This window comes from Vibrio sp. Vb0667, assembly GCF_033391095.1.
This window is the reverse complement of the sequence record NZ_JAWPOL010000017.1, coordinates 1-57,671: the sequence shown is the minus strand read 5'-3', so window position 1 is coordinate 57,671 and position 57,671 is coordinate 1. Positions and strand designations below refer to the sequence as shown.

Sequence of the window (57,671 nt, the reverse complement as noted above, 5' to 3'; positions counted from 1 at the left end):
GACGGACACACTTTCACGCAAGCTGGATTTGAGCAGTGATTACACGCGATGGACAAATAGTAAGAGAACACATCATTTTGAATCCACGTATCTCCATCTTGGACAAAGCCGCCGCCAGCGTATTCATACACACGACGATAATTACGCTTCACGTCCAAGTCCCGATAGTCTTTACAAGCAAGCTGGCAAGTTTTACAACCTGTGCATTTACTTGAATCTATGTAAAAGCCGTATTGTTTCATCTTTACCTACCTTATGCTTTGTTCGCCAATTTGATATCAACCAGATTGGAGTGTTGCGGATTACCCTTAGCGAGTGGACTTGGTCGCTGAGTCGTTAACACGTTAATCGAGCCAGCATGATCGACTTTTTGTCCATCGGGTGCATACCAAGCGCCTTCACCTAGCGCGACTACGTGAGGCAAGATACGTGGTGTCACTTTGGCGGGAATCCACACTTCGCCGCGATCATTAAAAATACTCACCATGTCGCCATTTTTGATGCCACGGGCCTCGGCATCGATCGGATTAATCCATACTTCCTGACGTGCCGCCGCTTTAAGCAATGCCACATTGCCATAAGTAGAGTGGCAGCGAGCTTTAAAGTGGAATCCCGTCAGTTGCAGTGGGTACTTGGCTGTTAGTGGGTCATTGTGTCCCTCAAACGAATCCACATAGATAGGTAGTGGATGAATCACTTCATCTTCTTTTAGCGTCCACTCTTTGGCAATGTTCGCTAGTGTTTCAGAGTAAATTTCAATCTTGCCACTTGGGGTTGAAAGCGGATTGGCTTCAGGATCATTACGAAAATCTTGATAAGCGATGTAATCACGCTGATATTGACGCTTATAAATACCCAACTCTTTCATCTCTTCAAAGGTTGGTAGAGATGGGTCTTGCTTGCGGGTTTCCGCATACAAATGCTCAACCCACTCTTGCTGTGTCCGCCCTTCAGTAAACTCTTTCTCTACTCCCATCCGTTTGGCGATTTCAGAGCACATTTCGTAGATACTTTTTGCTTCGAACTGAGGCTCAATCGCTTTCTGGGCGTAGATGAAATAAGGCGCATTCGATGCTTTGCCGTCCATTGCCCAGTCATCTTGTTCAGAAGTGGTTAAATCCGGCAGGATAATATCGGCGTACTTAGCAGAAGAAGTCATGTGATTGTCGATCACGACAATCATTTCACACGCTTTGTCGTCTTGTAAGATTTCATGAGTTTTGTTGATCTCGGCATGCTGGTTAACCAAGCAGTTACCCGCGTAGTTCCAAATCATCTTGATCGGATTCGCTAAGCGCTCTGCACCTCTCACACCATCGGTTTTATCTGTCATTTCATGGTGGCGATAAATTGCATCCGTCCACAAGAACATCGAGATAGAGGTTTTTACTGGATTAGGAACCGTTGGGAAACGCACAAACGGAATATTGATATCACTCTCACGAGCACCAGTTGAACCACCAGATACACCTACCGAGCCAGTCAGTAGAGAAAGCATGGCAATAGCGCGCGATGCCAATTCACCGTTCGCCGTGCGTTGCAAACCCCAGCCTTGGTGAATGGCACATGGTTTGTTTGCGCCCATTTCTCGGCCCAGCTTAATAATGGTGTCGACAGGAATCCCTGTGATCTTTGAAGCCCATTGCGGCGTTTTTTCTACCCCATCGTCACCCAAGCCTAAGATGTATGACTTGTAGTCGCTATTCTTTGGTGCGGACGCTGGCAGGGTTTTCTCATCGTAGCCAATGCAATATTTATCGAGGAAAGCCTGATCGACATAGTTCTCCGTGATAAGCACATGCGCTAAACCTGCTACTAATGCCGCATCAGTAGAAGGACGAATTGGGATCCATTGGTCTTCACGCCCGCCTGCGGTATCGGTGTAACGAGGGTCAATAATAATGGTTCTAACGTTGGACTTATTTTTACTCTCGACATAGTGATGGATCAAACCACCACCAGACATCCGAGTCTCAGCAGGGTTATTACCAAACTGGATATTAAGCTTTGCGCTGGCCAAATCAGAAAACGAGTTGTTCATCGCCCAGCCGCCGTAGGTATGACTGAGGCCTTCCGCAATTTGCGCTGTGGAGTAATCGCCGTAGTGATTTAAATAGCCACCGCATAAATTCATTAAACGAGCAATCAATGTGGATGCTGGTGGCCATGACTTAGTCACTGTCCCGCCAAGCGTGCCCGTACCGTAGTTCAAATAAATTGCGTCGTTGCCGTAGTCTTTGATTAGCCGTTGCATCGTCTTGGCAACTTCATCGTAAGCTTCTTCCCAACTGATGCGCTTAAACTTACCTTCACCACGCTTACCTACCCGTTTCATTGGGTACTTCAATCGGTCTGGGTTATATACCCGGCGGCGCATAGAACGGCCACGTAAGCATGCTCTTACTTGAGGACTGTCACCAAATACGTCTCCACCGGTATTATCGGTTTCAACATATTTGATCTCACCATTTTGTACATGCATGCGAAGCGGGCAGCGTGAACCACAGTTTACTGTGCATGCACTCCAAACAACTTTCTCGTCACTTGTTACTGATTCTACCGCGCGTGCAGGGCTAGACTTAAATGGTAAGCTAATACCACTGGCTAACGCCGCTGCACTACCTATCGCAGAACTCGCTTTAATGAATCCGCGACGAGTCAGATTCATCAAGTCAGATTGCTGTTTATTCTTCGTCATAATTGGATGCCTTAACATTGCTTGCACATACCACTTTAGGGTTAAATTCGTGCTATTAAAATGATGAGAGCACCCACTATTGATATAAATCAAAGTGAATATTAATTTAATTTTAAATTGTCAATTTTGTGATTAAACTTGGCGTGAATATGAAAGAATAGAAACACACATTGTTAATCTAATTTATTGAAATGAAAATGATTATCCATACGCTAAAGATATTAGGCACACTGTTCTATTACAAGCGAAGCAAGTCAGAATCGGTTGAGTTGGTACGTTCTTTAGTAACAGAAAATGTTCTTCAAACAGAAACATTGAATTCGCTCACTTCTTTAACGGAAGAACAACTCGAACATGATTTCAGCGTGGTATTCGAAGGAATGGGTACTATGCCAGTCCCACCTTGGGGATCGGTATATTTAGACAAAGAACAGGTATTGTTCGGTGAATCAAACACGCAATATCGATTATTTTTACAGCAGAACGGTATCGAATTAGATTCAGGCCAACGCGAGCCAGAAGATCAATTTGGTTTAATGCTGTTAGCCTGCGCATACTTTCTTGAACAAGACCAAACACAAACAGCATATGAGCTACTCGGAGAGCATTTAATGCCTTGGGGCTCAAGCTATCTTGAGCAGCTCAGATACAAAGCGCCAAATCTGTTTTATCAGCGGTTGGCAGAAGACGTCTCGAAATGGCTAAACGCATTGATTCAACAACAACAGATTGAAGTAGTGAAAAGGAAGATCTATTTGAATGAGTGAATCTATCGATACTAATCGACGAGGCTTTCTGAGCCGTTTCAGCCAACCAGTAAAACGGACTCAGCAAGCCGAAATAACACCGCGCCTCGTAGCACGCCCGCCTCATGCGGTGGATGAGGCATTGTTTGTGCGTCTTTGCGACGGCTGTGGTGAATGCCTCAAAGTTTGCCCAAACAGTGTCATAGAGCTTGATGCTCAACTGGCGCAGCTCAATCTCGATTACAACCAATGCAGTTTATGTAGCGAGTGTGTCAAAGCCTGCCCTAGCGACGCGCTGCATGCTTCTGTAACACTAGACATCAACTTGCGTCCAGACTTTACGCAAAGCTGCGACAATTACCTTCAGACGGAATGCCAGCAATGTGCCTCCGCTTGTCCACAGCATGCCATCTCCGTTCAAGATGATGAACTACCACACATAAACAACGAACTCTGCAATGGTTGCGGGCAATGTCGTATTAGTTGTTATTCAAACGCGATTTTAATGAAGCTGTATAACAAACCCTATAGATAACGTGCGTTAAGTGACTTCCCTTAACTTCACGTCCCCTAACGAAAAGGCTTTGATGTGATGGACGTACTTCACTTCTAGTATAGTTGAACAAGCTAATGACCTATAGCTTCGTAACACCTGAAAGAGTTCTTGTTTTCTCGGCTTTGCGTAAGCGCTTCAGCCAAAGACTCTAACTTAAGAGGTTTTGTTATCACAAGATTTGCCCCGGCCCTGATATAACCCGCAGCTGTCTCATCGGTTACATCAGCAGTGCAACCAAGAATTATCCCCTTAAAGAGGTGCTCATTTCGTATGATGTGCGTGGCTTCTATACCTCCCATTTTAGGCATCTGATGATCCATTAAAATCACGTTGAAAGATGTTTGCTGCACCTTTTTTATCGCCTCAACACCATTAGAGGCGATAAAAACGGTAAAACCTAGTTTTTGGCACATACGCTTAGCAACGAGTTGATTCACTCGGTTATCCTCAACAATCAGCACACGCTCCCCCTCAAAATCGGCTAGTAACAGGGATTTTTTTTGTAAGTTGCTTTGCGTTCCTACGGGAGTTGTAACTGTCGCAGTAAAGCAACTCCCGATACCTAACTTACTAGTAACTGTTACGTCACCCCCCATTGCCAAGCATAATTTTTTTACTATCGATAGACCTAACCCTGTGCCTCCGAAGTCATGCATTGTTCTTATCTCAGCTTGCTCAAAAGCATTAAAGATACTCTCTAAACGTTTGCTTGGAATGCCTATCCCTGTGTCAGAAACTTGGAAGATGAGCTCTTCTTTTTTAACGTCATACTTTACTACAGCTTTAACCATACCATCCGAAGTGAACTTGATTGCATTCCCCACTAAGTTAAAAATAATTTGACGAATACGAACAATATCTCCTTTCAGAACTAAGTTCTTGGGAAGCTGTTGAGTGTCAAAAGTGAGCTGAACACCTTTATCATGAGCTTGTGGATTGAACGCATTTATTACAGGTATTACTAATTGACGAGCATCAAAGTCTTCTTTAACAAGGTCTAGTTTTCCTTGTTCTAACTTCGAGAAGTCTAGAATTTCATTAATAATCACCATAAGGTGCTCACCAGACTCTAGTAGCGTGCTTAAGTGCTCCTGAATCTTGGGGTCTTTGTTATCTGATATGAGCAGCTGAGTCATTCCTATAACACCATTCATTGGAGTACGAATTTCATGACTCATGGCTGCCAAAAACATGGATTTAGCATGGTTAGCCTCTTCGGCTTTTTTTACAGCAGCTTGCAGAGCTAGTTTGGTATTTTTGAGTTCAGTTATGTAGTGACTAAGATATAAAACAATGACTGAAAACATTAAAACAGTGGAAAGTATTAATGAATAAACCGCCGCTTCACTCGTTAGAAAAATATTATTCATTAAACGTTCATGAGCTTGTTCGGCGGCTTCGTCCATGGACTCTGAAAAAACAAGTCGCTCTAATTTATTTAGAGGTGGCGTTGTTTTTGTCTTTTGCTTAACTTCGATTATATTCTCAAGTAAAGCTAACTGCTCATTTGCTGTTTTGGCGTAAGCTTCAACTATGTGAGAAAGTGAATCTCCTAGCCAAAAAAACTGGGGGAATCTAGTAGTAATATCATTGGATGCTTCGGATAGCCCCTTTAACTCACCAGTTAATTCTTCTATCTTATTCAATAACTTACGTGATTTATCGTTATCTTTTCGGTCTAATAAATAAACATAATTTCTGATATGAATAATACTTGATGAGTGCGCAACATGAGAACTCTCTACCGCTTCTAGAAGGTTGTTTTGAGTCTTAAAAGAGAAAAAAGCAATTAAGGTGATACCTAATCCAATGCCAATAAAAAACTCAAGTATATTCATACTTTGTGAATTTCTATCATTCACTAGACTCCTCCAGATGGAACTCATGGATCACAGGTATGACACTTTCTTTTTCAACGTAATAGAAAAAAGAAGCTGCTATCACCAACAAAGTGGCTAGTATTCCCCACGCGAGCATTTTTAACTTAGACAACGATCAGTCTCCTCAGCCATCCTCACACTTATACAACCAGTCTAGTAAATAACGGCCCCTTGCGCTAATTTTGTTACTTCACGCAACCATCTGAAAAGTTGTCATAAGCCCCCATATTCTCGTTCTGGCATGGTTCAGAGGAACTGTGGTGCGACGCGTAAAATGAGTAACTGATATATTGGCTACTACGGCAGCAACTTGAAAAAAACGACTTGGCTTTGGATGTGTGAATAGAACCATTGACGAGCACTTTGTTCCGCTCTAGGAGTAACTTCATAATGCACAACAGTGTCCGGCTTTTGCAGGATGTATAAACCCTTTAATAAATTACTCCTTACGAAGAAATACCGTATATTTCAATTTTGATAAAATCATTCGCATTTAGGTTACTATCAACGACTAGGTCTAGAAAAGTAAGCAGCAGCACCACACCGCTTTCAAGCTCAAATTGAATGTTATGCCGATACATTCCCCCCTGAAGACAATTTCTCATATGCCCTCCTGTTAGGTGAATACACCAGCAAAGGTGCATCGCGGCCTAGTCGTACTCACCTATAGGTCTGTAAGGTCAAACATAAGCTGCGAAACTTTAGTTCAGTGCATATCTTCTTTACTCGTGCTTTTCTCGTAGTACATATTCTCGTCGGCTTTGGTTATCGCTGATTCTAGGGAAAAGTTTACTCCTTCAATAATATACTTACCTATTGACGTCCCTATCTGCACCTTACCTTTACTGGTATCTATTGGAGCTGCGAGTGCATTTTCAATTCTCGACATTACCTCTTCTGTGTAGTGTTCCGCCTCTGTATTGCTATTCCCAACGCCTCTCAGAAATACGACAAACTCATCTCCGCCATATCTTGCGACTAGGTCGGAACTCCTCAGGCTGCTTTTCATACGCTCACTGACCTCACGTAATATGTGATCGCCTACAGCATGACCATGATCATCATTAATTTTTTTGAAATCATTCAGGTCAATAAATAACAAAGTGGAAAACCGGCTCTCACTGACTCTCGTTTTTAGATCTTGTTGCATACATTCTATCAACCCACGTCTGTTAAGAAGCTTGGTTAATTCATCTATTCGGGCCTGTTGGTACGCCTTATTTTCAAGTTCTTTTTGTTTTGTTATATCAGTAGAAATACCTAAAATGGCAATGACTTCGTTAGGAAACTCGGGATGACAAATAGGTGACTTCACCTCAAGATAAACCCGTTGATTGCCACTAGTATCATTAATAACAATCTCTTCCTTTGTTGTTTCACCTTTGAGGACCTTAGCATCGATATGCTTTATGAGTTCAACCGTATCTTCTGGCAAAAAGTTCGAGTCTGTTATTTCGCCCAACCTTTCCTTATCAATGTTCATTAACCTTAGGCTTAGGTTGTTAGCATAGATATATCTGGATCGTGTATCTTTAATGAATACGTATGTCTCAAGATGATCAAGAGACTTAGTAAGATCATCAAGGCGAATCCCCAATCTTCCTAATTGAAGGTGCATTATGGCCTCCGACATGCAGCAAAAAAGTCAGCGTATATAATTATGAATTTTACATTTATAGATGTGCTATATCACCTATTTATAATGTTGACTTTATTAATACTAAAGAGTCATTAAATATACAACTTATGATGACACGAAAGAGCCACATGTTACGCGTTTCGGTGATTGCGATCGCTCATTACCCTGAACAAGCCTAGGATACTTTCAGGACTAGTTATGCGATACACCTGAATTTAGTACGTTGGTAAACCTAAATCTTAAGCTCGTGAGTTTAAGAATTAAAAGAGATGATAGCTGATGTTATCAATGAGCAGGATAAAGGGGACACATGCCATAAATATCAGTTATTTACGCATTCTCTGTATCGTCTTCCATTAATCCCACATAGTCAAAGAGCCACGATTGAATTTCGCTCAGATAAAGAGTCTCCCCAAACTAGTAAGAATAATCTCTAAGAATTGTACAAATGCTTAGGCAAACTTCATCGACTCTAGAGGAATGACATTGCTTGTATCTAACGCTTGCAATTTTTCTCCCCATGCTTGTAGTACCACTAATTGCTCTTCAAGGTAGTCGTGATGGTTATATACCCGCAACATACCTGGTAGCTGGTGACCAACCGTCTTTTCAATCGCCACGATATCCAGCCCCATTTCGCTACAACGGCTGATAAAGGTGCGGCGTAGATCGTGTGGCGAAAAGCGCTCAAAATCTTCCGGTAAATTACGCTTGATTAGCGCACGTACTGCTGCGGGTTCTTGAAGTTTGTCATCCATAAGCTGAGGCCAAACAAGTTTCCATTTGCTTGGTACATTCTCACGCTGCTCTTTAAGAAGTTCCAGTAGGTAATCACTTAATGGTACTTTTCGGCTCTCTTGGCTCTTGGTGTGACGTTCTTTTGAACTGGCTGGCAACAACCATACCTTCTCTTGGAAATCTACCTCACTCCAACGCATTTCAAGCACAGCACTAATACGTTGCCCACACCCGAGCAAAAACTGCATTAGGCGGACGTTTGAGGGCTCTGTACGCCAAGAAGGCAAGCTTGTTAGCAATGTTTTCAATTCTGAAAAGCTCAAATTGCGTTTTGTGACCTTAGAACCACCACCGACATCCTTGGATTTCAAATGTGGTGCAGGGTGTGCACCAATCATATTCAAAGCTAGTGCATGGTTGATCACCTGATTGATAATTTTATGGCATGCACTAATCGCACCCGCTTTTCGCTGTCCATTCCCATCAACCTTTGCATCAAATACTTTATTAAGATCATTAATTCTCAACTCTTCTAGTTTGATGTGACCAAGAAATGGTTTGATATCCCGGTTATAGGTTGCCCTCGCTTGTTCTCCTCGTAGCTGCTTGGACAAACGCTTCTCGTCAAAACTGGCAAAAGCATCATCAAAAGTTTTTGCTTCCTCTTGCTCGCGCTGTTCACGTGCCAGTTCCTGCTTCGGATTTTTATTGTTCTCCAACCAGCTACGGTAACGCCCTGCTTCTGTTCGAGCCTGTTCAAGCGTCATCCCTGTTTCCGGTTTTAACTTAACATACCGCCCCATGGTAATTTTTTCGTGTTTGTTACCAGCCTGGAAGCGAAAGATCCAAGTCATCGTGCCCGTTGGTCGAACGCGAATATTCAATCCTTCTATTTTCTTATCTGGAATTAAATATTCCTTGTTTTGTGGCTTCAATGCTTTCAGTGTGGCGTTCGTACTAATTTTATCGACTGGCTTGATCATGACTGAAAAACCTCTGTATTTCTGGGTACGGCTCTGGGTACGGCGTGGGGTACGGGAAAAGACGAGTTTTCATTGTACGGCTAAAGACCCCCTTGGACAATGATCAATTAAAAACCAAATAAAAACAATAAATTAAAATTCAAACCTGGACTTTGGAAGACATTACAAGATTCAGAGTTCGATTTACCCACCACATGGAAGCTGGCGTGCTATTGGAACGTAAAGCTTAGTCCACCAGCTTCAGACAAAAAAAAGCGAGCTCAATGGCTCGCTTTTTTTAATTTGATTCGTTTGCTTATTCCGCAGAAGTCTTCTTGCTGACAAAACCTAGCTTCTTACCAATCCATGCGAGTAAGATCATTGAAACCATGATCGCGAAGAAGTTTGAGCCTGCTTCTGGGTATTGCGCTTTAATAAACGCAGAGTGACCAAACGCACCTACGAAGAAACACGCCAAGCCAACTAATGGGATATCTTCTGATACCGGATTATTTAGGTACTCTTGGTAAAGAGCTTGTACAGCCAGTACGAGTGCAATCAATGGGAAGATTGAAAAAGACACTTCACTCATGGTCAACCATGACAACAAAGCATCACCACACATACCTGCAACCAGTGCCAAAATCAGCGTTTTCTTTTCAGATTTATTTCCATTCGACATTATTCTATCCCGCCTTTTAATCGGTTACGTTCACGTTCTTTGCGATACCAATAGGCCCCTTTGGCTATCATTCGCAATTGCATGATCAATCGCTCGGCGAGTTCATCGCGCTCACGTCGATCTAAATCTAAAGCTTCAGCCCCCGAACTGAAAACCAAAGTCACAGACGCTTCTGCTTGAGTATACGCCTCTTCTCTGGTCACGCCGGTGCTCATTAAATACTCGGTTAATTCTGCCGCAAAATGCTGGATTTCTCGAGCAACAGCGGTACGAAATTCAGCAGAAGTGCCGGAGCGCTCACGCAACAACAAACGAAAAACGTTCGGACTACTTTCAATGAATTCCATAAAGGTTTCGACCGAGGTACGAATTACGCTACCTTCTTTCACAATACGTTGACGCGCCTGACGCATCAGTTGGCGTAGTAGCAAACCGCCTTCATCAACCATGGTTAAGCCTAGCTCATCCATATCTTTGAAGTGACGGTAAAAAGAAGTCGGTGCAATCCCTGCCTCTCGGGCGACTTCTCGCAAGCTAAGGCTGGAAAAGCTGCGATCCGCACTTAATTGACTAAATGCCGCATCGATCAATGATCGACGTGTCTTCTCTTTTTGCTGTGCGCGGATTCCCATCGATTTCATTCTTAACTTGCTCTTTTTCTGTAGGGTACAAGAGCCTCAATATAACGCAATTTGCTCCTACGGAGAAAGATATGTTGCTTCGCTCGCTCTGAGCGCCGAGAACGTTACTATTGGCATGCATCTAATTGCAATGTTCTCGATGCAATTTATAGACATACAACATACCAAATCATCCTTTTGGTCGATTCTGCGTGATCACTTCCACTCTCTAACAGGCATGACGTGTACCAATAGAGTAAATGAGTTAAAATCGCGCTAAAGCAATGTTAAGCAAATATAACAAGGAAGGCATCATGGCGCATGTTAATCACTATGACGTGATCGTAATCGGTAGTGGCCCTGGCGGAGAAGGGGCTGCAATGGGATTAACCAAAGCGGGACTGAATGTTGCCATTGTCGAGAAAGAAAGCAGTGTCGGCGGCGGTTGTACTCACTGGGGTACTATTCCATCAAAAGCACTGCGTCATGCCGTTAGCCGCATCATCGAATTTAATAGCAACCCGCTATTTTGTCGAAACAACACCAGCGTTCATGCAACATTTTCTGACATTTTAGGTCATGCTAAATCGGTCATTGATAAGCAAACTCGACTTCGTCAGGGCTTTTATGACCGTAACTCATGCACACTTTTGTTCGGAACCGCGCGATTTATCGATAACTACTCAATTGCAGTAATGCAAAGCGACGGCACAGAAGAAATCTATTCAGCGGATAAGTTTGTCATCGCGACGGGTTCTCGTCCGTATCAGCCTAACGACGTAGATTTCTTGCATGAGCGCATCTACGACAGTGATTCCATTTTGAGCCTGAAACACGACCCTCGCCATATCATCATTTACGGTGCGGGCGTTATAGGTTGTGAATACGCTTCTATCTTCCGCGGCCTTGGAGTGAAAACCGACCTTATCAATACCCGAGACCGCTTGTTGGAGTTTTTGGATAACGAAGTGTCAGATGCGCTGTCTTACCACTTCTGGAACAGCGGTGTGGTAATTCGTAATGATGAGACCTATGAAAAAATCGAAGGCACAGAAGATGGCGTGATTATTCACCTACAATCTGGCAAGAAGATGAAGGCAGACTGCTTGTTGTATGCGAATGGTCGAACAGGTAACACCGATAAGTTGAATTTGGGTGCAGTGGGTCTGGAAGCGGACTCTCGCGGACAACTAAAAGTAAACCGTAACTACCAAACCGATATCGAACACATTTACGCTGTAGGCGATGTCATCGGTTACCCTAGCCTTGCAAGCGCCGCTTATGACCAAGGGCGATTTGTCGCACAAGCCATTACGAAAGGTCAGGCAGAAAACTATCTGATTGATGATATTCCAACGGGTATCTACACCATCCCAGAGATTAGCTCTGTGGGTAAAACCGAGCAAGAGCTAACAGCTGCGAAAGTACCGTATGAAGTAGGACGCTCTTCGTTCAAGCATCTAGCTCGTGCACAGATCGCAGGAAAAGACATCGGTAGCTTGAAGATATTGTTCCATCGTGAAACCAAAGAAATTTTAGGGATTCACTGTTTTGGCGAACGTGCCGCGGAAATTATCCACATCGGTCAAGCCATTATGGAGCAAAAAGGCTCAGCGAATAACATCGAGTATTTCGTCAATACCACCTTCAACTATCCAACAATGGCCGAAGCGTATCGTGTCGCTGCGTTGAATGGTTTGAACCGCTTGTTCTAATCTATGCTTCTTGATAGCAGAAAGAAAAACAGCAGGCTTGGACCTGCTGTTTTTATATCAACATTGTGCTAGGAAGGTATCCTTGTGCCATTGGTAGAGAAAGATAACCCCTAAACCAATACCCCGCATCAACATAAAGCTCGTCATTGCAAACCACAGCGCGTGATTTTCCCACTCGGCGAACAAGTAAAAGACAACGAAGAAACTGCTGGTCGCGACAAACATACTATTGCGCATGTCTTTGCCTTTGGTTGCACCGACAAAAATGCCATCCAATAGAAAGCACCACATCGACACAAGTGGCATCACCACCAGCCAAGGTAGATACACCGCTGCTTGCTGTTGTACCGTCTCAATTGAAGTGATCATGGCGATCAACTGCGATCCCGCCAAACCAAAGAGCGCGGTCAGTCCTAAGCAAATAACCAAACTCCAAAAGAAAGTGCCGACAAGCGATGCACTCAATTGTTGCCTATCTTTGGCACCAATCGCCTTCCCGACCATGGCCTCCATTGCGTAAGCAAAGCCATCCATGCCATACGAGATAATCATCAGGAAGCTCATCAGAACCGCATTTGCAGCGACAACCTCATCACCAAAGCTCGCACCTTGGAACGTCATAAAGCTAAAAGCCGCTTGCAGACACAAAGAGCGCAAGAAAATATCGCGATTCAATTTCACGAAGCGCCCTAAACCGTGTTGAGTGCTGGCTAGCAACTTTTGAGGTGATGGTAATTGTCTCTCTCGCCAGGTTTTCCAGACACACATGAGACCAAAACCCATGCCTGAGTAGTCAGCAATCACGGATGCAAGCGCAGCGCCTTCTACTTTCCACCCCAAACCAATCACAAACAACAAATCGAGGGCAATATTCGTCACGTTGGTGATGATCACCATCCACATTGGTGCTTTGGAATTTTGCGTCCCGAGCAGCCACCCCAACAACACAAAGTTCATTAGCGCAGCGGGGGCACTCCACACACGGATAGAGAAATATTGCATGCCGTAGTGTTTTACCTCTGCGCTGGCGTCACTCCAGCCAAAGATCAAATCAGCAATCGGGTTATGGGCAATAAGGAAGACTAACGCAAACAGCAGCGCCATAAGTGAGCCTTGCATAAACACCAAGGCAAGTTGCTTTCGGTCTTCACCGCCATAGGACTGCGCCGCCAACCCAGTAGTCGACATACGCAAAAAACCAAGCAGCCAAAACGTCACGCTGATCATGGTGCTGCCCAACGCAACACCACCCAAATACCAAGCGTGGTCTAGATGACCAATCACCGCAGCATCGACCAAACCGAGCAATGGAACAGTAATATTCGACAGCACCATAGGTATCGCTAAAGCTAAAACTTGGCGATGAACTTTTGGGTTAGATAAAGGAGAGAAGATTGAATTTGTCACAGGCACCTCATCAGTAAGATCGACGAGTGTACCTGAGCGCTTAACGACTAGCCAATTACCACTTGATGTGAACGAGGACTGGCGTGAGGCGATGCTTCAACATTGGAATCTTATTAAGCCAACGCTGCCAAGCTTTCCAACGAGAACAGAATCTATCGAATGGCGAGAAAGCTTTCACCCATTGTGCCCATGGTAACCATTGCAATATCTGTGCTGCAGGTGCTTCAAAGCCATGAGCATAACGATCAGAGCCAAGCTTTTGTCCCCACTTGGTTTCCGTTAAATCTCCTGCCAGCACCATACACAGTTCAGCAGAAACAAAATGTCGACCCAAGGTTTGAATAAATTTCGCGACTTGACGCTCTGTGCAATCGAGCAGTGCCATTTCACATAAAATGAGTACCGGTGCTTGCTCTGGAATGGCTAACGTCTCTAGCCACGACATTTCATCCACACTGCCACAGCGATGTTCATAACGTTCATTTTTGTGGAACAAACGCTGACGCCATACCAAATTTTCCGTCACATCCAGCTCTATCCAATGGCAGCGTCCATTATCCAAACGATAAAAGCGGGTATCCAACCCCGCTCCAACATTGATTATCCAAGCATCGGGATACTGCTGTAAGAAGTGACTAACCTGCTGGTCACAAAGCTGAGTCAGCGTCACGTGCAGCAATTGCTTCTGCGCAATATCACCACTCAAACAGTCCGGCGCCATCTTACAGCTCAAACACGCTTTAGCAGCTATCGGATCGTACACCAAGCCATTGTCGACCATGCTTTCACGGCTACGCAATAACAGTGGCTTTAATAAATGGTTAGGAACTTGATGTTTAGACTGAGACATGGGCATTTCCTGCGCCAGAGAGAAAACATAGACATTAATAAAGATGATAATGAATATCAATTACATTATCAAGCTTATAAATTGGTCAAAACAAACAAGGTCAAGATGATAAGCAAGCTTTTGGAGGAGGTAGAAAAAGAGAAAAGAAGAGAAAAGACAAAACAGCCCAGATGAACTGGGCTGCTTAAATGCACTTACATCCAATCGGTATTACGAATAATACCAACGGCTAAGCCTTCTATCGTAAGGTGCTGAGACGTTAAGTCCACTTGGATTGGGGCAAACTCTTCATTCTCAGCATGCAGTAATATGGTTGAACCTTTGCGCTCCAAACGCTTCACAGTCACATCATCATCAACACGCGCAACGACAACTTGACCGTCTCTCACATCTTGGGTTTTATGCACCGCGAGCAAATCGCCATCCATAATCCCGATGTCTTTCATACTCTCGCCATTTACACGAAGTAAGAAATCCGCTTGCGGTTTGAACATCGCAGGATCGACTTGGTAGTGCGCCTCTACGTGCTCTTGAGCCAGAATTGGCTCACCCGCTGCGACTTGACCAATCAAAGGCAAACCCTGCTCATCATTGGCTGCGTCTTCAAGCAGGATACGAATCCCACGAGAAGCGCCTGGAATAATTTCAATTGCTTGCTTACGAGCAAGCGCTTTTAGGTGTTCCTCTGCGGCATTCGCAGAGCGGAAGCCAAGCTCACGCGCAATCTCTGCACGAGTTGGTGGCATTCCGGTGTCATCGATTTTACTTTTGATCAAATCGAAGACTTGTTGTTGGCGTGGCGTTAACGGCTTCATGTCTCACCTGTCTTTTTATACAGTTAACTGTGAGTATATCCAGTAAATGCTCAAATGAAAACCCAATTGGTTGTTTTTTAATTTATTTGTGGGGAGCTTTCAGCTTACCGATTAAGTTCATTCTTTATTCGTTTAAAACACCGACTTTTCAGTTAATCAAGTCAAAGCAATAACTTAGGGGTTCGACTAATTTACAGCCAATAAAATTAAAAGGTTTGACCAGTTTCTGGTATCCTTGCAGCGCTTAAATTTTATCGCCTAGGCTTATTTCTATTGCCGTACTCATCTCTTTTTATAGAGAAGACATGCAAAGCGGAAACTGAAATAAGGTTAGGCCTGTTTGAATACCTATTGAGGCTGTGAACTTTATGTCTTCTGGACAATCATTTTCACGTTCATTACTAAAACTACCTTTATCGGTACTGGTAAAGGGCACCGCAATCCCGTCGAACCCGATTGAAGATCTGAACATCGACCTAACTAAACCGATTGTATATGCCCTGCCGTTCCGCTCGAACGTGGATTTGCTGACACTGCAAAAACAAGCCATGAGCCTTGGTCTACCCGACCCGCTCAGCCCGCTGGAAATCAATGGCAAAACGCTGAACCGTTTCGTCTTTATCGCTGCGCGTCCAACTGTGATGAACAACGATAATGATGTCCCAACCGATTCTGTCTCTCTGTTCACTGACTTACTGGAACTGCACAAGCTGAATAGTGAGTTGGATGTTCAAATGATCCCTGCAACCGTGCTTTGGGGTCGTAAGCCAGGTAAAGAAGAGAACCAAAAGCCTTACCTTCAACCGATGAATGGTCCGCAAAAAGCCAAAGCAGTAATGGCGGCGGGACGCGACTGCTTAGTTCGCTTTAGTCCCGTGGTATCTCTGCGTTATATGGCAGACTCTCACGGTACCGACAGCGCAATTGCGCACAAACTGGCTCGCGTGGCGCGTATCCACTTCTCACGCCAGAAACTGGCTGCTTCAGGCCCAAACTTGCCACAACGCCAAGTGTTGTTTGCTCGTTTACTAAAATCTCCAGCTATTGAACTGGCGATTGCTGACGAAGCCAAGAGCAAAAACATCTCGATTGATAAGGCACGTAAAGAAGCCCACGACATCATGGATGAAATTGCTGCCGACTTCTCCTATAGTCTGGTGAAAAACGGCGACCGCATCCTGAGTTGGTTATGGACAAAACTATACCAAGGTTTGCACATCAATAACGCCTCGACTGTGCGTCGTTTAGCGCAAGACGGCCACGAAATTGTGTACGTTCCGTGTCACCGTAGTCACATGGACTACCTGCTGTTGTCTTATGTTTTATACCATGAAGGCATGGTGCCTCCGCACATTGCGGCAGGCATTAACTTGAACTTCTTCCCGGCCGGTCCTCTTTTCCGTCGTGGTGGGGCGTTCTTTATTCGTCGTAGTTTTAAAGGCAACAAACTATATTCAACCATTTTCCGTGAGTATCTAGCAGAGCTGTTTGCCAAAGGCTATTCAGTCGAGTACTTCAGTGAGGGTGGTCGTTCACGTACAGGTCGCTTACTGCAAGCGAAAACGGGTATGCTGGCTATGACCATCCAAGCAATGCTACGTGGTTTAAACCGCCCAGTAACGCTAGTGCCGGTCTACATCGGCTACGAGCACGTAATGGAAGTGGGCACTTACGCGAAAGAGCTGCGTGGCAAACGCAAAGAGAAAGAAAACGCAGGGCTTGTACTGCGTACTCTGCGTAAACTGCGTAACTTTGGTTTGGGCTATGTGAACTTCGGTGAGCCAATTCAGCTCAACCAATACTTGAACGAGCATGCTCCTGAGTGGACGAAAGACATCGACAGCATGGGTGGTAACAAACCACAATGGATGAATCCTGTGGTCAACGACCTTGCTAATAAGATGATGACGCACATCAACGATGCGGCGGCAGCAAACGCGTTGACCTTGTGTGCAACCGCACTGCTTGCTTCTCGTCAACGTGCACTTTCTCGTGACTCGCTGATCAATCAGATCGAGTGTTACTTAAAGCTACTCAAAAATAATCCGTACTCAAGCACCTCCACTATCCCTACCGAAAGTTCTGAGGAGTTGGTCGATCATGCAATTTCGCTTGATAAGTTCGTGATTGAAACCGATAGCATGGGTGACATCATTTCGCTGGACCGTAGCCAATCGATCCTGATGACTTACTATCGCAACAACATCATTCACTTGTTCGCTCTGCCGTCATTAATTGCCCAAATGCTCATTCGTCAGCGCAACCTTTCGGTAGCCAAGATTCAAGCGAATGTCGCGCAAATCTACCCATTCTTGAAGAAAGAGCTGTTCTTAAGTTACCAAGAAGACGAGTTAGATGAATTGGTCGTTAAAACACTGCATGAATTTGCCGATCAGAAAATGATTAGTCTTGATGGTGATAAGCTAGAGATCAATCAATCGAACAACCAGCCTTTGGTTCTGCTAGGTCGTACGATAACTGAAACGCTGCAACGCTACTCTATCGCGATGAACTTGCTTGTTGCTTACCCTGAGCTGGGTAAATCGGACCTAGAGCAGAAGAGCCAAGATATTGCTCAACGCCTAGGGCGTTTGCACGGTATTAATGCGCCAGAATTCTTCGATAAAGGTGTGTTTACCGCGATGTTCAATACGCTCAAACAGCAAAAATACCTCGATAACGATGGTAACTGTGACACGAAGAAAACGCAGCAATTTGCACGGCTACTGTTCACTCTGCTTTATCCAGAAGTGAAACTGACGATAGAAGAGAGTATTCACCAACTTCGGTCGTAACCGTTTTACCTTCGTCCAATAAGAAAAAAGGCATCCAATCGGATGCCTTTTTCTATTTCTTCGCTTACCAAAATGCGACCAGTAACCCTATCGCTATCACCATGCCAACATAATTGTTGTTAAGGAAAGCCTTAAAGCACAACTCACGCTCACGGTGACGAATTAAGTGCTGCTGATAAACAAACAACGACGCTGCAATCAAAAGGGTCCAGTAGTAACTTTGTCCCAATTGGTAGAACTGCCCTAACCAAACCAGCATCGCGAGTGTAATCAGTTGCAACACACCAATAATAAGCTTGTCATGACGACCAAACAGAATTGCCGTCGATTTAATGCCAATCTTTAGATCATCATCTCGGTCTACCATCGCATATTGAGTGTCGTACGCAATGGTCCACAAAGCGTTAATGAGGAACAAAAACCAAACAATCAATGGTAATTCCCCAGTTTGTGCAGCCCAAGCCATTGGAATCGCCCAGCTAAAAGCCAAGCCTAAAAATAGCTGTGGAATATGAGTGTAACGCTTCATAAATGGATAGATGAACGCCAACACAATACCAGCGAAGGATAGCTGAATCGTCAGCGGGTTCATGGTCAGCACTAACAAAAACGAGCTGATACCCAAAACCAAAAATAATCCAATCGCTTCTTTTGCTGTCACTTTCCCTGATGGCAGTGGACGTTGCTTAGTACGCTTTACATGGCCGTCGACTTTGCGATCTGCAAAATCATTAATCACGCACCCCGCACTACGCATTAGGAATACACCCAATACAAACACGATAAATACATCCCAACTCGGCATCCCTTGGGCTGAGATAATTAGCGCCCAAATAGTTGGCCACATCAGTAACAGTGAACCGATCGGGCGATCCATGCGCATCAGTTGCCAATATGCTTTGGCTTTTTCTGCGGACATTTACACTGTCTCCTTAGCGTAAACTGGTGAATTAGATAAGAATAACTCGGCGACTAGCATCGGTTTGTGATTCATCCACAACCTTGAGCGTCGCGCTAACAAACGTCCTTCTGGTACGGCTACCCATCCCATTTGCAAAGAGTCCCGCTCAACGTTATCTGCGCTAAACACAGTTAGTCCTAATGGGATATCCCCTTGTTGAGCCAAATCATACTGCTGATCAACTAAGGTTGAACGAGGAATCAATGTCCGCCCAATAACCCAGTTATTATTGTCACCGCACAAAATTACCTCTCTCAGTAAGCAATCTTGTTCGGACAATAACTGGCTTTCGTCCTGTTTTAATGTCGCTGCAGTGACGATCTGATTTTGTAGCAATTCTACCGTTAACGCTTGGCAGTGCTGTTTTAAACGACGTGACAAAGACCCTTGCTCTTCAAGCCAATGCTTGGCAAATTCATTTGGAAATTCGAATTCTTCGGGGTTTTGCCACTCTACTTCCAATAAAGAAGCAAGATAGAGTGATGTTGGCTGATTCATACTAGTATTCAATTGGAGGCTTTATGCGTACAATAAAGCAACAACTTACCGTCCATAGTAATGTATGTAACCGTAAGTTCCGTTATTTGTTATAGACGGCCCATTGTATCAAGACTGAAGCGATTCGAATATCGCGATCCAGAGAAAGAAAAGTTAGAAATATGTACAAACGTTATATAGCCCAAATTATTTTTGCGTTAACCATACTATTCGCCGCACCAAGTTGGGCTGAAACGGAAGAAGCTGGACCTAAGTTGGCATACTTTACCCTAGAGCCTGACCTCACTACTAACTTTTACACCAAAGGCAAAAAGTTAGGTTATGTGCAAGTGCGCATCGACATCATGGTAATGAGTCAACAAGATTTATCAGTTGTTGAGCATCACCAACCTTTGATTCGCGATGCAGTGATTGAATTATTGGGTAAGCAAACAGAAGATACGATTAAGTCCCTGTCTGGCCGAGAAGATCTGCGCAAAACCTTAGTGACGACCCTCAACGAAACGCTTTTGCCTGAAACAGGTAAAACCATCATTGCCGATTTGTTGTTTACAAAATACCTTTATCAATAAACCCAAATCCGTTTTGAACATAAAAAAAGACCGCTCTTGAGCGGTCTTTTCATTTCATCTGCTTTAGGCTTGCTGTTGGTATTTCATCTTGCCTGAATCAAACAGCGCAATCGCCATCCCCGACAGTAGCCCAACTAAGTGAGCGGTGTTTGCAATCGCCATAAATGGCTGCACAAAACCAAGAACTAACCATACCAACATAAAGACGATAATTGGCTTGGGTAACGTAAGGCCTAAATGTGGCAAGCGGTAACCCAGTATCCACAAATAACCAAGCAGTGCATAGACCACGCCAGACAAGCCGCCGAAGTTAGCCCCTTCAACATAGAACTGGCCTGCCCCTGAAAGCGCTGCCGACACCACAAAGAGTTGCAATAGCTTACCGGAACCGAGACGACGTTCGATGTCGCCCCCCAACTGCCACCACCATAGTAAGTTAAACACGATGTGAGTTACTGAAAAGTGCAGTAACGCATGACTTAGCCATCGCCACACTTGCCATTGTTGCCCCTCAAAAGCCGGGAAGTGCAACAACTTAAACACGCCATTGCCAAAGCCAAACATTTGTAACAAGTAGATGATGATACAGACTGTCATGATCAGCAAAGTCATGGGGCCAGCTTTCGCTTTGACCATGCTTATGATACTCGGGCTGGAATAATGAAATGTACTCTTACGAGTATCGGCAACGTCCCACGAGGCGGCGCTGTATTTTGAATCAGACGGGTTAGCAAGGAACAGCTTAAGTTCGGCTTCCGCTTCTATTTCATGCTGGCTATCAGTCAACCACAGCGCAAATTGCCCATCCCCTTCTGGCATCATTTCGATGTCAATTTGGCGAGAGGCCATATAATCAATAAAGGCTTGCGCCATACGTGGATTATTTAACGTTACCAATCTCTTCATTAATTTCTCACTATCGGTAGTTCTGCTCGATGCCAGGCTTCAAAGCCACCATCTACACTGTACACCTGTTCAAAGCCTTGGTTAACCAAATATTGCGCCGCACCTTGGCTACTAATACCGTGGTAACACATCACTAGAATAGGTTGTTCGAACTCCACTTCATCCATAAACGCAACGATCGTATCGTTAGTTAAATGATACGCGGACTCCGCATGCGCAACGGCAAACGATTGAGGGTCACGGATATCTACAAGCTTCGCATCACCCTGCTCGAGCAGCGCTTGCGCACCTTGTACATCGATATGCTTAAACTGATCCATTTACTTTCTCATTGTCTTATTAATATACCCAAGCAACCTCGAACCTAACGTACTAATCAGCGCCCGTGGTACAGCATAAAATCCATATTTGAAGCTGCTTGGGTATACTGCCGCTATTGTAACCTATCCAACGGCAAACTTAGACACATGGATAATCAGGGTTTTCAAAAGTGTACACATTCCAACCATTTGTGGATAAAGCTGTGAATTGCGTTGATAAAGTGTATTTGGATCTTTTGATCCACAATATGTAGTGATGATCCTGATCTAACTGTGTGTATATCTATAACTATCCCCAGATGGAAAAGTGCTTGAATCCCTTATTTTGTCCGGGTTTCGAACAGTTGATAAATAATTACTTCACAGAGTTATACACAGGTAGCACATAAAATCCAGATCGCAAACGCTATCGATTTTCGATCGACAATAAAAAAGCCGAGATCACATGATCTCGGCTTTCTATGAAAATCTTACTTTCAATTAGCAGTGGAAATTAAAATTCACCCACGGCCAATTTTAGTTTCTTCATTGCATTTTTTTCTAGCTGGCGAATACGCTCGGCAGAAACACCGAACTCATCAGCTAAGTCTTGCAATGTTGCTTTCTCATCATCTAACCAACGAGAACGCACGATGCGCTGACTACGCTCATCCAAACTCGCTAATGCATGACCCAAGCGATTGTTGGTGTGCATTTCCCAGTTGGCGGCTTCAATGTTGTCGGCCACATCAGACGATTTGTCTTCTAGGTATAGCATCGGCGCTGTGTAAGCGTTTGAACTGTCGTCTTCATCAGTTGGCATATCAAAGGTTGAATCCACCGCCGCTAAGCGTGATTCCATCTCGCGAACTTCAGAAGGCTCAACACCTAACTCGCGCGCAACGGTTTCCACTTCACCGTTGTTAAACCAACCCAAGCGCTTTTTCGACTTACGCAGGTTGAAGAACAATTTACGTTGCGCTTTAGTGGTCGCAATTTTCACGATACGCCAGTTACGTAGCACGTATTCGTGGATCTCTGCTTTGATCCAGTGGACAGCAAAAGAAACCAAGCGAACCCCTACTTCTGGGTTAAAACGCTTAACGGCTTTCATTAGACCGATGTTACCCTCTTGCACAAGATCCGCCATTGGCAAACCGTAGCCAGAGTAACCACGAGCAACGTGAACAACGAATCGTAGGTGCGAAAGAATTAGACCTTTTGCAGCCTCAATCTCACCTTTATAGTGTAATCGTTCTGCCAGCTCACGCTCTTCGTCTGCAGTCAGCATTGGGTAGCTGTTTACTGAGCGAATATAGCTATCAAGGCTATCTTGCGTGACTAGAGCCATCGGATACGCTTCTTTTGTCATTCAATTCCTCATCAATCTCTGATCTGGAGCATTACATTGCAATTTAGCTTCGATATCTTGAACTCAAAATGAACAAGTTTCAAGAAGGGGAAGCAATTATCCATAAACATTTGGTCTAAGCAAGGGTTCAAAATTAGCTAGTGCTAATGAAATCCAAGTAATAAGACCGCCATCACTTAAACTGGTTCAATTTCTTTTAAATGTCGTTGCGCAGAAAAACGCGCCGCAATACATCCCAAAAGACTCCCAATGATGATTAATAACAAAGATTCATCCCAATTTAGACCAATCAGGCGGAACTGGCTATCGTACAACGCAGCAAGGTCTTCCACCGCACTATTCATGACAATGGTCACTAAAGCCGTTACCAACCACGCAATAGTGGCACCTAACACGCCAAACCACATGCCTGTGTACAAGTAAGGGCGCAGAATGAAACTGTCCGTCGCACCGATCAGTTTCATGGTTTGAATCTCTTCTTTATTCGCCAACACATTAAATCGCAATGTATTGCCAACGATTAAAAATACCGCACCGAGCATCAGCACTGTCAGGGTAATGACAATAATACTCGCGAGAGTTTTGATGGCATCAAGACGCGCCAGCCAGTCTTCGTCAAGTCTCACGTCGGTCACATCTTGTTGCTCTCGAACGTCTTTGGCTAATGACTGAATATCACTTTTTAGCTCCGAATCTGGCGTAATCACCAACACACCAGGTAGCGCATAGCCACTTAAAAGACTGATAGCTTGGTCGAACCCTGCATATTGGCTTAAATCAGATAGACCTTGTTGCGGTGAAATATATTCTACCTCTTTTACCAAAGGCCAAGTTTCAATTTGATCTTTGAGAACCATCACTCGCGCATCCGGCATGCCTTCAACTAAGTAAGCACTAACTTGTGAAGGAGAAGCGACATCTTCCGCTGCCCCCGCAACGTTTTTCCCCAATAGATACAAACAAGCTGGCATGGCAAGTGCCATGGAGATGACCGCTAGGGTCAGAATGTTGCCTAGTGGTCGTTGCCATAAGGCGCTAAAAGAGGATTTAGCTTGTTTTGCGTGGACAGAGAAAAAACCATCGGTATTCGCACGCTTGGCACTACGGCCTTTCCCCTTCTTTTGGGAGTGCTTGTTACCTGCCATAGTCTTCTACCTCACTTAGGAAGCCTTGGTTCAATTCAAAATGACGATACTGTGGGCGAGTGTTTACTAACCCCACATCGTGTGTGGCAAGTAGGATAGTCACGCCCGCACGGTTAAATTCTTCGAATAGACGCAACACACGGTTGGATAATTCTGGGTCAAGGTTACCCGTAGGCTCATCAGCCACCAGCAACGTTGGTCGATTAACCACAGCACGGGCAATACCGACGCGCTGTTGCTCACCACCAGAAAGTTGACTAGGTAGACAACGAGCTTTATCGAGTAAGCCCGTTTTATCTAACGCCGCAGAAACACGGCGTTTGATTTCGTTTTCAGAAATCGATTCGATACGCATTGGCAGAGCGACATTGTCGTACACACTGCGATCCATCAATAGGCGATGATCTTGAAAAACAATCCCAATATTGCGGCGCAAAAAAGGGATGTCTTTGCTTGGAATACGCGTGATGTCGTGACCATTAAAATGGATTTTGCCATCGGTTGGTCGCTCTATCGCGCAGATCAATTTCAGCAAGGTACTTTTACCAGCCCCGGAATGTCCGCCTAAAAACGCCATTTCACCGCGCCTCAGGTGAAAATCGACTTTTTGCAGTGCTTGTCGACCACCTCGGTAAGCTTTGCTTACTTGCTGAAATTTGATCACCGTTGATTTCCTCTAACTCTTTTTATTCTTCACGACTAAACAGTGCGTCAATAAACTCTTGAGTTTCAAATGGACGCAAGTCTTCGATACCTTCACCCACACCAATGTAACGAATTGGAATACCGAACTGATCAGCGATAGCGAAAATTACGCCGCCCTTGGCTGTACCATCCAGCTTAGTCAAAGTAATCCCGGTTAGAGGGGCAACATCACTGAAAAGTTTCGCTTGGCTAATGGCATTTTGTCCTGTACCTGCATCAAGCGTTAGCATGATCTCATGTGGTGCAGAGTCATCAATTTTCTTCATCACACGTACAATCTTACGCAGCTCTTCCATTAGGTTCGCTTTGTTCTGTAGACGACCTGCTGTATCAGCAATCACCACATCCACACCACGTGCTTTTGCCGCTTCAATCGCATCATAGATAACAGAGGCACTGTCTGCGCCAGTATGTTGAGCAATCACAGGAACATTATTACGTTCACCCCACACTTGTAACTGCTCAACCGCTGCGGCACGGAAAGTATCGCCCGCTGCAAGCATCACTTTTTTGCCTTGAGTTTGGAACTGCTTCGCTAGCTTACCGATGGTCGTGGTTTTACCCACGCCATTTACACCCACCATCAAGATGACGTAAGGCGTTTTGTTGCTATCGATTTCTAGTGGCTGTTCGACTTTAGAAAGAATCTCAGCCATTTCTTCTTTCAACAAACCATAAAGGGCTTCGCCGTCTTTCAGATCGCCACGTGTGGCTTTTTCTGTCAGGTTGTTGATAATTTTTGTTGTGGTATTCATGCCCACATCAGCAATAAGCAGTTGCTCTTCTAGCTCTTCAAATAAGTCCTCATCGATTTTCTTACCGCTGAACAGACCGAAGAAGCCAGCACCAATATTTGCTTTTGTTCGGCTTAGGCTGCGTTTAAGACGAGCAAAAAAGCTTTCTGTTGGCTTTTCTTGTTCTTGAACACGAGGCGCGGCCGATACGACTTCTGGCTCTTCTGCTTCTGCTTCTGCTTCTGCTTCTGCTTCTGCTGGGGCAGCCTCTGATTGTTTCGCTTCTTCTTCAAGTTCTGGCGTTGCTTCCGCTTGCTCAGCAACCGCTTCGGTTTGCTGCTCTTCAGAAGGCGCTTCCACTGCTTCTTCTTTTACTGTTTCTTCAGTTTTTGGTTTTGGGCTTTGTTCTTCGTCACCAAAACCTAGCCACGAAAGTAATCCGCGCTTCTTTTTTTCCGTCATCTGGGGCTATCCTAGATTGTTCTTTTATCTATTAATGACTCTTTTTTGACAAGATTATTATCTGTCTAAAAAAGGCTAATGACAAAGTTCTGAAAACTTTCCGATTAGGTAATTCTAATCTTATTAGTGTTACACTCTGTCATCTTGAATATTCTGGGCTGTATCCAAGCTCCAAGCTCATTGCTTGGGCGATTAGATATAGTATCACTTTATTAGCGGTCAAAAAATCTATGGTAAGACGTCGCCAGCAAAACTCATCACAAAAAAAGCCAACAACGGGCTTTGTTCGCATTATTAGTGGCTTATGGAGAGGCAGAAAACTTCCTGTACACGATGCTGAAGGCTTACGCCCCACGACAGATCGCGTCAAAGAAACGCTGTTTAACTGGTTAGCTCAAGATGTACCACAGGCAAAATGTCTCGACTTGTTTGCTGGCTCTGGCGGCTTGGGATTTGAGTCAGCTTCGCGCCAAGCAGAGCAAGTGACCATGGTTGAGCTAAACCCACAAGCTTTCCAACAGTTACAAAAGAATGTTGCCTCTCTTAACGCGAACAACATCCAAGTGGTAAATACCGACGCACTGAGTTTTTTGAAGCAACCGGGTTCTGCTCACCATGTGGTGTTTATTGACCCACCGTTTCGCAAAGGTCTATTGGATGAGACCGTGGCTCTGCTAGAACAAAATGGCTGGCTCGCGGAAGATGCGATGATTTATATTGAAACAGAAAAAGAACTCAATATTGCCGACTTACCAGAAAACTGGCAATTACATCGAGAAAAAACAGCAGGCCAAGTGAGCTATCGTCTGTACGAACGTACCTCCGCATAACGCCTCGATTTAAAAGGACACTTAAATGAAAGCACTAATTATGCTGGCCAAAGCGGCTATCGCCTTTGTTTGGTTAGTATTAATCCTAAATATTTTTATGCCCTTTCCCGGCAATGCCGCGATTGCGCTATACATCATGACCGCTTTTTTGTTCATCATGCACGGTTTACAAATGGCCATCTTCATTGGTGCATTTGGCGACAAAATAAAAATGAGCAGTTGGGAAAAATATTCAATCCTGATTTTTGGTATTTTTGCCCTACTCGATATTCGTCGTAAACACATGATGTAATCGCTCAGATACGAAAAAGCCGCTCTTGTGAGCGGCTTTTTTTCTGCGTGTCGTTCGTCACCCAATGTAACTTTTTACACCATCCAAGAACATTTGAGTGGAGATCATCACCAGTAACAAGCCCATTAAGCGTTCTACCGCCTTCAAGCCACGTTCACCCAACAAGCGATTAAAGAAGCCATAAAACATCAGTATAAAAAATGTTGCGCCCCACGCAATTACGACTGATGCTGACATTTCCAACATTTTCTCTGGATGTTGCGAAGACAGTAAAAGCAAGGCTGCAATCACTGAAGGGCCCGCGATCATAGGAATGGCCATCGGAACAATAAAGGGCTCCTCGCCTGCTGCCAGTCCAGTGATGCTGCCAGCACTCGGGAAAATCATCTTAATCGCAATAATGAAGAGAATAATGCCACCTGAAATGCTGAGCGTTTCTGGCTGGACATGCAAAAAACTTAAGATGCTTTGTCCTGCAAACAGAAACAACATCAAAATCAGTAAGGCAAACAGTAGTTCACGAATCAATACCTTACGACGACGCTTGGGATCGATATGTTTGAGAATAGACAACACAATCGGCAAGTTACCGAGAGGGTCCATGATTAGAAACAGCATGGTCGCTGCAGAAAGAATGTCCATATTCTGGCCTCACCTAAAAAATGGCGGCCAGTGTATAGCAAACTGACAACATGAGTATATGACTGAGGGCGAAAACACCATATTCACCCTCGATCTTAGCCGCCGTTTAGTGATTGCAAACTCGCGCCATATTGACCACAAACTTACCTTCAAGCTCACGAATTTTGTCGCGCTTGAGCAAAAATGCTAGTAATGCATCTAAGTCTAGATCATTCAGTTTACAGGTGTGAAAGCGAACGCTAGCGCCAAAGTGCTGTGTGAGGGCTTCGCGATCCATTGGTGTTTCTCTAAGTAGGTTTAGCAGCTCGTGAGCATGGATTTCACTCATTATTGACTCCAGTTATTAAGAACAATGCGTTCAGTTTACTGAAATCCTCAAGAGCTGCTTTGACTTAAATTAGTAAATGATTGAGGCAACAATGAGGGCATGAGCAAAAAAGTAACTACCACTCACCCACAAATAGGCGTGTTTCATCGGTTTTCGATAACCGTGTATCGCGTATGCCAGCGCCGAATAGATCAGAACTAAGGTTCCGCTAAAGCCGATAGCATTGGCGTAACTCGGCACTTGTAACCAAACTTCACCGGCTGCCCAAGCAAGTTGAACCAGCATCATCCCCATGATCACAACGGGGAATACCAGAGAGTCGAGTTGAGGTAGCAACAAAAAGAACGCCACGATACTCGCTGCAAGCAGCAGGGCCAACAGCCACCAGACAATCTCACCATTAAGCTGCACCCAAAATGACTTGCTGTAGCATACCTGGGCAACCAGATAAGCCGTAAAATAGATTAGCTTACGAGTTTTAAACGAGTGCAGCGTATCTGCCACCATAGACACAATAAGCCCACCCGCAATCCAGTAGGTATATGTTGCGGATGCACCTTGAGTTAACACCAACACAAGAAGAAGTAGCAGAGTAAAGATTTTAAACACGAGGGATTGTGTCGGGTTAGCTTGCTTTGCTCCCAACACGGAATACACACCTGATAGCCCTATCGCCAGCCAACTCCACATGCAGTATACACCTTTTACTTAAACTCGCCGCTAGTCTAGGTAGACCAGTTTTGATGTAAAGACACAATCTACGAAAGTTGGATCTCGCTAGCGATTCGAAACATTTTGTAACCCTCAGCCTACGTAATAATAAAGCCGATGAGCCTGAATGATGCCACTAAACATTGGGGCCAAGCTTTGCTCATCAGCCGAACCCATCAAATCACACGACACAATAACCAACGCTTTCTAAAACTATTTAACTGAAAAACAGATAAGTGCTCCAGGTAAGCCGCCACTTCACAAACTGACGATTAAACCACCAGGATGTATGTAATGCAGGCAACAAGAATAAATAACAGACACAAAATAGAAAATAGTCTTAGTAGCGCCCTAAGAGAGGAGAAACTACTGATGACTAGGGGTAAAAACTAAGAAAACCGACCTTAATTCAGTAAAAAAAACATCAGACAAGAAAAGTAAGTCAATGATAAATAAAACCATAATTTCAATAACAGATAAAAGTGCGGACTTCATAAACCATAAAATCACTAAACTCTTTTGAAGCCCATATTTTCTCATAAGGTAAGAAAATCTCACTCCATGCTTTCGATTTGACGATGCAACCTCATAGCACATTTTTTAATTTTCTCAATTTTTGAGAAATACAGGCAAAATAAACACCCAACATACCATTCGAAACAAAAAACAATTACAAAGCCAACATCACAAACCATTTAATATTATAAAATCATACACTTAAAACAAAAAAGGCTAGAAATAAAACAATGTGAACACTTTAAATACAGCACAAAAAACATAGTTTCATTAGTCAGAATCACGTAAAACCAGACAAGTTAAGTGTGGTTTTTGAAAAGATTAACGAGCATATGTTGATCAAACCCCAAAAACAGTGCTATATTAAATTCATCGAGTTCATCAAAGATTAAGGGGTAGTGTTATGATTTCATCTTCTCAAAAACAAGGGCTGGTTATGATTGCAGTGGTTGTGGGTTTAATGACACTGCCAATGATGTACTAAACCAATGATTTAAAATAAAAAAGGACGCAAATGCGTCCTTTTTTATTTATCTGTATAGCTCTACTGAATGTGCTTAGATAAAATATCCCAGTGCATATAGTAGAAACCAAGAGCGGCCAGCGTAATCAACGTCATTAGCAAAATTGCTGTACGCCAAATAAAGCGAGAGCTTCTTGGTGTCAGCTCTTTTTCACAAGCATCACATGCCGCCATAAAGCCTTTACGATCATCCAGCTTGTAATCGTCTTCGTGCACCACTTTGTTACGCACGGTTGCGATGAATCGAAGCTTTGCTATCACGTCATGCGGTAAACGTTCTTCACAACTATTAATAAGTTGGTGCAACCCTTTCCCTTCTGCATGGTACTGAGTACGCAAAAGTTTTTCGATCGTTCGGGTACGCATGACTACTTTTTCAATATCTGACATCGTAACCCTCCTTACCAGACCCTTCCTATGTTCATTATTTTTATTCTTCTATAAATTTAGAGCTTTTTCGAGCCGTTAAGTGCAATTTTACTTTCAATTTGTGCCCTTGAGCTCATATAGCCTAACAAGTGAAAGCCGCTTCGTTCAGCTTTAGTGACTTCGCTTGCAGATGAAGCGACGATTTCATCGTGCATCATTAAGATAAATCGTGAAGTGCGCCGAATAATCTCCATATCCCTTTCATTAGATTATGAATAAGCTACCTCAACTCATCGTTTCGTCAGCGAGTTCTGTAGAATGGAACCCGATAAAACATTGGAGGTTAATATGCCAATCTCACTTATTGTCGCCCTATTCGCCCTTATTGCCTTGGGCGCGTGGGTGTTTTTCCGTTTTTATAGTAAGCACTATGTGGGCGAAGACGCTCCAGAGCAAAGCGCGCAGGTAACGGTTTTAGATAAACAAGCGATAGACATACCAAACGCACCACCAGGTCAAGACGATCAAGAGTATTGGATTTACGTTCAACGTGGTTCTATCGGTCCAAAGCGTGAATTCCAAATTGGAGTGCATTACTACCATGCACTCAACCCTGGAGATAAGGGAACACTGACCTATCGCGGCAACAAGTTCCTTCACTTCGCTATCAAACGTTAAGGCAGCAACCAACGAGTCTTGGCAGAACGAGAAAAGAGATAGCTCATCGCCAAGGCTCCAGCTCCACTTAGAACGATCCAGACTGGAATCACCCACGCAGGATGTCCTGTGTACCAACCGAACTCTTTCATCGGCCATAAGAAAATAGGGTGAAGTAAGTAAATCCCCAAGCTGTGCTGACTGATCACACTGACCACTTTTTGTACTTTTGGTGATAAGCCTTCACCAAAGTAACGCCCGATCATAAAAATCATCGAAGCCGCTAGAATCACATTCAGTGTTTTATAAGAGAGCCAGCGCCCAACCGTATACTTCTCCGCCTCTAAGCTATTTGTCACAACCATCGTAAAGGTCACTGCCAACGCCACGAGTCCTAGCCCAACAAATAAGGTCACCATAGAGCGATTCAAAGGTACCTTTTGAAATAAAACATACCCCAGTGGAAGGTAACCCATATAAAGCCACATCTGATTACTCCAAGGGCCATCAATCTTGAACAAGAACAGTGTGCTGGTGAAAAGCCAAAATGCGAGATAGGTATACAAGACGTTGTCATCCACGTTGCGTACCATCCATTGAAACAGCGGAATCACAAAATACAGTGGTATAAAGTAATAGAAAAAGCCGAGATGGTAATACGTTGCGTGGAATGGGCTATTGCTTAATACCTCTTTTACGGTTTCAAAATCAAAGCCTTGAGAAGTCCAACCTGAAAGGTATGCATAAAACATCGACCAAATAAGAAATGGAACTAAAACTTTGCCCAAACGCCTTTTGATATAATACTTACCGTCAAATGGTCGAGTGTCACTGAGCATTAGCGCTCCGGTGATCAAAATAAAAACTGGCACTGCCCAGCGGGTTACGCTATTCACGCCTACCGCTGTCAGCCATTGGTCAAATGGAATCACTCCTAACTCATTTCGATACGGTGCCAAGACGTGAATGGCGATCACTGCTACCGCTGCGAAGCAGCGCAATAAATCAAAAAACAGAACCCTTTCTCTCATACCTTTCCCTACTTTGAGTCGCTTATCGTTTATAGCATAGGGTAAATCTCAACCAGTGAAATGGTTAACAATCTGTTTTTGCTTATTTTTAACTCAACAATGACCTACAACGGGGATTTCATCACCACTCTAATCACTTAACGAGAACCAAAAACCAAGCATCAGTATTCACTCTCGATGCCAAACCGACACAATCTGATTACAGCAAACGGCGCATAAGAAACAAAAATGGCTCCGATTTGGAGCCATTTATACCATCTACAGATAGCGATACTGGGGATAGTTACGCAGTAGCAACATCAGCTTTTGGCAACTTAATTGAAATCAGCGTCGTCAGTGCCAAGAAAGCAAAAGAAACCCATAAGCACGCTGCAAGACCAGCCTCTTGGTAGATCCAACCCGATAATACCGTGCCAATCAAACGTCCCATCGCATTGGCCATGTAGTAAAAACCGACATCCAACGAGACGCCATCGCCTTTAGCGTAGCTCACTATCAAGTACGAGTGCAGCGAAGAGTTAATGGCAAACACAGCGCCAAAAATCATCAAACCTACCACAATCACCAATTCAGGCTGCCAACCGATTTGCACACCATAAGCAATACCAGCCGTAATTAACGCTAGGATTCCTGCCCACACCAATGCTGCACTACCATCAGGCACACGACCTTGCGCTTTGCCAGTAATACGCGGCGCAAAGCCTTGCACAAACCCATAAGCAATGACCCACGCTGCGAGAAAGCTACCAACCCACAAGTGATCCCAGCCAAACACGCTACCAAGATAAATAGGCAGAGCAACGACAAACCACACATCACGAGCACCAAACAAGAACATGCGTGCTGCGGATAAAATGTTTATCGATTCAGACTTGGAGAATATTTGGCGAAACTTAGGTTTACTCTTTGCTTTACCCATGTCCGCTTCTAGCCAGATCATGCTGCAAACAAACACTAATGTAAGTACACCCGCCATAATAAACATCGAGTTTTGAAAACCCACCCAAGACAGCAGCAAGCCGCCAACAAAAAAGCCCGCTCCTTTGAGTGCATTCTTCGAGCCAGTTAAAATCGCTACCCATTTGTAGAGCGCACCTTGCTGTTCGTCTGGTACTAGCGTTTTAATCGCGCTCTTAGCACTCATTTTGTTCAGATCTTTGGCAATCCCCGACAGAGCTTGCGCTGCCATCACCCAAGGAATGGTCAGCCATGCATTTGGTACTGCGAGCATCAGCAACGCAAACACTTGCATCGCTAAACCAATGTTCATGGTTTTATTTAGGCCTAACCTTGCGCCCAACCAACCACCAACTAGGTTTGTCACCACACCAAAAAATTCATAGAAAAGGAACAGTGAGGCAATAGCTAACGTGGAATAACCTAAATCATGAAAATAGAGCACCACTAGCATACGCAGTGCGCCATCGGTCACCGTAAAGTTCCAATAGTTAAACGTCACTAACATGTACTGACGAATACTTTTGCTTAATTGAGAAATCATATTGACCTCATATGTACAGCGATAGAAGCATTTAGATCATCATGTTCTAAATACTTCCTAACCTGTACAGCAACATTGACCAATACAATGTTGCTGTGATTTTCAAAAAATGCCCCAACATCAATAAAAAGCAAAATACACCTTAAAAACAATGCATTAGTTAATATTAATGGCATTTTTTGTAAACAGTCGTATCCTGAAGAAGCTTGAATTTAGCTTTTGGATCATAATGAACCAAAAGCTATTTAAGCTGATCAAGCGTCTTGAGCCACGCGTTCGATGTACTCAACTTGCACAGGTTTTGTAAATGCACCAGGGCGCAATGCCTGTACTTCTCGCACGATATCTTCTAACTGCCATTCCTTTTCTAGGAGTAGGTGAGCAGCGAACAAACCTGTGCGCCCCGAACCACCCATGCAATGCATCGCAATTTTGCCACCTTGAGCAAGAATCGCGTGCAGTTCCGGACTGGCTTGTTGCCACTTCGTCGCAAATTCTTCATTTGGTGCGCAGTCGTCTTCAATCTCGATCTGGAACCATTTCATACCCAGTTGCTGAGTGGCTTCACCCAATGCAGAGACATTCTTCGCAGCTAATTCACTATCATCTAATGCAGTAACGACCGCTTGAACACCCTGCTCTTTCAACTGTTCTAACGACGCATGCAAATCGACACCTTTCGTTCCTGGGCACGGTGTTAAGATTAAAGCACCGGAGTCCAAATCTAATTGCCATGTAGGATGAGACATTGTGACCCCCTTTTAAGCCAAACCAACGTTACGAACCAGCTCTGCTGTGCGCGTTGCATAACCCATTTCGTTATCGTACCAAGCGTAAATCTTAACCATACGAGAACCCACAACCATGGTTGATTGCGCATCAACGATGGTTGAACGTTGGTCGCCTTTATAATCGATAGAAACTAAAGGACGCTCTTCGAAGCCAAGGATGCCTTTCAAATCACCTTCAGATGCTTCTTTTAACAGTGCATTCACTTCTTCTGCTGTGGTATCACGCTTCACATCAAAAATGATGTCTGTTAACGATGCGTTTGCTAGAGGCACGCGAACCGCATGACCATTAATTTTGTCTTTTAATTCTGGGAAAATTTCGACAATCGCCTTCGCGCTACCCGTCGTGGTCGGGATAAGGCTCATGCCACATGCTCTTGCACGGCGTAGATCTTTGTGTGGCGCATCCAAAATAGTTTGCGTATTCGTCAGGTCGTGAATGGTCGTAAAAGAAGATTGTTCGATACCCAATTTCTCATGAATGACTTTAACCACAGGTGCGATACAGTTAGTCGTACACGAAGCTGCTGTCACGATACGATGTTTTTCAGGGTCGAAAATATGGTCGTTCACGCCCACCACAATGTTCGCGATACCTTCTTCTTTCACAGGTGCGCTTACCACGACACGTTTCACGCCTTGCTCTAGGTATTTGTTTAGGAATGATGTTTTGCGATGTACGCCTGTCGCTTCAATCACAACATCACAATCAGACCAGTTCACCGCATCGATATCGCGTTGTTGAGTCGTGGCGACACGCTTGCCGTTGATGACGAGCTCACTGCCTTCGACCTGAACTCCATGATGCCAACGACCTTGCACTGAATCGAATTCTAATAAGTGACCAAGCGTAGCGGCGTCACCTGCGACATCGTTGATTAACACAAACTCCAATTCTGGCCAATCAAATGCCGCTCGCAGCGCTAAGCGACCAATTCGGCCAAAGCCATTAATTCCTACTTTAATTGTCATAGTTTTACCCTCTAATCTTCTACCTTGAATCTCTATTCGCTGTTAACAGCAAGCCTCACGACTTTTATCGTGTAAGCGTGTGATGTCGTCTTGGTATTCCTGCTTCAAACAGTTTGATGCCACTAAGTCTTCAATTAACTTTCGCATCCAACCTGGTAATTGCTGTGATAACTCGTAATACACCCATTGCCCTTGGCGTTTATCCACCAAGATGCCACTGGACCGTAACTGAGCAAGATGACGAGAAACTTTCGGCTGGCTCTCTTGCAGAGCAAACGCCAAATCACCAACGCAAGTTTCACCTTCACGGGCCACGAGCATTAAACAACGTACGCGTGTTTCATCGGATAACAGCTTAAAAAACTGATGTGGAAGCATAATGAACATACCTATATATGGATATGCGTATATGTTTATTTAATTAAGATATATCGTCAAGAGGAAACCGCCCATCGTCATAAAAGTTTCACATCTAACGAACAGCTTGATTGTAAAGAGAGAGATTCAAAGAGATAAAAGATAAGACCAGAAATTATGCAGTCGCGATGCTTTGACTCCAGCGAACCGCTTCACCTAAGGAGAGCTTCACTTCCTCTAAAGGCAACCCCAATTGCATCGTGATTTTTTCAACCCCTGACCAATCGGCACGCTCGTAGCACTCTTCGAGGGAAATAAGTGCACCATAAACCCCTTTGCGATGTAATAGCGCTTGTTGTACTGAATGACTAAGCGGTAACTGCCTAACTAAAGATTCCACCGAAAGATCCAGCAGCGCATCTAGAATCGACAGCAAACCAACCATGAAACCTTGCTCGTTGAGGTGAGAGAATGGCTGATAGCGCGACATCAATTGGCAAAATTGAGCTCGTTGCAATGAAAGGTGATACAGCTCTCGAGGCTTGTTACTGGAGATATACGATGCCACAACCAAAGAGACAAACTGCTTAAGGTTATCCTGGCCAAGATAAATCAATGCCTGACGAAAAGAGCTGATTTCGACAGCCAAATTCGGCGCTTGCGTATTTACAAAACGCAATAATTTATATGACAACGCGACATCTTGCGTAATGATGGACTCGATACGAGTAAAGTCAGGCTCAGGAGCACAAACTTCACGAAACAGTTGCAATGCCAACACTTGCTCAGGACTGACGTATTTAGTCTGCGAGACGAGTGGCTTGCTAAAAAAATAACCTTGGAAAAATTTAAAGCCAGCCGCTTTCGCTTGCTCAAACTCTTCTGCGGTTTCAACACGTTCTGCTAAAAAGTGGTATTTGACGCGTTTGGCAAGGTGTGTTTTGACCAGTTCACAGGCCTTTTCGAGCCCCATCGCCATAATGTCGAGCTTCACAATATGCACATATGGCAAAAAACGACGCCATTCTGGTGTTAGGGTGAAGTCATCCAAAGCGATCAAGTAACCTTCTCGATAAAACTCACGAATCGCATCAAGAAGCTCATCCGTAGGTTGGCACGTTTCCAACACTTCGATGACAATTTTGTTTTTCGGCAAACTGCGCGGCAAACGTCGCACCAAGCTTTGATGAGGAAAGTTAATAAAGCATCTTGAAGAGGCAATCACTGGGTTAGTACCCAGTGATAGGAAGTTTTCGACGATCAGTCGGTATGTCGCTCGATTTGAATCAATATGTGAAGGGTATGCGTTACTCTCCCCGTCTCGAAACAACAATTCATAACCCAGCGTCTGTCTTTTTCGGTTAAAGATCGGCTGGCGAGCGACATACGTTGTATTCATGCTAAAGAAGGACCTATAAATGGCTTATGACTTTGCAGCTGCTAATAATGCACCACAACCCATGAACATTGAACCGAATACTTTGTTTATTTTTCCCATGATTTTATCGGAGCGAATAAAGCGTCCCATTTGTGCTGCCAAGCTCGTGTAACCCAACATTACACACGCATCAATCACGACCGTAGTGACGCCAAGCACCAACAGTTGCGTGATTTGGTCTTTTGCCGGGTCAATAAACTGCGGGAACAACGCCACCAGAAAAACAATCGATTTAGGGTTGGTGAGGTTAATTAACACTGCCTTGTACAACAGCGCCGTGCCTGACATCTCGTTGTGGTTTTCAGCTGCGACTAAGCTTGATGTATCGCGCCATTTCTGAATCCCCAACCAAACCAGATAAGCGGCACCAACCCATTTAATGACAGAAAATGCGGTTGCTGACTGCGCGACAAGCGCACCAATACCCGCCCCCACCAGCGCGATGTGGATAACTAAACCAATTTGTAAGCCAATAATGGCACCCAGTGATTTACGGGTACCGTAACTCAAACCATTACTGATTGAGTTCACCGTGCCAGAGCCCGGAGCCAAACTAAAAACGATTGCTGTTACTACATAAGCTAACCAGACATGGGTATCCATTGCATTTCCTCACTAATTCTTCGATGATACATCGCGTAAACAACGTATCTTCAGGTAATCAACTAATGGCGACTAACCATTCACCTTTGACTTATACTCAAGAGACATTATTTGAGCAAGCAATTGGTGGTCCGATCGCAGCACTTTGGCAAACTCGCCAAGAGGGCTTTGTTAAAGGGACTGAGAAAAAGAACATTTACTGGTGCAAGCTAACCAACCCAGAGCATAAAAAAGCCGTGCTCATCGTAAATGGACGCATTGAGTCTTCCTGGAAATACCAAGAGCTGTTTTACGATCTCTACCGCCAAGGTTTCGATGTCTATTCCTTTGACCACCGCGGACAAGGTTTATCAGATCGTTTATTATCTGACTCAGATATGGGTCACGTCTATGACTTTACTGATTATATTGATGATATGGACATCGTCGTAAAAAAACACGACCTTAGCGAATATCAACAATGCTTCATCATCGCGCACTCTATGGGCGGCGCGATCGCCACACGTTACCTGCAAACTCACCCAGAACACCCTTTTACTGGTTTGATTCTAAGTGCGCCCATGTTTGGCATTAACCTGCCATGGTACCTATCACCAATAGCGATTCCGGTCACACAAATTATGTCAGCGGTATCGACTTTGCCACGCTATGCACCAGGACATCAGGCCTACTTCCCTAAGCCCTTTGAAGATAACCCACTTAGCCAAAGTTACGGCCGCTACCAATGGTTCCGAAACCTATATACGGAAAAACCGGAACTGCAAGTCGGTGGGCCAAGCACTCGCTGGGTTTGGCAAGGGCTCATGGCCGCTAAGCAGTGCTTTTTATTAACTCGCCAAGTCAAAATACCAGTAATCCTAATCCAAGCCGGAAACGATCGGATTGTTAGCAACCTCGCGCAAAAGCGTTTTATTGATAAATTGCGGAAAACCAACCCGCACGCGGAGCTGCTTTCCATCGAAGGCGCACAGCATGAAATCTTGTTCGAGACCGACAAGTATCGTAATCAAGCGCTCGATGCGATTTTCCGCTTTATGAATGACCCTAAATCGCCATCAAACGAACAAGCACAATAAGAACTCTAGGCGACCATTTCACGACTAAGATTAAAGAGGAAATGTCTACACATCGATTTACCCTCTTTTTCATCCTCATTTTGGCGTACACTGCTTGAACTTGGCTACTTTGACACAGTGTTTAACCGCATAGTGCTACGGGCCCAAGTTCCCCCGCATTCGGAGCAGTACGATCTAGTCAGTCTGCTGTACTCCGTTTGCAATTCACCTGTTCCACACTATCCAAACCGTTTACGAGGACTTCATGAGCACATCGCTACCTTGCAAAGAGATCACCAAAATCGTTGCCTCTGATCTGGATGGCACGTTACTCGCACCAAACCATCAGCTCAGTGCTTACTCAAAAGAGACGCTAAAAGCGCTGCATGAAAAGGGTTATACCTTTGTCTTTGCAACCGGCCGTCACCACGTAGACGTTGCGAGCATCCGTCGCCAAGTTGGCATTCCAGCTTATATGATCACGTCGAATGGTGCCCGAGTGCATGACCAGGAAGATCAGCTAATGTACAGCGAGAATGTCCCTGCGGAACTGGTACAAGGCGTGATCGACACGATCAAACATGATCAAGAAATACTTATTCACATGTATCAAAATGATAGCTGGTTGATGAACAAGGATGATGAAACGTTACGTGACTTCCACGATGAATTCACTTACGTCTTATTTGATGAAGACCACGCCCCAACTGACGGTATTGCGAAAGTTTTCTTCACGCATCCAGGAGAAGACCACGAACGTTTGGTCGTATTTGAAAACAAACTACGTGAGCAGTTTGGTGATAAGCTGAACATCGCATTTTCAACGCCTTGGTGTTTGGAAGTAATGAGCGCTGGCGTGTCTAAAGGCCATGCTCTTGAAGCGGTAGCGAAAAAACTCGACCTGACGTTAGAAAACTGCGTAGCATTTGGTGATGGCATGAATGACGTAGAAATGCTGTCGATGGCAGGTAAAGGGCTAGTTATGGGTACATCACACGAAAAAGTGATGAAAGCTCTACCAAATAATGAAGTGATTGGCAGCAATGCGGAAGATGCGGTTGCACACTACCTACAAGAACACTTGCTGTAAGCTTCAATACTCCAAATTATGAAGGGCTGCACATTCGCAGCCCTTTTCTTTTATCGCTGACTTGGCAGCTTCTCTTTGCCAAGAATCGCGTCCCATTCTTCTTCTGTCACGGGCATAATCGACAAGCGATTTCCACGTTTCACCAACGGCATGTTCTCAAGTTCTGGCATCGCTTTCATCACCGACAACGGAATCACTCGCGCCGTTTTACGTACAAACTCGACATCCACCATAATCCAACGCGGGTTGTCTGGGTCTGACTTTGGATCGTAATAATCGCTTTCGGGATCGAATTGGAAATGATCGGGATAGGCTTCTCTCACAACTTTAGCAATACCTGCCACGCCAACATGTTTACAAGAAGAGTGGTAAATCAGGACTAAATCGCCCACCTTCACTTGGTCACGCATCATATTGCGCGCCTGATAATTACGAACTCCCTCCCAACATGAAACCTTTTGGGTTCGAAGCGTGTCAATAGAAAAGGTATCTGGTTCAGTTTTAAATAACCAATATGCCATAATGCCATCCGATGCCGATTGAGTAACAATAATGAGGAAGATATAACATGAAGGCTTTGAAAAACCCAGTGGCGCTTGCCACCCTGCTGGTTCTGCAAGCATGTAGTTCACAGTCGCCACAATCTGGTGCCGCTGACCCAACCTCTCCACCAGCAACCTTAGATAAGCCTGAAACCATTCAACCTCAAACTTTTATGCTGCGCGGAAAAGTGATCGTCGGTCACGAGAGCCAATACATCATGCCTTGTGGCAGCGACAAGCAATATTGGTTGCAACTATCACCACAGCAAATGCAACAAGCAATTCAGTTAAATAACGAGCCTTACCAGACTATGTATGGCGAGGTTATCGGCCACCTCAACCCACCGGGCATCGATGGGTTTTCTGCTGATTTCGATGCTAACTTTGTCGTGGAACAAGTGAACTTCCTCACAACGGAAAATCCAAACCGTTGTCAGCAACCAAACAAACCAACTCGCGTGTTTGGTAATGAGCCTTCTTGGTCGGCAAGCTTTGAGGCTAATGGACTAACATTCCAGCAAATCGGCAAACAAACCACAAAATTAGCGATTAAAAGCAGTCAGCTTCAACCTCGCCAGCGCACTTATCAACTACAAGATGGTGAGCTTCGCTTAACAGAAAACCTCTGCTCAGACACAATGAGCGATTCTTTGTATGGCTGGAAAGCAACACTAAAACATGATGGCGAGACGTATCAAGGTTGTGGTATGGCTGCAAACGTCGATGCAACGCTTGGCTGGGCTAATACCTATGTCGCGACCTCAACCCAATCACAAGGCTTTGAAGTACAAATGACCTTAAACCCAGACCATAGCGCCACAACAAAATACCGTTACGCCAATGGACAAGCACCATTAATCGAGCGTGGTTACTGGCAACAGTTAAGTCCGTCTCAGGTTCAAGTTGTCATGACGCATCATCAACAGCAAAGGCTAATGTCAGAGCGACTGTTTACTCGAGAAGGCAATCAGCTCAAAGCGACCAAAGAAAAAGTCGGTAACTTAGTATACCCAATCGCCGATGGTGGTTTAGTCCTTTATCCTGCCACCGTTCGTGATGAAGGCATCATGCAACCAGCCGAAAAACGCACCAACAACCCCATCGGTAGTGCTGACGTCCCTTCTAGTGCAGAGTTTGATTCAAAAGTAGATGCCGCGGTGCGCAACTACTTCTTTATCCATCAAACCACCCCCAACAATAACCAACACCGTTGGCTAACTTACGACCTCAACAGCGATGGTAACGAAGAGCTATTGGTACAGTTGGATTGGTGTGGTTCCGGAGGCTGTACATTGCTGATATTTGAACATCACGAAAAGGAATGGCGATTTAATAGCCGCATTACACTAGTGCAAAGCCCGATTATGCTCGGCCAACAAACCTCTCATGGTTGGCGAGATCTGATTTTTAATGTCAGCGGTGGCGGAGCTAAAGCGGCTCAACACGTGATGCAATACACTGGGGTTAGCTACCCACTCAACCCAAGCATGGCACCAACGGCAACGCCGAACCAAGTCAGTGGTGTGCGTCTGTTCTCTGATGGGATAAGCCCGGTGCGCGAAGGAGTTCGTCTGTAATGTCACAACCGTGTCCAACCTGCGGTTTTCAATTCAATTGTATGTGCTCGCTAATGCCGAAACTTACCAGTGAGCACAACATCCTGCTGTTAATGCATCCGAATGAACTGAAGCGTGATACTAATACCGGCCAGCTACTAGAGCAGTGCCAACTCAACATTGAGCGAGTAATCTGGGATCGCAAACAGCCACCAGCAGAATTGCTCACTCTATTAGCTGATCCGTCGCGGTATCCGGTGTTGCTCTTCCCCTGTGAAGAAAGTATCACACTCGAACATGTGGTACTCCAAAGCCAGCAACAAACCAAAACTCCGCTGTTTATTATTTTAGATGCCACCTGGCAAGAGGCGCGCAAGATGATCAATAAGAGCCGTTGGTTAGAAGGTATCCCTACTATGGGATTGTCTGCGTCGGCGGACTCACAATATCAGCTGCGACGCAACCAACAACAAGGTAATTTGTGTACGTTTGAAGTCGCTGCACATTTGCTCGGGCAACTTGGAGAACAAAACAACCAACAACAAATGCAGCGCTTTTTTGCCCATTACCTCGCTCTGTTCCAAGCTGAAAAGAGTGGACACGCTCTTAAGCGTTAACCATTAAGCTCAGTAGAAGAACCAAACAAAAAACGCAGCCTACGCTGCGTTTTTTACGACAAGAAGTTTCACGTGAAACATCATTAAAACAGTCGAGTCGGCTCGCCAAGATAGTAACCCTGCAAATAATCCACCCCCATGTCTTGTGCAATGGTACACACCTCCTGATTGTGGACGAACTCCGCCACCGTCTCCGCGTTAAACACTTGGCACAAACGCACCAACTGGGAAGCGATCTTGCGCTGTTTTAAGTCTTTATCAATATCACGAATCAAGCTGCCATCGAGCTTTATGACTTCTGGCTCCAACTTTAGGATTTCATCGATATTCGAATAGCCGGAGCCAAAGTCATCAACAATGATACGCGCCCCTAAGCTTCTAAAATGACTGCACACTTCTATCATTCGGCCGTAGTCTTTGATCTGCTCAGATTCCAGCACTTCTAAACCAATTCGCCTTGGGTCATTTAGCTGGCTAATTTCATGCTCTAAAAGCATTAAAGTTTTATCACTGAGCAAATCTTGCGGCGATAAGTTTATAGAAAAGTCACCTTGCTTATCTCGCATATAATGCAACGTAGAATGAATCATGTGCCGACTTAGTCGAGTGTAAAGATGCGTATCAGAGATAATTGGCAGAAAACGTCCTGGCGCAATCACCGTTCCATCGGCTTCCAGAATACGAACCAAACATTCTTGGCTTGCCAATTTGTGGCTACTCGCATGCACAATAGGTTGGCTATAAGTGATGATATTCTGTTTGAGAATGGCTCTACTGACGCAACTTAGCCATCCAAGTTGCTCTTTACGCACATCCTCACTGACTTCAATATCTTTCGCATTACAGATATGAGTATTACTGCGTACACCGGAGCGCCTCGCTTCGATGCCTTTGAGTAAGAGCTCATCTACTGAAGCGGATGGAAAATCTCGACGACTCACTAAGCCGCCGCATAGCGAGATAGAAAGATAATCTATTTCACGTAGGCCAATTGGCTCAAAATTAGTTTGTTCTACCGCGTCAGCAAAACGCGCAAAGTGCTGTTTGATGGTCTCGCTGCTTTGATCAGCTTTAAATATGAACGCCCATTCACCAACCCCAATACTATAAAGCTGCAAAGCCGTTGGCATGCCGAAACGCTTTCGTAGTCGATTCGTAAAGTGCATTGAGAGATCTTTGAGTAATTGATCTCCCACTCGGTAGCCGTATTTTTCGTTGATATGACTAAAGTTAAGTAGCTTTAGAGTCAACAAATGCTCATCCAAATCGATGTTACTCAGCCGCTCTTGCAATGCGACCCGGTTTTGTAATCCCGTGCGACTGTCGCGTCGATAGCTTTCTTGTAACTTGCGCGTTTGGCGATCGAGTTGATATCCCATATGCGCGTTCATATGGTTGAGATCGCCGATCGCATTTCGAATCAAGCTAAACAGCGGTGAAATAGAGGAGCTAACGGGCGACTTAGGCAAGTTCAATGTTTGCACTTCGTCTCCCTCTCGCATCGCTAAATACGTCAGGCTGTGATGAAGAATTTCGGGCTGACCAATACCACCATGCAGCTCCCCCATACAGTAACTACCAAACGTCGTCGCAATATCTTTGAATGCTTGGACTTCGTCGCTGCTGTCAATAAAGTCTAACCGTGACGCGCAGTTAAAAATCATCACGACTTCAGGTTGGTGCATGGCTAACTCAACCACACCATGCCGCACTTGCTCGAGCGTTAACGAGGGATGGTTATAGCAAAATTGCACTTCGTCACCAAGACACCAGGGCCTGTCGAAGCTCATACTGCCATCAGCGTGTAGCTCCGTTACCGTACAAACTTCCTTTCGCCCTAAGCTTTCTCGATATAAAGGAAAGCTGAGCAGTTGACTCAGCGTCACGTCATGGCCATCCGCCAAGTAACGCTTGTATACGTCCAGCGCTTTCTTCTCACCTAAACAATACAAGCGCGTTCCTTTTGCATGAGTGACTTTGTGTGGCATGCCAATCGGGTTCCATTCCGAATACGCATCAGTCCATAGCTTCAAAGTATCACTGTGCAAAGCTACGGCAACCACGGCATTATCGTAAACTCGGTTTTGATATAGCACCCAGCAGCCATCGTCAATACTCTGCGCCAACCCTCCAGAAATCACTACTTCTTCACTGGCGAAGGTTTGAAACAAGGGATAGTCACGTCGTTCAATTTGCACAGCAAAGCTGAGGATCACCTGTGAATTATGCTGCATTAGAAGAGAGCGCTTGAGCTCCCCGCCATCAATGTCAGGGGAGTAAGAGTATGTTTGTACCGCAGAAGTCAGCGTGGTTTGCTCAAATTCAATCACACTCACTAGGCAACCAGAGGTAAATATCTCCCCTTCCAGAATCACATTACGCGTACTATGCCCCATAACATGAGCATTCGGCAGCGACGACAAAACGGCGTCTGCAAGTGTGGTCGTAATTTCGCGCGATTGCGTCGACAATATTTGTACTAAATATTGTTTATCTGAGGAAGTCGGAAAAGTGACTAAAAAGTCATTCAGTTGACTGACATCGTGAACCAGTTTTGAAAAAGCTCGCATGGACCTACCACTGCCGTAACACTATCTTCACCACGACGTGTGGCGTTACTATTTTTATTTAATAGAGAATAATTTACGTGGCTTTGCGCTGCTTTTCTAGACACAAAATGAGATTAGAATGGATTAATGCGAAAGCAATTAAAAAAGTGTGAGTAACGGCTGCAAACTATTGATTTCAATATCAGGTAAAGTACGTGTTTTTGAATGGTTAATGACATTTTTATTCATATCATTAAACCAACAGGCTGCAAAACCAGCCAACTTTGCACCATGCACATCCGTGGTTAGATGATCACCGACATGCAGAATATTCTCCGCAGGAATATCCAAGAATCGCTTCGCTTTAGTAAACATATCGGTTGCGGGTTTCGCCAATCCATCTGGTCCTGCTTTAAGTACCTGTTGGAAATAAGGCGTAAGACCGATGCGGTCTAAATCCACATTACCGTTGGTGATTGCCACCAACGGGATGTGCTGCGCGAGTTCCTCCAATACATCGAGGCTTTGCTGCGGCACTTCAAAACGGTTACGCCAGTCCAACGCAACGTCTACTGCGGCTTTCGCGGCGGCATGTGCTGCGTCTTCGTCGTAGCCTACTTGGGAGAAGGCTTGCTGAAGTTGCACTAAACGCCATAAAGTGACATCGCTCTTCAGCTCGGGTTGTTGCTGCACAACACGCTGCTTGAGAGCAAACCAATCCGCTTTGTTCATATGAGCAACCGCTGGATGATGGTGCTTGAGCCAAGATAGCAACTCACGCTCCATGCGAACTATCACAGGATAGTTGTCATAGAGGGTATCATCTAGGTCAAAGGTCATTGCCTTAATAGGCTCGATACGGCGATAAAATTTCATACTTCGGCTCACTCCCCGTTCTTTTTACGTGCGCGTGGGTGGGCTTGGTCGTAGGCTTGCGCCAAATGTTGGAAATCCAAGTGCGTGTAGATTTGGGTCGTCGAAATATTCTCGTGCCCTAAAAGCTCCTGCACCGCACGTAAGTTATTGCTTGATTCGAGCATATGTGTCGCAAATGAGTGACGCAATTTATGCGGACTAATATGGCTTGCGACAGACTGTTTCTGCCCCCATTCAGCCATGCGCTTTTGCACGCTACGATGCGAAATACGCGTTCCAAGCTTAGATACAAACAAGGCGGGCTCACCTGGAGCGGCTAAATCACCACGAACGCGTAACCACTTCCCGACCCACTCGGTTGCCATCCCAGAGAACGGCACTTTACGTTCTTTATCGCCTTTACCAATAACACGAAGCTCACCACTACGCAGTTGTACGTCACGTACATCCACACCCACCAGTTCAGCCAAACGTAAGCCGGCGCCATACATCAGCTCCATCATGGCGCGATCGCGCACAGCCAACGGGTCGTCCTCGTTGACTTCAAGTAATTGGCTCACTTCGTCAACATCGAGGTTTTTGGGCAACGGGCGTTTTTTGCGAGGTGCTGAAACCCCTTTGGCTGGGTTAGCAGAAATCTCGCCACGCAGAATAAGGAAATCGAAAAAGCTACGCAGCGATGAGAGTCGCGTTGCCAAACTGCTGGCTTTCATGCCTTCTCGCATGCCCTTACCTGCTAATTGGCGCACCCAACCAGCATCCACTTGAGACCAATCTTTGAGCCCCATTTCAGCTAGGTGCTGCGCCATTGTTTCTAGCTGCTGTTTGTAATTGCGCTGAGTATGTAGGCTAAGCCCCTTTTCGCTTCGTAAGAATTCATAGAAGCGCTCAAGAGGCTTTTGCAGACTATTTGGCAGAGGAGTGTTGGGAGTTGTCGTCATCGTAACTTTGCCATACCAGTGTTTGAGCGAGATGTGCCACTACTAATGATAGGTGACGCAAAAACAAGGTATCCATATCTGGCTGAAAATGGCCGCCATCTTCACTAGAAAAAGCAAGCACGCCCAGAGTTTGCTGTTTCACGAGCGGCAGTACCACATAGGACCCCATTTCCGGCACTTCCATGTTGCCAAACAAAGCTTCACGATCCACTTTGCGAAGACGTCCTAAGTACGCATCTTTGCCATTTAAGTGTGTGGTCGCAAAGCGTTGATAACTTTCCTTACTCAATTGAATCGATGCGTCGCATTGACTAAACAATCGAACAAACGCACGTAAGCCCAATGTTTTGGCTTTCTCTTCGATAGAATGAATGACTTGTTTAAAGTCACCACACTTTAGAATCTGCCCCTGCAAATCCATAAATTCGTAAAAGGTGCGATCATTGTTCGCCGCAAGCGACATTAGTGTAGTGATCTCTTCCTCTAACTCTTCAATGCGCTGACGTTGGCGATTCATTTGGATGTGTACCAAAGATACCGCGCCTAAGTCTGAGTGTGGGAAAGATAAACGATCCACAAGCTCCGGACGTTGCACAAAAAAGTCTGGATGATCTTTGAGGTACTCTGCCACTACTTCAGCCGTTAAGGCATCTGCTTCTACTTGAGACAAAGCGTTTCCTTTTTCTTCAACTAGCAAGACAATTGACCATCAAATACATGCGTTGTAGGTCCGGTCATAAACAACGGCTTGCCAGGGCCTTGCCATGCAATTCGCAATTCACCACCAGGTAGAGAAACCTTAACGTTTTCATCCAACAAGCCCTGCAGAATCCCAACCGCGACTGCCGCGCATGCACCACTACCACAAGCTTGTGTCTCTCCTGCGCCTCGCTCGTAAACTCGAAGACGAATATGGTCACGACTCATCACCTGCATAAAGCCAGCGTTGACGCGCTCTGGGAAACGCTCATGCGACTCGAGCAGCGGACCGAGAGTTTCCACTTCTGCCGTATCCACATCGTCGACCACGGTCACTACGTGCGGGTTACCCATGCTCACAGCACCACAAAACAAGGTATTGTCGCCTGCTCGCATGATGTAAGTTTTCTCTTTTTGCTTCGCTTTGAAAGGAATTTTGTTCGGTTCAAACTCTGGTACGCCCATGTTGACCGTCACTTCCCCATCATCTTCGATGTTGAGAATCATCTTTCCTTTCTTGGTGCTCACGCTGATGCTGTATTTATTGGTCAGCCCCTTCAAGCGAACAAAGCGGGCAAAACAGCGTGCACCGTTACCACACTGTTCAACTTCACTACCATCGGCATTAAAAATCCGATAATGGAAGTCGGTTTCAGGGTCGTAAGGGGCCTCTACCACAAGCAATTGGTCAAAACCAACGCCAGTATGACGATCCGCCAAGCGGCGGATCAGGTCTTGCGAGAAAAACACGTTCTGGGTAATACAGTCGACGACCATGAAGTCGTTGCCCAAACCGTGCATTTTGGAAAAGTGGAAATGCATTTGTTGTGTGTTACTCCGGTAGAATCTGTTCCAGCTGCCACAAACTGGTCAGCTCCTCACGCTGGCGAACTAAGTGGCTTTGTTTACCGTCCACCATCACTTCTGCCGCTCGGGTACGAGTATTGTAGTTCGAAGACATCACAAAACCATAGGCACCTGCTGAACGAACCGCGAGTAGATCACCTTCTTGCAAAACGAGTGCGCGATCTTTACCCAAGAAGTCGCCGGTTTCACAAATAGGACCAACCAAGTCGTAAGTCTGAGCTTCACCCTTTCGCGGTGAAACTGGCACAATATCTTGCCATGCTTGGTATAGCGCAGGACGCATCAAGTCGTTCATTGCAGCGTCGATAATCGCAAAGTTTTTATGCTCAGTATGTTTTAAAAACTCAACACGCGTTAGCAAGATACCTGCGTTCGCAGCAATTGCACGGCCTGGCTCAAAGATCAGCTCCAAGTCTTGGTGATTTTCAAGACGACCAAGTAACGCTTTGGCGTAATCAGAAGGCTGAGGTGGTAATTCATCACGATAGACCACACCCAAACCGCCGCCGACATCAAGGTGACGAATGTTAATGCCTTGCGCTTTTAAATCATCAATCAGGGCTAATAAACGGTCTGTCGCGTCGATAAATGGGTCTATATTGGTCAGCTGAGAACCAATGTGGCAGTCGATGCCTTGCACATTCAAGTTCGGCAGGCTTTGCGCGAATTTATAAACATCTGGCGCACGATCAAACGCAATGCCGAATTTATTGTCGCGAAGACCAGTCGAAATGTAAGGGTGTGTTTTCGCGTCGACATCTGGATTGATACGCAGAGAAATTGGCGCAATCACACCAAGCTCACCCGCAACCTTGTTCAAACGTTCTAGCTCTGGCTCAGATTCAACGTTGAAACATTTGATACCTAGCTCAAGAGCGCGCTTCATCTCTGCCGATGTTTTACCAACACCAGAGAAAACGACTTTTTTCGGATCACCGCCTGCGGCAATCACACGCTCAAGTTCACCACCCGACACGATATCAAAACCCGATCCCAAACGCGCTAGCGTGTTCAATACGCCTAAGTTTGAGTTGGCTTTCACCGCGTAGCAAACCAGGTGAGGATGCTGACCCACAGCACTATCAAACGCCTTCCAATGGCGCTCTAGCGTGGCTCGAGAATATACGTAAAGAGGAGTGCCATATTGCTCTGCAAGAGCTTGAAGTGGGACGTCTTCGGCCCAAAGCTGGCCATCATCCTGATAGTTGAAGTAATCCAAAATTCGCTTCCCTTATTTTATTCGACTGCTGAACCCTAATTTCACCCTAAGGTGCGGTTATTTATTGTGATTGCTCATTCTGTTGAGTGTCATCTGGAATGTATAGTGAGCCAGACTGACCACACCCCGCTAAGGTCGCGGCAACCATCACAAACAACACAGTAACTAATTTTTTCATTTCGCATATCGTGATTATTGAATCAATGCCCCCTATAATCGCACCACACTCAGGAAAAGCAATAGGATAGACGGATGAACGATACTGAATTTCATCAACTGGTGGATGCGCAGATGCAAATCATCGAAGAATCCATCGATGATTCAGGCGCAGACATTGATTACGAAGTCACTGGCAACGTAATGACATTGGAATTTGAAGACCGCAGCCAAATCATCATTAATCGCCAAGAGCCGATGCATGAGATCTGGCTAGCGTCCAAATCTGGTGGTTTCCACTTCAAGCTTATTGAAGGTAAATGGACCTGCTCAAAAACGGGTATGGAGCTATTTGAAATGGTGAAGAAAGAGTGTGAAAAGCACGCAGGCGAAGCCATTGATTGGGCATAATTCTGGTCAATCGTCACCAAAACAAAAAGAGCACCGAAGTGCTCTTTTTGTTTATTGATACGGGTTTAATTACGCGTTCACAGTTTTGGTCGGGCGACTCGGTGAACAACCGTCATTACGGTAAGGAATGATATACGCATTCCCCTCTTCAGGGTGAATAATTTGATAGTACTGAGGCAGGTTAAAGTTAATAAACTTCGACGCGACGCGACTATCGTCTTTTACCGACGTGTAGAAGCTGTTTACAGACGAAATCATTTCATCTTTGGAGCCACTAAATTGGTGATACACTTCCACTTGATTTGACTCATCCAAAACATAAATATTGAAGCCATCTTCGTTATCTTCAAAGAAGAACTGCACCAGACCTTCACTGGCAAACCCATCCACCGCCTCCGGCATTTGATATTCTTGCTCACGATCGAGCATTAACAGCGGCGAGCCTTTGAGTTTGTTAGTAGAAATGCTGCGGTAGAAATCGATGGAATTTTCTAGCTTCTGCACCGACACACCACGACGTTCAAAGAACAACCCATAAGTCTGGTTACCAAGACGCATCGCTTTAAAGCGGCGGCGTTTCTCTTGCTCTACTGGTTTCAAGCGTAAGTCGATACATTCAGCTAAAAGCTGGTAAACCATATTACGCATCACACCACGCATGTTCTTCGCATAGCAGAACACATCCACTGATTCTGGCGGCAACGCATCTTGGTGCATTTTGCCCAAAATGGTTTTCAGTGCATCCAGCATCGCCGTTTCCCCTTTGAAATGCAGCGTACGCACTTCATGCCAAGAGTTACGGTAAACAAGGTCAACACTGCCGACTAAATTTTTATGTTCTGGACCAAAGCTAAAAATATCGGTGTTCTTAACATCCACTTTCAACGAACGACCAGAAAGTTCAGACGTCGGATCATTTTCGAAGTTGATGAACATCGCAAGCTGGCTTATTTCACAAGGACTCGCTAGCGCCTGCATAGATGGACGACGCTTACGCAACGCAAAAGTATTTCGTAAGTCACTCACCATTTGGTAAAACTTATCAATATCTAGCTGCGCTTCACGTACCACGGCATGTAAACGAGTCGATTCAGTGATCAAGCCATTGAAGAATGCCCAAGCAACCAACTTACTCAAGTATTCATGATGCTCTAGATATGGTTGCCCCAAAATGCGGTGCGCAATAAGCGGTTGTTTATAGAGGTACCAACCAGACTTGTTTACCCCCCCTTTTTTCACTTCGATAAAGCTCAAGTCAGGCTCGTGCAGATCAGGTGAAATCTGTGGGTTTAGTAACGTTACTTTGCCCGGCAATACTTCAAAAGCCGCGTAGAGTTTACGGGCCAAAATACTGATGTCTTGCGGACTGATAGCAGAAGTGATGTCGTTACGACGCGCAAATTGAATCAAGTTACGGTAGCTTTGCATCAACGCATCCAGCAATGCATGATGTACCACCTTTACTTGTTCAACCTTCCAATTACGGCGGTCATCGAGCTCTGCAACGACACTGGCATCCCAATTCCATTTTGCAATCATATCGCTCAGTGCTTCACGACGCCAAGCTACTGAGCCAATATTCGGCTCACGAGATAGTTTTTCATGGGTTTTGAGATAGAAACAGCGACGCACCAAATCCAAACGTGTATCGTCTTGAATTCGCTCTAGGTAACGGGTTACTTTTTCCAACATTAAGTAGTACGCATCCATGCCATAGAGGTCAGGCTCATGGGCAAAGAAACGACGCTTAGTGTCGATACTTAACAATTGAGTATGCGGGTATTCCCACGAGTAAGCTTCTAGCAAGATGGCTTTTAATACCGATTTGTAGGGAGAGTCGATGCTTTTGTATAACTGCCACAAGTTCGAGCCGAAGTATTCTTCAGCAGGAATGCAGTTCAATTTACCAAAGTCGATCCATTCACTACAGTCGATGTAACCATCACTGCACAGTTGAGAAACGTACTCGTCGTAACACTCTTCCATTTCTGGCGGCACGATTTGCCATAACAAACGCTGTCCGGCAATACGCACCGCACTACGATAGAATTCATCTAGCAAAAGTAAGTGCTGAGATGAACCACAGTTATCACCTGTCATCTCCTCAGAATGATTGCTTCTAAAGCGCTCTTTATCCATTAAGAAAAAGTTCGCTTCCACGCCTTTGCTTTGTGCCCAATCCGTGATGAGTAAGCATTTATTGGTCAATAACTCGCGTTCGTCACAATCCATCTCTGGTGAGATACACACCCAAATATCCAAATCACTGGAAGTACTTTGACCAATCGAGGAGGTACTGCCCATGGTGTATAAACCCAATATAGCGGGCTTTTCTACCGTCTTGAGCGGCTGACCAATGGCAAGTTGAATATCATCTATGAATTGTTGCTGAATGCTATTTAGTTCAAGCCCATGCACACCAAACGGGACATCGGCATCATAATAGCCAGGAATTACAGGATGGTTGTAGTTCAACAAGGCAGGAATCAAGTGGAAGACTTGCTGGCTTTGCGAATCCATAAGCGCCAACGCGCGATCAACTCGCTGCTGATTCAAATTATCTAGTCGCTGGATGATTTTTTGGGTGTAAGCCTGCAAGGGGAATTCCTTGGTTGAACAATCACGAAAATCTGCTGACGTTTTAAACCAAAATGGCTTAAAAACGTGATCAATTTAACACTTTTATTGGTGCGGGTAAAGCTTCACGCCCGCGTATCACTCTGGATACAAAACCATACTTTAGTCACAAAATTAATCGCGCGGTAGTTTCGCTCTTATTACCTATTACTAATAATAGTCCTTAGTCTAATTGAGAATCCAGTCACACTATTTTCATAACGTCATGTAATTCCATTCATAGCCTTCAGAGATAACGAACTAACAGTAAGCATTTCTTGATGAGAATGGTAGGATAAACCCAAATCCAAACAGCATTGAGAAGATCATGACACAATCCACACCGATTCGCATTGCAACTCGAAAAAGCCCTCTTGCTTTATGGCAAGCTTACTTTGTTAAAGACGCCCTTCAAGCCGCTCACCCTGGCTTGGAAGTCGAGTTAGTAACCATGGTGACCAAAGGTGACGTGATTTTAGATACACCACTAGCAAAAGTTGGCGGCAAAGGCTTGTTCGTAAAAGAGCTTGAAATCGCGATGCTAGAAGGACGTGCAGACCTCGCCGTTCACTCAATGAAAGACGTACCCGTCGATTTCCCAGAAGGCCTTGGCCTCGTGACCATTTGTGAGCGTGAAGATCCTCGTGATGCCTTCGTCTCTAATACCTATAGCCACATTGATGAGCTCCCTCAAGATGCCGTGGTTGGTACTTGCAGTTTGCGCCGTCAATGCCAACTGAAAGAATATCGTCCGGACATCATCATCAAAGAGCTTCGCGGTAATGTGGGCACTCGCCTTGGTAAGTTAGATGCGGGTGAGTATGATGCAATCATTCTTGCTGCGGCTGGCCTCAAACGATTGAAGCTTGAAGAGCGCATTCGTAGCTTTATCGAACCAGAGCAATCACTACCAGCGGTAGGGCAAGGTGCTGTCGGTATTGAGTGCCGCCTTGACGATGAAAGACTGCTTAAGCTGCTTGAGCCACTTAACCACCAAGACACCGTAGACCGCGTTTTGTGTGAGCGCGCAATGAACCTTACGCTAGAAGGCGGCTGTCAGGTACCTATCGGCAGCTATGCCCTGCTAGACGGCGACAACATTTGGCTACGCGCATTAGTTGGCGAACCAGATGGCAGCGAAATTGTGCGTGGTGAAATTCGTGGCCATCGTAAAGACGGCGAAGCATTAGGAGTGCAGCTAGCCAATGAGCTGCTAGATAACGGCGCTCGTGAAATCCTAACTAAGCTGTACGCAGATCACGAATAACCATGGCAGTGTTGGTCACTCGGCCGGGAGAGCAAGGCAACGCGCTTTGCTCTCTGCTCGAAAGGCACGGCATTTCCGCATATCACCATCCTCTGATCGACATTGTCGCCGATCTCACGGACACGCACCTCTCTAAACATCTACATCAAGCTCAAATTGTTATCGCTGTTAGTCGACATGCCGTGCAATGTGCACAGCAAATCTTAGCCAGCAACGGGATGTCATGGCCGAAACAAGCTATTTACCTTGCCGTTGGTCAAAAAACAGCACACTATTTAAGCAAATGTACCCAACAGAAAGTACACTATCCCCAAGTCAGTGATAGTGAACACTTATTGCGACTGCCAGAGCTCAACAATGTGGCACAACAACAAGTTCTTATCCTTCGTGGTAACGGCGGAAGAGAGCTGATCAAAGATGCATTGGTGAGGCGTGGCGCAAAAGTTCACTATAGTGAGACTTACAAGAGAGAATTCATCCCATTCGATCCAGTAAGCTGTATCTCACTATGGAAAAACCTACAAATTAACCAGATTATTGTCACCAGTGGTGAACAACTGGATTATTTGTGCAGCCAATTGACGTCGGAGCAATTGACTTGGCTTAATCAACAAGAGTTGTATATCCCCAGTCAGCGTATCGCTGACATCGCAATTCAAAGGGGGTTCACTCGCGTGAGATGCACGGGAAGCGCATCCAACCAAGAATTACTGGCGGCTCTCCAGCCCTAGCTACACAGGATATAGGCATGACAAGTAAAAATAACGACCAAAAAAATAACGATAAAAACCTTTCCGAAGAAACCTCATCGGCACCGCTAGTCGAAAAAACCACATCGCAGCAGGATGCGGACCTTAAAAAAGAGCAACCACAAGCGGCCGAGCCCCCAAAAACAGCAGAGCCAACCAAAGTCGAGTTTGAAGAAAAACAAGGTAAACGCGGTGTCAAACTAGGCACGGTCGCTATCATCTTATCGATTATTTTTGGCGGTGGCCTCGCGTACAAGCTGCATCAACAGCAAGCCGATTACCAAGCGCAGATCGCCCAACTAAAAAGTCAGCTAGAAAGCACTCAAGCTTCCATGAAGCAAGAGCTCAGCCGGGTACAAGAAGAAACCATCGAGAAAGCAACAACCGTGACACACAAAGCGGAAGTGGTACTTGGACAGCAACAGAAGAGCATTGAAAGCTTACAGCTCGCCGTTGCCGATGTGAAAGGTCGTCGACCAAACGACTGGCTATTGGCGGAAGCCGATTACCTCGTCAAATTAGCCGGCCGTAAATTGTTCTTAGAGCACGATGTAGAAAGCGCGACTCAACTGATGGAAAGTGCAGACCAACGCATTGCAGCGCTGAATGACCCTAGTCTCGTCAAACTACGTAAAGCAATGGCAAACGATATCACCAAACTTCGCACTATCCCGCTAATTGACCGTGATGGATTGGTACTACGCTTAACTGCCCTGCAACAGCAAGTAGACAAGCTCCCTCTCGCCAATGCACTGCTACCTGAAGCTGAAGCCGTAGAAAACACTGAAGTGTCTGAAGATATCGCAAACTGGCAAGATAACTTAATGACCTCTTTGAAGGACTTTTCAGAAAACTTCATTACCTTCCGCACGCGCGATGGTAACGTCATTCCACTGCTTTCTCCTGAGCAACACTTTTACCTGAAAGAAAACATCAAAGCCAAATTGGAAACGGCAATAAAAGCGGTGTACCAAGAACAAGGTGAAATTTACACCACATCTCTAAAAACAGCCGACAAATGGGCATTAGCTTTCTTCAACCAAGACGATAATTCCGTTAAAGAGTTCAACAAAACGGTTAACCTGCTAAGTCAGCAAAATATTCAAGTGGAATACCCAACAAAACTGCAAAGTCAGTCTCAACTATCAGATGTCATCCGTGAACGCCTACGTCGTGAAGTCACAACGATGACAGGCATGGAGGATAAGTAATGTTTCGTCTTATTTTCCTATTTGTTGTACTAGGCGCAGGACTATTTGTTGGCACCCAGTTTTCTGGTCAGCAAGGCTATGTACTCATCTCCATTGCCGAGAAAACGATCGAGATGAGCGTAACGACATTAGTGGTTTTCGTTATCGCAGCACTCGCAGGTCTTTTTCTGCTTGAGTACCTGATTAAGAAGTTAGTTTATGCTAGTTCTACAACATGGAACTACTTCAGTGTTCGCAAAATGCGCCATTCCCGCCGATACACCAATGAAGGCATTATTAAACTTCTAGAAGGTGACTGGAAAGGTGCTGAGAAAAAAGTAACTCGCTGGGCAAATCATCACGATATGCCGCTGCTTTGCTACTTAGTTGCCTCTGAAGCCGCACAAGGTCAAGGTGATAAAGCAAAACGAGATCACTATCTAGAGCTAGCGAGCCAACAAGAGAACGCCCATCTCGCAGTAGAGCTGACTCGAGCGAAACAATTTATCCGCGACAACGAGTTCGAGTCCGCTTTCGATACCTTGCAATCGTTAAAAAGTCAGTATGCGAGTAACTCTATTGTATTGAACTTGCTGAAAACAACGTACATGCAGCTAAAGTTGTGGCAACCTCTTATTGACCTCTTGCCACAACTAACCAAAGCAAAACTCATCTCGGACGAAGAACATGCAGAGCTGATTCAAAAGGCGCAGTGCGGCTTACTCCATGAAGTAGCGCAGCAACAGGGTAGCGAAGGGCTAATCTCCCATTGGAATAGCCTCTCACGTAAAGTGAAACAAGACACACACCTCGTTGCCTGTTTTGCTCGAGAACTCATCACACGAAAAGCTGATGCAGAAGCCTTTACCGTGCTAAAAGAAGCATTAAAAAAACAACCATCCCCAGAGCTTTATCAACTACTGCCAGATCTAAATCTGCCAGATACCCACCCTGTCGTGGTCTTCTTAGAGGGAGTAGTGAAGAAAGAACCGGATAACGCCGCTGCCCATAGCGCATTAGCGCACTTCTATTTCCGTCAAGAGAAGTGGCAAGAAGCCCAGGATCACTTTGAGATCGCCTTAAAGCTTCGCTCTGACGTCTCTGACTATGCATTCCTAGCAGACACACTAGAGAAGCAAAATCTAACCAAAGCTGCTCACGAAGTCTCTCGTAAAGCTCTCACGCTCGTACAGAATGACTAACTTAAGATGACCTAACCAAGCCGACAGCTTACCTGTCGGCTTTTTTATTGCCTGCTATTAACCCTTCAGTCCTTAGTCATCAATATGTTTATCCAATTCATTGGCTCCCAAGTAGTTCTCAACTTCCTAGCAACTCACTATCGTTTCACTTTCCTCTTCTCTTTTGACTACTCTGATCCTGTCATTCCAGCAGAATCCAAAACAATTTTAAAAGATGCAGGAATACGTAACTTTAGCCTGTTGATGTATGGTTTTAAGACGTAGCTAGATTTAGGCAATAGAGCACACGCGTCGCTAGACTGAGTAAAACAAAAAGATACATCAGTGAAACAGTGGCTATTTGAGTATGCTTATTTGTTCGGTCTATCCGGTAAAAGGGGCTAGAGAAGCAATGGTAGTGCTTTAAGAGAACGATAAGGCAATAGATGGTTCAACACCTTAACAAAGCATCTCCAACAACCTTATCGGGACAGCATGCAGTGATGAGGATGAACAGCTTTAGAAGCAACTGCACTTCTTAGCAAAAATCAAAACGTCACAACCAATACCGATACCAATATTACTTTGTCGAAAAGTAGATCGCATATGGAATTGATTTTTGGCAAGCACAGATAGAGTAATAAAGATGTATGGAAATGAAAAAAGCCTCGCTATTTCTAGCAAGGCTTCTTAATAGTGGCGGAGAGATAGGGATTTGAACCCTAGATACGCTATTAACGTATGCCGGTTTTCAAGACCGGTGCTTTCAACC

Annotated in this window: 56 protein-coding genes (1 of these 56 running past the window's edge); 17 read left to right on the top strand and 39 right to left on the bottom strand. The window is 44.9% G+C overall.

Translation table 11 applies throughout. From position 1 onward, the window contains the following. On the bottom strand, positions 1-242 hold the beginning of the coding sequence (locus R8269_RS15700; protein ID WP_005393756.1) for a DMSO/selenate family reductase complex B subunit. 379 nt of this gene lie to the left of the window's left edge; only the first 242 of its 621 coding nucleotides appear in the window; the start codon lies at positions 240-242; the stop codon falls past the left edge of the window. 11 nt (positions 243-253) lie between these two features. Continuing rightward, positions 254-2,698: a DmsA/YnfE/YnfF family dimethyl sulfoxide reductase gene (locus tag R8269_RS15695; RefSeq protein ID WP_262674808.1), complete on the bottom strand. Its 2,445-nt coding sequence runs from the start codon at positions 2,696-2,698 to the stop codon at positions 254-256. Between the two features lie 197 nt (positions 2,699-2,895). Here R8269_RS15695 and R8269_RS15690 point away from each other — a divergent pair, with 197 nt between their 5' ends. Next, positions 2,896-3,465 (top strand): molecular chaperone TorD family protein, encoded by a 570-nt coding sequence (locus R8269_RS15690; RefSeq protein WP_262674809.1) that lies wholly within the window; start codon positions 2,896-2,898, stop codon positions 3,463-3,465. Further along, on the top strand, positions 3,458-3,979 hold the full coding sequence (napF, locus tag R8269_RS15685; protein WP_253652346.1) for a ferredoxin-type protein NapF: 522 nt from the start codon (positions 3,458-3,460) through the stop codon (positions 3,977-3,979). Before R8269_RS15690 ends, napF begins: the two co-directional genes overlap by 8 nt. Positions 3,980-4,071: 92 nt before the next feature. Here the strand turns inward: napF and R8269_RS15680 are convergent, their stop codons facing one another. The 6 genes from R8269_RS15680 to fabR all read right to left on the bottom strand — a co-directional run bounded on the left by R8269_RS15680 (position 4,072) and on the right by fabR (position 10,542). Next, complete coding sequence (locus R8269_RS15680) at positions 4,072-5,862, bottom strand: ATP-binding protein (RefSeq protein ID WP_258489821.1); 1,791 nt, start codon at positions 5,860-5,862, stop codon at positions 4,072-4,074. 464 nt (positions 5,863-6,326) lie between these two features. Beyond that, a complete protein-coding gene (locus R8269_RS15675; RefSeq protein WP_318104966.1) occupies positions 6,327-6,485 on the bottom strand; it encodes a hypothetical protein in 159 nt (52 codons plus the stop codon). A 101-nt stretch (positions 6,486-6,586) separates the two neighbouring features. Next, positions 6,587-7,498: a GGDEF domain-containing protein gene (locus tag R8269_RS15670; RefSeq protein ID WP_253652343.1), complete on the bottom strand. Its 912-nt coding sequence runs from the start codon at positions 7,496-7,498 to the stop codon at positions 6,587-6,589. A 473-nt stretch (positions 7,499-7,971) separates the two neighbouring features. Beyond that, positions 7,972-9,240 (bottom strand): tyrosine-type recombinase/integrase, encoded by a 1,269-nt coding sequence (locus R8269_RS15665; protein ID WP_257897040.1) that lies wholly within the window; start codon positions 9,238-9,240, stop codon positions 7,972-7,974. 295 nt (positions 9,241-9,535) lie between these two features. Continuing rightward, a complete protein-coding gene (locus tag R8269_RS15660) occupies positions 9,536-9,901 on the bottom strand; it encodes a YijD family membrane protein (protein ID WP_005378634.1) in 366 nt (121 codons plus the stop codon). Next, positions 9,901-10,542 carry an HTH-type transcriptional repressor FabR gene (gene fabR / locus R8269_RS15655; protein ID WP_005378632.1) on the bottom strand — a complete coding sequence of 214 codons (642 nt, stop codon included), beginning with the start codon at positions 10,540-10,542 and terminating at the stop codon, positions 9,901-9,903. Before fabR ends, R8269_RS15660 begins: the two co-directional genes overlap by 1 nt. Positions 10,543-10,805: 263 nt before the next feature. Here fabR and sthA point away from each other — a divergent pair, with 263 nt between their 5' ends. Next, entirely contained in the window at positions 10,806-12,236 is a 1,431-nt protein-coding gene (gene sthA, locus R8269_RS15650; RefSeq protein ID WP_186584596.1) for a Si-specific NAD(P)(+) transhydrogenase, read from the top strand. 57 nt (positions 12,237-12,293) lie between these two features. Here sthA and dinF read toward each other — a convergent pair whose 3' ends face one another. The 3 genes from dinF to lexA all read right to left on the bottom strand — a co-directional run bounded on the left by dinF (position 12,294) and on the right by lexA (position 15,308). Continuing rightward, positions 12,294-13,643, bottom strand: coding sequence for an MATE family efflux transporter DinF (gene dinF, locus R8269_RS15645; RefSeq protein ID WP_005378678.1), 1,350 nt, complete (start codon positions 13,641-13,643; stop codon positions 12,294-12,296). Between the two features lie 55 nt (positions 13,644-13,698). Then, positions 13,699-14,493, bottom strand: coding sequence for a class I SAM-dependent methyltransferase (locus R8269_RS15640; RefSeq protein WP_005378679.1), 795 nt, complete (start codon positions 14,491-14,493; stop codon positions 13,699-13,701). Positions 14,494-14,687: 194 nt separating this feature from the next. Next, positions 14,688-15,308 (bottom strand): transcriptional repressor LexA, encoded by a 621-nt coding sequence (lexA, locus tag R8269_RS15635; RefSeq protein ID WP_005378682.1) that lies wholly within the window; start codon positions 15,306-15,308, stop codon positions 14,688-14,690. 368 nt (positions 15,309-15,676) lie between these two features. Between lexA and plsB the strand changes: the two genes are divergently transcribed. Further along, positions 15,677-18,103, top strand: a complete 2,427-nt coding sequence (gene plsB, locus R8269_RS15630) for a glycerol-3-phosphate 1-O-acyltransferase PlsB (RefSeq protein WP_213907449.1) — start codon at positions 15,677-15,679, stop codon at positions 18,101-18,103. 64 nt (positions 18,104-18,167) lie between these two features. Here the strand turns inward: plsB and ubiA are convergent, their stop codons facing one another. Continuing rightward, complete coding sequence (gene ubiA, locus R8269_RS15625; RefSeq protein WP_005378684.1) at positions 18,168-19,022, bottom strand: 4-hydroxybenzoate octaprenyltransferase; 855 nt, start codon at positions 19,020-19,022, stop codon at positions 18,168-18,170. After that, positions 19,023-19,562 (bottom strand): chorismate lyase, encoded by a 540-nt coding sequence (locus tag R8269_RS15620; protein WP_005378686.1) that lies wholly within the window; start codon positions 19,560-19,562, stop codon positions 19,023-19,025. Between the two features lie 161 nt (positions 19,563-19,723). On the opposite strand from R8269_RS15620, the gene R8269_RS15615 reads away from it, so the two are divergent. Continuing rightward, positions 19,724-20,134, top strand: coding sequence for a flagellar basal body-associated protein FliL (locus R8269_RS15615; RefSeq protein ID WP_005378687.1), 411 nt, complete (start codon positions 19,724-19,726; stop codon positions 20,132-20,134). Between the two features lie 63 nt (positions 20,135-20,197). Here the strand turns inward: R8269_RS15615 and glpG are convergent, their stop codons facing one another. The 6 genes from glpG to ftsY form a co-directional block, all read right to left on the bottom strand. After that, the gene (gene glpG, locus R8269_RS15610; RefSeq protein WP_031781355.1) at positions 20,198-21,040 is read right to left on the bottom strand and encodes a rhomboid family intramembrane serine protease GlpG; all 843 of its coding nucleotides are present in this window, start codon (positions 21,038-21,040) and stop codon (positions 20,198-20,200) included. Continuing rightward, positions 21,040-21,360, bottom strand: a complete 321-nt coding sequence (glpE, locus tag R8269_RS15605) for a thiosulfate sulfurtransferase GlpE (RefSeq protein WP_213907451.1) — start codon at positions 21,358-21,360, stop codon at positions 21,040-21,042. The genes glpG and glpE overlap by 1 nt, the downstream gene beginning before the upstream one ends. 493 nt (positions 21,361-21,853) lie before the next feature. Continuing rightward, on the bottom strand, positions 21,854-22,711 hold the full coding sequence (gene rpoH / locus R8269_RS15600) for an RNA polymerase sigma factor RpoH (protein ID WP_005378693.1): 858 nt from the start codon (positions 22,709-22,711) through the stop codon (positions 21,854-21,856). 176 nt (positions 22,712-22,887) lie between these two features. After that, positions 22,888-23,856, bottom strand: a complete 969-nt coding sequence (gene ftsX / locus R8269_RS15595) for a permease-like cell division protein FtsX (protein WP_025768167.1) — start codon at positions 23,854-23,856, stop codon at positions 22,888-22,890. Continuing rightward, positions 23,846-24,520: a cell division ATP-binding protein FtsE gene (gene ftsE / locus R8269_RS15590; protein WP_005393800.1), complete on the bottom strand. Its 675-nt coding sequence runs from the start codon at positions 24,518-24,520 to the stop codon at positions 23,846-23,848. The genes ftsX and ftsE overlap by 11 nt, the downstream gene beginning before the upstream one ends. A 22-nt stretch (positions 24,521-24,542) precedes the next feature. Then, positions 24,543-25,757 (bottom strand): signal recognition particle-docking protein FtsY, encoded by a 1,215-nt coding sequence (ftsY, locus tag R8269_RS15585; RefSeq protein WP_033907268.1) that lies wholly within the window; start codon positions 25,755-25,757, stop codon positions 24,543-24,545. A gap of 230 nt (positions 25,758-25,987) precedes the next feature. On the opposite strand from ftsY, the gene rsmD reads away from it, so the two are divergent. Both rsmD and R8269_RS15575 read left to right on the top strand, forming a co-directional pair. Continuing rightward, a complete protein-coding gene (gene rsmD, locus R8269_RS15580) occupies positions 25,988-26,587 on the top strand; it encodes a 16S rRNA (guanine(966)-N(2))-methyltransferase RsmD (protein WP_005378702.1) in 600 nt (199 codons plus the stop codon). Between the two features lie 25 nt (positions 26,588-26,612). Next, on the top strand, positions 26,613-26,879 hold the full coding sequence (locus R8269_RS15575; protein ID WP_005378704.1) for a DUF1145 domain-containing protein: 267 nt from the start codon (positions 26,613-26,615) through the stop codon (positions 26,877-26,879). 57 nt (positions 26,880-26,936) lie between these two features. On the opposite strand, the gene R8269_RS15570 is transcribed toward R8269_RS15575, so the two are convergent. The 4 genes from R8269_RS15570 to R8269_RS15555 form a co-directional block, all read right to left on the bottom strand. Next, positions 26,937-27,521 carry a YhgN family NAAT transporter gene (locus tag R8269_RS15570; RefSeq protein ID WP_005389671.1) on the bottom strand — a complete coding sequence of 195 codons (585 nt, stop codon included), beginning with the start codon at positions 27,519-27,521 and terminating at the stop codon, positions 26,937-26,939. A 106-nt stretch (positions 27,522-27,627) separates the two neighbouring features. Continuing rightward, the gene (locus tag R8269_RS15565) at positions 27,628-27,849 is read right to left on the bottom strand and encodes a YecH family metal-binding protein (RefSeq protein ID WP_005378711.1); all 222 of its coding nucleotides are present in this window, start codon (positions 27,847-27,849) and stop codon (positions 27,628-27,630) included. A 69-nt stretch (positions 27,850-27,918) separates the two neighbouring features. Continuing rightward, a complete protein-coding gene (locus R8269_RS15560) occupies positions 27,919-28,539 on the bottom strand; it encodes a lysoplasmalogenase (RefSeq protein WP_005389670.1) in 621 nt (206 codons plus the stop codon). Positions 28,540-29,620: 1,081 nt separating this feature from the next. Continuing rightward, positions 29,621-29,989, bottom strand: a complete 369-nt coding sequence (locus tag R8269_RS15555; RefSeq protein ID WP_005378717.1) for a hypothetical protein — start codon at positions 29,987-29,989, stop codon at positions 29,621-29,623. 327 nt (positions 29,990-30,316) lie between these two features. Here R8269_RS15555 and R8269_RS15550 point away from each other — a divergent pair, with 327 nt between their 5' ends. Beyond that, entirely contained in the window at positions 30,317-30,646 is a 330-nt protein-coding gene (locus tag R8269_RS15550; protein WP_005389668.1) for a DUF2500 domain-containing protein, read from the top strand. On the opposite strand, the gene R8269_RS15545 is transcribed toward R8269_RS15550, so the two are convergent. The 7 genes from R8269_RS15545 to rhtB all read right to left on the bottom strand — a co-directional run bounded on the left by R8269_RS15545 (position 30,643) and on the right by rhtB (position 37,318). Beyond that, entirely contained in the window at positions 30,643-31,656 is a 1,014-nt protein-coding gene (locus R8269_RS15545; protein ID WP_017636080.1) for an acyltransferase, read from the bottom strand. The genes R8269_RS15550 and R8269_RS15545 overlap by 4 nt on opposite strands. 283 nt (positions 31,657-31,939) lie before the next feature. Next, positions 31,940-33,157 carry an organoarsenical effux MFS transporter ArsJ gene (gene arsJ, locus R8269_RS15540; protein WP_005383628.1) on the bottom strand — a complete coding sequence of 406 codons (1,218 nt, stop codon included), beginning with the start codon at positions 33,155-33,157 and terminating at the stop codon, positions 31,940-31,942. Positions 33,158-33,411: 254 nt separating this feature from the next. After that, complete coding sequence (locus tag R8269_RS15535; RefSeq protein WP_086047096.1) at positions 33,412-33,906, bottom strand: cyclin-dependent kinase inhibitor 3 family protein; 495 nt, start codon at positions 33,904-33,906, stop codon at positions 33,412-33,414. Between the two features lie 12 nt (positions 33,907-33,918). Continuing rightward, positions 33,919-34,920, bottom strand: a complete 1,002-nt coding sequence (locus tag R8269_RS15530; protein WP_005383630.1) for an ArsJ-associated glyceraldehyde-3-phosphate dehydrogenase — start codon at positions 34,918-34,920, stop codon at positions 33,919-33,921. A 42-nt stretch (positions 34,921-34,962) separates the two neighbouring features. Then, positions 34,963-35,298: a metalloregulator ArsR/SmtB family transcription factor gene (locus R8269_RS15525; protein ID WP_005378730.1), complete on the bottom strand. Its 336-nt coding sequence runs from the start codon at positions 35,296-35,298 to the stop codon at positions 34,963-34,965. A gap of 154 nt (positions 35,299-35,452) precedes the next feature. Further along, complete coding sequence (locus R8269_RS15520) at positions 35,453-36,676, bottom strand: EAL and HDOD domain-containing protein (protein WP_053304474.1); 1,224 nt, start codon at positions 36,674-36,676, stop codon at positions 35,453-35,455. 24 nt (positions 36,677-36,700) lie between these two features. Beyond that, the gene (rhtB, locus tag R8269_RS15515) at positions 36,701-37,318 is read right to left on the bottom strand and encodes a homoserine/homoserine lactone efflux protein (protein ID WP_005378732.1); all 618 of its coding nucleotides are present in this window, start codon (positions 37,316-37,318) and stop codon (positions 36,701-36,703) included. 65 nt (positions 37,319-37,383) lie between these two features. On the opposite strand from rhtB, the gene R8269_RS15510 reads away from it, so the two are divergent. Together R8269_RS15510 and R8269_RS15505 are read left to right on the top strand one after the other, a co-directional pair. Further along, complete coding sequence (locus tag R8269_RS15510) at positions 37,384-38,394, top strand: alpha/beta fold hydrolase (protein ID WP_005378733.1); 1,011 nt, start codon at positions 37,384-37,386, stop codon at positions 38,392-38,394. A 244-nt stretch (positions 38,395-38,638) separates the two neighbouring features. Then, positions 38,639-39,463 carry a Cof-type HAD-IIB family hydrolase gene (locus R8269_RS15505; protein WP_017636084.1) on the top strand — a complete coding sequence of 275 codons (825 nt, stop codon included), beginning with the start codon at positions 38,639-38,641 and terminating at the stop codon, positions 39,461-39,463. Positions 39,464-39,513: 50 nt separating this feature from the next. Here the strand turns inward: R8269_RS15505 and R8269_RS15500 are convergent, their stop codons facing one another. Further along, positions 39,514-39,984 (bottom strand): EVE domain-containing protein, encoded by a 471-nt coding sequence (locus tag R8269_RS15500; RefSeq protein WP_005378735.1) that lies wholly within the window; start codon positions 39,982-39,984, stop codon positions 39,514-39,516. Between the two features lie 47 nt (positions 39,985-40,031). Between R8269_RS15500 and R8269_RS15495 the strand changes: the two genes are divergently transcribed. Together R8269_RS15495 and R8269_RS15490 are read left to right on the top strand one after the other, a co-directional pair. After that, entirely contained in the window at positions 40,032-41,582 is a 1,551-nt protein-coding gene (locus R8269_RS15495; protein WP_318222587.1) for a hypothetical protein, read from the top strand. Continuing rightward, positions 41,582-42,178 (top strand): tRNA-uridine aminocarboxypropyltransferase, encoded by a 597-nt coding sequence (locus R8269_RS15490; RefSeq protein ID WP_042523926.1) that lies wholly within the window; start codon positions 41,582-41,584, stop codon positions 42,176-42,178. Before R8269_RS15495 ends, R8269_RS15490 begins: the two co-directional genes overlap by 1 nt. A gap of 83 nt (positions 42,179-42,261) precedes the next feature. On the opposite strand, the gene R8269_RS15485 is transcribed toward R8269_RS15490, so the two are convergent. The 7 genes from R8269_RS15485 to lptM form a co-directional block, all read right to left on the bottom strand. Continuing rightward, the gene (locus R8269_RS15485; protein WP_318222586.1) at positions 42,262-44,748 is read right to left on the bottom strand and encodes an EAL domain-containing protein; all 2,487 of its coding nucleotides are present in this window, start codon (positions 44,746-44,748) and stop codon (positions 42,262-42,264) included. 138 nt (positions 44,749-44,886) lie between these two features. Then, complete coding sequence (gene yigB / locus R8269_RS15480) at positions 44,887-45,603, bottom strand: 5-amino-6-(5-phospho-D-ribitylamino)uracil phosphatase YigB (RefSeq protein ID WP_053350826.1); 717 nt, start codon at positions 45,601-45,603, stop codon at positions 44,887-44,889. An 8-nt stretch (positions 45,604-45,611) separates the two neighbouring features. Next, positions 45,612-46,544: a tyrosine recombinase XerC gene (gene xerC, locus R8269_RS15475; protein ID WP_064368853.1), complete on the bottom strand. Its 933-nt coding sequence runs from the start codon at positions 46,542-46,544 to the stop codon at positions 45,612-45,614. After that, entirely contained in the window at positions 46,510-47,241 is a 732-nt protein-coding gene (locus R8269_RS15470) for a DUF484 family protein (protein WP_213892659.1), read from the bottom strand. The genes xerC and R8269_RS15470 overlap by 35 nt, the downstream gene beginning before the upstream one ends. Then, positions 47,235-48,065: a diaminopimelate epimerase gene (dapF, locus tag R8269_RS15465; protein WP_005378744.1), complete on the bottom strand. Its 831-nt coding sequence runs from the start codon at positions 48,063-48,065 to the stop codon at positions 47,235-47,237. Before dapF ends, R8269_RS15470 begins: the two co-directional genes overlap by 7 nt. Positions 48,066-48,075: 10 nt before the next feature. Then, positions 48,076-49,329 (bottom strand): diaminopimelate decarboxylase, encoded by a 1,254-nt coding sequence (lysA, locus tag R8269_RS15460; RefSeq protein ID WP_033907276.1) that lies wholly within the window; start codon positions 49,327-49,329, stop codon positions 48,076-48,078. Positions 49,330-49,390: 61 nt separating this feature from the next. Beyond that, positions 49,391-49,507 (bottom strand): LPS translocon maturation chaperone LptM, encoded by a 117-nt coding sequence (gene lptM, locus R8269_RS26700; protein WP_005378746.1) that lies wholly within the window; start codon positions 49,505-49,507, stop codon positions 49,391-49,393. A 74-nt stretch (positions 49,508-49,581) separates the two neighbouring features. On the opposite strand from lptM, the gene cyaY reads away from it, so the two are divergent. Continuing rightward, on the top strand, positions 49,582-49,896 hold the full coding sequence (cyaY, locus tag R8269_RS15450; RefSeq protein WP_005378747.1) for an iron donor protein CyaY: 315 nt from the start codon (positions 49,582-49,584) through the stop codon (positions 49,894-49,896). A 69-nt stretch (positions 49,897-49,965) separates the two neighbouring features. Here the strand turns inward: cyaY and R8269_RS15445 are convergent, their stop codons facing one another. After that, positions 49,966-52,494, bottom strand: coding sequence for a class I adenylate cyclase (locus R8269_RS15445; protein ID WP_005378748.1), 2,529 nt, complete (start codon positions 52,492-52,494; stop codon positions 49,966-49,968). Between the two features lie 346 nt (positions 52,495-52,840). Between R8269_RS15445 and hemC the strand changes: the two genes are divergently transcribed. From hemC to R8269_RS15425, 4 genes are read left to right on the top strand one after another with little or no spacing between them, the layout of a single operon-like run. Continuing rightward, positions 52,841-53,779, top strand: a complete 939-nt coding sequence (hemC, locus tag R8269_RS15440) for a hydroxymethylbilane synthase (RefSeq protein ID WP_064368855.1) — start codon at positions 52,841-52,843, stop codon at positions 53,777-53,779. Between the two features lie 2 nt (positions 53,780-53,781). Then, positions 53,782-54,510, top strand: a complete 729-nt coding sequence (locus R8269_RS15435; protein ID WP_005383386.1) for a uroporphyrinogen-III synthase — start codon at positions 53,782-53,784, stop codon at positions 54,508-54,510. 17 nt (positions 54,511-54,527) lie between these two features. Beyond that, positions 54,528-55,739 (top strand): uroporphyrinogen-III C-methyltransferase, encoded by a 1,212-nt coding sequence (locus R8269_RS15430; RefSeq protein WP_005378751.1) that lies wholly within the window; start codon positions 54,528-54,530, stop codon positions 55,737-55,739. Further along, positions 55,739-56,920, top strand: a complete 1,182-nt coding sequence (locus R8269_RS15425) for a heme biosynthesis protein HemY (RefSeq protein ID WP_064368856.1) — start codon at positions 55,739-55,741, stop codon at positions 56,918-56,920. Before R8269_RS15430 ends, R8269_RS15425 begins: the two co-directional genes overlap by 1 nt. Positions 56,921-57,671 lie beyond the last annotated feature (751 nt).

Coding starts and splice junctions, on each gene's coding strand:
- R8269_RS15695 (WP_262674808.1), bottom strand. CDS start 2,698: ATGACGAAGAATAAACAGCAATCTGACTTGATGAATCTGACTCGTCGC.
- R8269_RS15690 (WP_262674809.1), top strand. CDS start 2,896: ATGATTATCCATACGCTAAAGATATTAGGCACACTGTTCTATTACAAG.
- napF (WP_253652346.1), top strand. CDS start 3,458: ATGAGTGAATCTATCGATACTAATCGACGAGGCTTTCTGAGCCGTTTC.
- R8269_RS15675 (WP_318104966.1), bottom strand. CDS start 6,485: ATGAGAAATTGTCTTCAGGGGGGAATGTATCGGCATAACATTCAATTT.
- R8269_RS15670 (WP_253652343.1), bottom strand. CDS start 7,498: ATGCACCTTCAATTAGGAAGATTGGGGATTCGCCTTGATGATCTTACT.
- R8269_RS15665 (WP_257897040.1), bottom strand. CDS start 9,240: ATGATCAAGCCAGTCGATAAAATTAGTACGAACGCCACACTGAAAGCA.
- R8269_RS15660 (WP_005378634.1), bottom strand. CDS start 9,901: ATGTCGAATGGAAATAAATCTGAAAAGAAAACGCTGATTTTGGCACTG.
- fabR (WP_005378632.1), bottom strand. CDS start 10,542: ATGAAATCGATGGGAATCCGCGCACAGCAAAAAGAGAAGACACGTCGA.
- sthA (WP_186584596.1), top strand. CDS start 10,806: ATGTTAAGCAAATATAACAAGGAAGGCATCATGGCGCATGTTAATCAC.
- R8269_RS15640 (WP_005378679.1), bottom strand. CDS start 14,493: ATGTCTCAGTCTAAACATCAAGTTCCTAACCATTTATTAAAGCCACTG.
- lexA (WP_005378682.1), bottom strand. CDS start 15,308: ATGAAGCCGTTAACGCCACGCCAACAACAAGTCTTCGATTTGATCAAA.
- plsB (WP_213907449.1), top strand. CDS start 15,677: ATGTCTTCTGGACAATCATTTTCACGTTCATTACTAAAACTACCTTTA.
- ubiA (WP_005378684.1), bottom strand. CDS start 19,022: ATGTCCGCAGAAAAAGCCAAAGCATATTGGCAACTGATGCGCATGGAT.
- R8269_RS15620 (WP_005378686.1), bottom strand. CDS start 19,562: ATGAATCAGCCAACATCACTCTATCTTGCTTCTTTATTGGAAGTAGAG.
- R8269_RS15615 (WP_005378687.1), top strand. CDS start 19,724: ATGTACAAACGTTATATAGCCCAAATTATTTTTGCGTTAACCATACTA.
- glpG (WP_031781355.1), bottom strand. CDS start 21,040: ATGAAGAGATTGGTAACGTTAAATAATCCACGTATGGCGCAAGCCTTT.
- glpE (WP_213907451.1), bottom strand. CDS start 21,360: ATGGATCAGTTTAAGCATATCGATGTACAAGGTGCGCAAGCGCTGCTC.
- rpoH (WP_005378693.1), bottom strand. CDS start 22,711: ATGACAAAAGAAGCGTATCCGATGGCTCTAGTCACGCAAGATAGCCTT.
- ftsX (WP_025768167.1), bottom strand. CDS start 23,856: ATGGCAGGTAACAAGCACTCCCAAAAGAAGGGGAAAGGCCGTAGTGCC.
- ftsY (WP_033907268.1), bottom strand. CDS start 25,757: ATGACGGAAAAAAAGAAGCGCGGATTACTTTCGTGGCTAGGTTTTGGT.
- rsmD (WP_005378702.1), top strand. CDS start 25,988: ATGGTAAGACGTCGCCAGCAAAACTCATCACAAAAAAAGCCAACAACG.
- R8269_RS15575 (WP_005378704.1), top strand. CDS start 26,613: ATGAAAGCACTAATTATGCTGGCCAAAGCGGCTATCGCCTTTGTTTGG.
- R8269_RS15570 (WP_005389671.1), bottom strand. CDS start 27,521: ATGGACATTCTTTCTGCAGCGACCATGCTGTTTCTAATCATGGACCCT.
- R8269_RS15565 (WP_005378711.1), bottom strand. CDS start 27,849: ATGAGTGAAATCCATGCTCACGAGCTGCTAAACCTACTTAGAGAAACA.
- R8269_RS15560 (WP_005389670.1), bottom strand. CDS start 28,539: ATGTGGAGTTGGCTGGCGATAGGGCTATCAGGTGTGTATTCCGTGTTG.
- R8269_RS15555 (WP_005378717.1), bottom strand. CDS start 29,989: ATGTCAGATATTGAAAAAGTAGTCATGCGTACCCGAACGATCGAAAAA.
- R8269_RS15550 (WP_005389668.1), top strand. CDS start 30,317: ATGCCAATCTCACTTATTGTCGCCCTATTCGCCCTTATTGCCTTGGGC.
- R8269_RS15545 (WP_017636080.1), bottom strand. CDS start 31,656: ATGAGAGAAAGGGTTCTGTTTTTTGATTTATTGCGCTGCTTCGCAGCG.
- arsJ (WP_005383628.1), bottom strand. CDS start 33,157: ATGATTTCTCAATTAAGCAAAAGTATTCGTCAGTACATGTTAGTGACG.
- R8269_RS15535 (WP_086047096.1), bottom strand. CDS start 33,906: ATGTCTCATCCTACATGGCAATTAGATTTGGACTCCGGTGCTTTAATC.
- R8269_RS15530 (WP_005383630.1), bottom strand. CDS start 34,920: ATGACAATTAAAGTAGGAATTAATGGCTTTGGCCGAATTGGTCGCTTA.
- R8269_RS15525 (WP_005378730.1), bottom strand. CDS start 35,298: ATGCTTCCACATCAGTTTTTTAAGCTGTTATCCGATGAAACACGCGTA.
- R8269_RS15520 (WP_053304474.1), bottom strand. CDS start 36,676: ATGAATACAACGTATGTCGCTCGCCAGCCGATCTTTAACCGAAAAAGA.
- rhtB (WP_005378732.1), bottom strand. CDS start 37,318: ATGGATACCCATGTCTGGTTAGCTTATGTAGTAACAGCAATCGTTTTT.
- R8269_RS15510 (WP_005378733.1), top strand. CDS start 37,384: ATGGCGACTAACCATTCACCTTTGACTTATACTCAAGAGACATTATTT.
- R8269_RS15505 (WP_017636084.1), top strand. CDS start 38,639: ATGAGCACATCGCTACCTTGCAAAGAGATCACCAAAATCGTTGCCTCT.
- R8269_RS15500 (WP_005378735.1), bottom strand. CDS start 39,984: ATGGCATATTGGTTATTTAAAACTGAACCAGATACCTTTTCTATTGAC.
- R8269_RS15495 (WP_318222587.1), top strand. CDS start 40,032: ATGAAGGCTTTGAAAAACCCAGTGGCGCTTGCCACCCTGCTGGTTCTG.
- R8269_RS15490 (WP_042523926.1), top strand. CDS start 41,582: ATGTCACAACCGTGTCCAACCTGCGGTTTTCAATTCAATTGTATGTGC.
- R8269_RS15485 (WP_318222586.1), bottom strand. CDS start 44,748: ATGCGAGCTTTTTCAAAACTGGTTCACGATGTCAGTCAACTGAATGAC.
- yigB (WP_053350826.1), bottom strand. CDS start 45,603: ATGAAATTTTATCGCCGTATCGAGCCTATTAAGGCAATGACCTTTGAC.
- xerC (WP_064368853.1), bottom strand. CDS start 46,544: ATGACGACAACTCCCAACACTCCTCTGCCAAATAGTCTGCAAAAGCCT.
- dapF (WP_005378744.1), bottom strand. CDS start 48,065: ATGCATTTCCACTTTTCCAAAATGCACGGTTTGGGCAACGACTTCATG.
- lptM (WP_005378746.1), bottom strand. CDS start 49,507: ATGAAAAAATTAGTTACTGTGTTGTTTGTGATGGTTGCCGCGACCTTA.
- cyaY (WP_005378747.1), top strand. CDS start 49,582: ATGAACGATACTGAATTTCATCAACTGGTGGATGCGCAGATGCAAATC.
- hemC (WP_064368855.1), top strand. CDS start 52,841: ATGACACAATCCACACCGATTCGCATTGCAACTCGAAAAAGCCCTCTT.
- R8269_RS15435 (WP_005383386.1), top strand. CDS start 53,782: ATGGCAGTGTTGGTCACTCGGCCGGGAGAGCAAGGCAACGCGCTTTGC.
- R8269_RS15430 (WP_005378751.1), top strand. CDS start 54,528: ATGACAAGTAAAAATAACGACCAAAAAAATAACGATAAAAACCTTTCC.
- R8269_RS15425 (WP_064368856.1), top strand. CDS start 55,739: ATGTTTCGTCTTATTTTCCTATTTGTTGTACTAGGCGCAGGACTATTT.